The organism is Dysgonomonas sp. 520 (genome assembly GCF_010501095.1).
Taxonomy (GTDB): domain Bacteria; phylum Bacteroidota; class Bacteroidia; order Bacteroidales; family Dysgonomonadaceae; genus QVMP01.
This window is the reverse complement of sequence record NZ_QVMP01000022.1, coordinates 1-57671: the sequence shown is the minus strand read 5'-3', so window position 1 is coordinate 57671 and position 57671 is coordinate 1. Positions and strand designations below refer to the sequence as shown.

The following is a 57671-nucleotide window of genomic DNA, read 5'->3' as shown; positions in this document are numbered from 1 at the left end:
TGCTGGGTACGATAGAAATGCGAATAAAAACTATCCGGTACTTTATCTTTTGCATGGATATAGTGGTAATCATAGCAGTTGGGTAGAACTGAAAAAAGAATTGCCGGAAGAGGCTTCAAGACTAGGAATGATTATTGTTTGCCCCGACGGAAAAAATGCCTGGTATTGGGATAGTCCCATCAATCCGAAGATGCAGTATGAGACTTATGTGAGCAAAGAGCTTGTTGGCTATATAGATAAAAACTACAAAACCATCCAATCGCCTAATGGGCGTGCTATTGCCGGACTTAGTATGGGTGGTCATGGTGCGCTTTGGCTGGCGATCAATCATCCTGACGTTTTCGGTGCTTGCGGGTCGATGAGCGGGGGTGTGGATATTCGTCCGTTCCCCAACAATTGGGAAATGAAAAAATCTATCGGATCGTATAAAGACAACCCTAAAGTATGGGACGATCATACGGTGATGACTCAAATTTCTAAAATCGAGCCGAATACTCTTTCTATCATTATAGATTGCGGAACAGAAGACTTTTTCTTCGGTGTAAACGAGAAACTTCATCAAGAATTGCGTTATCGAAACATTAAGCACGATTATATCGTTCGCCCCGGTGCGCACAATGGCCCTTACTGGCAGAATGCAATAGATTATCAGTTGCTTTTCTTCTGGAAGTTCTTCAATCGGAAAGAAGAGAAGAAAAAGTAAGTTATTCCATACATCTTTCTTATTTTTGTTCTGTTTTATTTCAAACTTAATTTTTGAATAATGGATTTCAGGACGGAAATAGAATTGCAAAAGGTTCCTTTTGGCATCAACCATCAATCGAAGTTGTTGCTCACAGGCTCTTGCTTTGTAGAGAATATAGGGAGAAAACTATCCTCAGACAAGTTTGATGTGATGATAAATCCTTTTGGCATCCTCTACAATCCTTTGTCAATAGCTCAATCGCTGCATACTGCTTTGTCGGGTAAAATATTCGATGAAAGCGATATTTTTCAACACAATGGCTTATTCCATAGTTTTCAGCATCATGGCGATTTTTCGGATATTGATCCGCAAAAAAGCCTTGCGAAAATAAATAACAGTTTATTGCTTTTGAGAGACAATATATCGTCGGTTGATGTATGTTTCATTACTTTCGGAACGTCGTTCGTTTATTTTCATAATGCCACAAACGGAGTTGTTGCAAACTGCCATAAACTTCCGGCAAAGGAGTTTACCCGTAGAAGGGTCGACCTGAACGAAATAGTAACCGTTTGGAACGGATTGATCGAATCACTCAGAAAAGTGAATCCGAAAATTCGCCTTGTGTTCACGGTAAGTCCTATCCGTCATTGGAGTGACGGCGCTCATGACAACCAGTTGAGTAAGGCTATATTGCTGTTGGCTATTGACCAATTGATGAAAGAGAATGATGATGTTTATTATTTCCCCTCCTACGAATTAGTTCTTGACGATTTGCGTGACTATCGTTTCTATGCCGAAGATATGTTGCACCCGAACGATCTGGCAATAAGTTATATATGGGAGAAGTTCGGTGAAATGTTTTTCGAGAACGACACCAAACAAATTGTAAAAGAGTGGAATAAACTGAAAAAGGCTATCGAGCACAAACCACTAAACCCCGAATCTGATGAATACCAACAATTTTTAAAGCAAACTTTGTTAAAACTATCAGATTTTTGCAATAAATATCCTTACTTTTATTGTGAAAATGAAATAAAACAGCTTAATAATAAACTATCAGGGAAATGACGTACACTATTTTCGAAATTGCGAAAATCCTCAATATAAAAAAGGCAGGGCTTAATGCCGCCCATATAAACTACCTGCTCACAGATAGCCGTAACCTTTTGCATCCCGAAGAAACCTTATTTTTTGCGATCGCCACATCAAACAACGATGGTCACAAATATGTGCAGGAATTGTATGAATCAGGTGTGCGTAACTTTGTTGTTCAGGAGTTGCATGCAGACTGGGAAAGATTTGACGATGCCAATTTTTTGATAGTAAAAGATTCTTTGGCTGCCTTACAAAAAATTGCGGCCGTTCACCGTAAAAAATTTGATATCCCGATTATTGCCATTACAGGCAGTAACGGAAAAACGGTGGTCAAGGAGTGGATATATCAGCTGATTGGTTCCAATTTCAATGTCACACGGTCGCCTCGGAGCTACAATTCGCAGATAGGCGTTCCCCTGTCGGTGTGGCAACTGAATGAAAACACACAGGTAGGACTGTTTGAGGCTGGCATTTCACAACCCGGTGAAATGGAAAAACTGGAGACTATCATTACTCCCACCATAGGCGTTTTGACCAATGTTGGAGAGGCTCATCAAGAAAATTTTGAAACCTTGAAGCAAAAATGCCTCGAAAAACTGGAACTTTTCATCAATTGTGATGTCATTATATGTGAAGAAGACAACCATTTGATCGAGGAATGTATGGAAATAGCCTGCCTGACTCAAAAACGCCTCACGTGGTCGAAAAACATGTCGGGAACAAGTCCGCTTCAAATAAAGAAAATAACGAAGAAAGATTTTTCCACACAGCTCGATTTCATATTCCTGCAATATGGATTTTCAACCGAAATTCCTTTTACAGACGACGCTTCCATCGAGAATGCGATGTCGGCGATAGCTGTCGCTTTTTACTTGCATGTTCCCACAGCTACCATTCTGGAAAAATTGTCACAGTTGGAACCTGTCAGAATGCGATTGGATGTCAGGTCGGGAAAAAACAATACGATTATTATCAATGATACGTATAATTCCGATTACAACTCGTTGTCGATTGCCTTAGACTTTTTGCAGCAACGTTCTACATTGAATTCTCTGAAACGACTGTTGATTCTTTCCGATATACCACAATCGGGGACAACACTTTCGTCACTCTATCATCGTGTGGCTGATTTGTTGCAACAGAAAAAGATTGATAAACTGATCGGGATTGGTAAAGACATCTCGAAAAACAAAAATATATTCAAGTCGATAGATTCTTCTTTTTTCGAATCCACAGATGACTTTATTTCTTCGAGAGTCTGGGCAAATATTTCCGATGAAATGATACTTTTGAAAGGAGCCAGAAGTTTCGGTTTCGAAAAGATCAATGAACTGCTGGAAGTGAAATCGCACGAAACGGTTTTAGACGTAAATCTGGATGCGATTGTCCACAATTTCAATTTCTATCGGTCTCGCCTGGGTAAGGATACCAGACTCATTTGCATGGTGAAAGCCGATGCCTATGGTTCGGGAGATGTGGAGGTTGCGAAAACTTTACAGCATCACAAATGCGATTATCTGGCTGTGGCAGTAGCCGACGAGGGAGTCTTGCTTCGTCAGGGTGGCATAAAAGTCCCGATTATAGTACTGAATCCTGAGGTGCGTGGGTTCGACAATCTGTTTTCTTACAATCTGGAGCCAGAGGTGTATAATTTCAGAATTCTTGATGCTTTTATCAAAGAAGCGTCGAACAAAGGAGCGCGAGATTATCCCATACATATCAAAATAGACACGGGAATGCACCGCTTAGGCTTCACGAAGGAGGATATTCCCGCATTGGTGGAACGAATGAAAAACCAGAACTATTTGTCGATAAAATCGTGTTTTTCGCATCTTGCAGCAAGTGAAAGCTGGACTTTTGACGACTTCACCACCGAACAGATAAAGACATTTAAGGAAGTAGCCGGACAGCTCGAGCGGCAACTCGGATATCGTGTGATGAAACACATCCTGAATTCGGCCGGAATTGAACGATTCCCGGAAGAGCAAATGGATATGGTTCGCTTGGGTATCAGCCTTTATGGAGTCAGTGCCAGTGGACTGAGCGGACTGCGAAATGTATGTACTCTGAAAACTACAATTCTCCAAATAAAAGAAGTGCCCAAAGGTGAAACCGTGGGATATGGACGTAAGGGTGTTATGGAAAGGGATTCACGCATAGCAACCATCCGCATCGGTTATGCCGACGGGCTCGACCGCCACTTAGGGAATGGGGTAGGCAAGTTTCTGGTGAATGGACAACTAGCACCGTTGGTTGGCAACGTATGTATGGATTTGTGTATGCTCGACATTACGAATATTCCTGCAAATGAAGGTGATACGGTGATTGTCTTTGGCGAAGAGTTGAACTTGGTAGATATGGCTAAATCATTAGATACCATTCCTTACGAAATTCTGACTTCCGTTTCGTCGCGTGTTAAGAGGATATATTACAAGGAGTGAGAGTTGTTAATAAAAAAATAAATGGATTGGTAGCAAATTGATATTATGGATGAGTTGGATAATCAGTATAATTTTCTCTTTTATCAGGGAAAAGGAGGTAGCACTAAAATACAAATATTCTTAGATCAAAGATCCGAAACTATCTGGACAACTCAAAAAGGAATGAGTGAAATATTTGATGTAGATAGAAGTGTTATTACAAAGCATTTATCAAATATTTACCAACAGGGAGAGCTCGAGAAAGATCGAACTTGTGCAAAATTTGCACAAGTTCAAAAAGAAGGAAACAGAGAGGTTCGTAGAGAAATAGAATATTACAATCTTGATGCCATTATATCAGTTGGTTATAGAGTTAACTCCCAAAAAGCTACTGATTTCAGGATCTGGGCAACTGATGTATTAAAAGAATATCTAATAAAAGGTTTTGTATTAGATGACGAAAGATTAAAGCAAGGTAAGGACGCTTTTGGGAAAGACTATTTTGATGAATTACTGGAACGCATTAGGGAGATTCGTGCTTCCGAAAGAAGATTTTATCAAAAAATAACGGATATATATGCTCAATGCAGTATCGATTATGATCCATACTCCCCTATAACTCAACTGTTTTATGCAACAGTTCAAAATAAATTGCATTATGCTATACATAATTGCACTGCTGCCGAGTTGATAGAGAAAAGAGCAGATTCAACCAAGCCTAATATGGGTTTAACAACCTATAAGAATGCGGATAAAGGAGGGAAAATACTGAAGAGTGATGTGTCGAATGCTAAAAATTACCTCAAGGAAGAGGAACTCAATAATTTAAATAGAATAGTATCAATGTATCTTGATTTTGCTGAGAATCTGGCAAAAAGACAAAAAGTTATGAAAATGACAGATTGGGCAAATAGATTAGATGCATTTTTAGAATTCAATGAATATGATATTTTAAATGATGCAGGTAAAGTTTCGGCAAAAGTTGCCAAACAAATAGCCGAAAAAGAATATGAAAAATTTAGAATTATACAGGATCGGGAATATAAATCTGATTTTGACAAAATTGTCGATGAAATAAAGATTATAGGAAAATTGCCTCCTAAAAAAATATCTGATTTAGACATCAGTATTAGGACTATACAAGATAAGCAGACTCTGAATGATGATTCTATTAAGAAGAAAGGTAAAAAATCGAAAGATAAAAATGATGATTTAGAATCGGAAGCGATAAATTGAAAGCTAAAATTCATTTGCTTATGCACGATCAAATTCATCTGTAATCGGCAGTCATTGCCATATTTCATTTAATTTTGTAAGTTTGTCACTGTTTTTCTGAGCATGGCAATGGCAAATCTTTCTCAAACCGACATAAAATATCTGCCCGGAGTTGGTCCGAAAAAAGCCGAAATCCTGAATAAGGAACTTGGCATCTATTCGGTGGAAGACTTGTTGTATTATTTCCCCTACAAATACATCGACCGCAGCCGTATCTATTACATTCACGAGATTGACGGCAATATGCCATATATTCAGCTTAAAGGCAGGATAACAGCTTTTGAGTCGGCAGGAGAGGGGCGAAATAAGCGATTAATAGCCCATTTTACCGATGGAACCGGATTTATTGATCTGGTTTGGTTTCAGGGGGCACGGTTCATGCAAGATAAGTATAAGGTTAACAATCAATACCTTGTTTTCGGAAAACCGACACTGTTTGGCAAGAAATTCAATATTGCTCATCCCGATATTGATCCGTATATTGATGGGAGTCAGGACAATATGGGGTTGATGGGGTATTACAATACGAGTGAGAAAATGAAAAAACATTATCTCAACTCGAAAGCCTTGCAAAAGATCATCAGTTCGGCTTTTTCATCCGTTCATTCCCAGATTGCCGAGACTTTACCCGATTACGTTATCAGGGATGCTAATTTGATGGATTTGAAATCCGCTCTCAGGAATATCCATTCGCCCGAAAACCCTGCCTTGCTGAGGCAGGCTCAATATCGTCTCAAGTTTGAGGAATTGTTCTACATACAACTCAATATACTGAGATATACAAAAAACAGAAACAAGTCGATAAAAGGGCATATTTTTAGACAAGTTGGTGATATTTTCAATACATTTTACCACAAAAATCTCCCTTTTGAGCTCACAAATGCTCAAAAACGGATAATAAAGGAAGTTCGTCAGGATATGGCGACAGGCAAGCAAATGAACCGCCTGCTGCAAGGTGATGTAGGGAGCGGAAAAACTCTGGTTGCTCTGATGCTGATGCTCATTGCTCTGGATAATGGATTTCAGGCATCAATGATGGTTCCGACGGAAATTTTGGCAACACAACACTTTCAATCAATATCGGAACTCTTGTTTGGCATGGATGTCAGGGTCGAACTATTGACAGGCTCCACAAAGAAATCGGCAAGAACAAAGATACTCTCCGATCTGTTGACGGGAGAAGTGGATATTCTTATCGGTACACATGCTTTGATTGAAGATACTGTCGTGTTCGATAATCTGGGTCTTGTGGTGATAGATGAGCAACATCGTTTTGGGGTTGCCCAAAGAGCAAAATTGTGGCGAAAAAATTCGATTCCACCGCATATATTGGTCATGACGGCTACACCTATCCCCCGTACTCTGGCAATGACTGTTTATGGCGATCTGGATGTGTCCGTCATTGATGAGTTACCACCCGGCAGAAAACCCATCCAGACTATTCACCAATTTGATAAAAGGCGTGCGGCGTTGTACCAGTCTGTCAGAAAGCAGTTGCAAGAGGGCAGGCAAGTCTATTTCGTTTATCCGTTGATTGAGGAAAGTGAAACTCTCGATTTGCGAAATCTGGAAGAAGGTTTCGAGCATATCAAGGAAGTCTTTCCCGATTATAAGGTTTGCAAGGTGCATGGAAAAATGAAGCCGAAAGACAAAGACGCAGAAATGCAACTCTTTGTCAACAATGAAGCTCAGATCATGGTGGCTACAACTGTTATAGAAGTGGGCGTGAATGTGCCCAATGCTTCGGTTATGGTGATAGAAAGTGCCCAGCGATTCGGGCTATCGCAGTTGCATCAGCTTCGAGGACGTGTGGGGCGTGGCGCAGATCAGTCTTTTTGTATTCTGATAACTCCCTATGAACTTTCGGCGGAGACAAAGAAAAGAATTAGCATAATGGTGGAAAGCAATGACGGATTCGAAATTGCCGAAGCCGACCTGAAACTTCGTGGTCCCGGCGATTTGGAAGGAACACAACAGAGTGGGGTAGCCTTCAACCTGAAAATCGCAAATATTGTTCGTGATGGAGACATTCTGCAATATGCACGGGAAGTAGCTGCCAAAATCATCGAATCGGACGAAAATCTGGAATATCCCAACAATCAAATTCTCAAAATTCAATTAAAAAAATTATCCGCATCCAACGTAAATTGGGGATTAATAAGCTGATCGAAATTCTTTCTTTCAAAAGATTTTCGATGAATTCTTGAAAACATCAATAGTAGTTCTAGTAGTATATGTATCTGGTATTTGAAATATATTTTAACTTGAATGTTATACCATAAATGTATTATAATTATTTTATAAATATCAGTTTATAAAAATATACTATTCTATGTCGATATAAATATATCGTTTTTATTAACATTAAATTAGTCAAAACAAGGCTGTTAAAAACATCGCTTCCATCGAAAAAAAAATATTTTGAAAATCAGAGAAAAGAGGAGAGCTGTGAATCAGCAGTTGGGAAAGGTTCAATTACATTAGTCGTTTTGTGTGACTCGGCACAATCAAAACAAATTTTGCTTCTGCTCTCGCTACTTGAAATGTTCTTTTAATTTCGATGTTTTTCGGGTGGAGTAGAACCCCACCCCTACAATAATATCTCCCAGTAGGGGCGTAAAATCTTACGCCCGAATATTGACATACATCGGGTGAAAAATTTTTCACCCCTACAACTGTAATTTTATCGTCCCCGTTCTCCGGGGTTTGTAACCCCCGGAACTAAAATCCGAATAGTAGCCAAACATGGGATTGCAAATCCCATGCGACAACAAAAAATAAAGGGGATGTGTCAAAAGTTCCAAATTTCGGAAAATACCCCCCAGCCCCTAAAGGGGTGTATTGATTATCAATTGTTAAAAAAAGTCCCCTTTAGGGGATTATAGGGGTAGAAAAGACTTTTGGCACACGCTCAACAGGTCTTTGATGTTAACTCATTTGTTGTAAGATTTATACCCGTTTTGTCATCCTGAACAAAGTGAAGGATCTGTTTTTAGAAAGTACAGATTCTTCGTTGCACTCAGAAACAACGTTCGAGGAGCGAAGCCGACTCAATGACAATATAAATTATGTATTATATTTCAGTTAGTTATCTTTTGTTCTCTAAATGTACTACGGGTTTTTAGCTGATTATATAGTAAACAAGATACGAGATACAAGTTTTTTACTTGTCTACTTGTCAACCATCAGCCGTCAGTCGATTTATAAGAATTCCATTTCGAGATCACTTTGCCCACATAAGCGATTGTTTCCGTCCCCCTGAAATAACCATTCTTACACACCGGATCGTTGTAATATTCCGGAACGCTTTTCAATTGGATGTATTTTTCCACATTGCCATCCCAAACATTCGGATTTGCCCCATATTTCCGTGCTAAGGCACGAGCATCGCTGATATGCCCGTTACCTCCATTATAAGAAGCGAGGACAAATTTCATCCGTTCGTGCGGGTCTTCTATGCTCCTGAACATTTTATCGAGAGTAACTATCAGCTTGGTGCCTGCCTTGATGTTCATTTCGGGATTGGTACGTTCTCCCGGATCTATGCCCATCGCTTTGGCTGTACCGGGCATCAGCCCCATCAACCCGACGGCTCCGGCCCACGAAGACACATCGTTTCTGAACCGTGACTCGTGGAAAGCAATGGCAACAAGCAATTTCCAATCCAAATCCGCAGCTTGGGCGTATGCCTGAAAAAGTGAATCGTAAGGAGACAAATGCCCTTTGGGTATTTCAACACTTCCGAGGTAGTTATCTTCGTCGGGACCAACCTTGCTCAATTCAAAATATTTCTTTGTGATACTTTTGTAAACAGGCGTATTACCATTTTCTCTGAACCACCGATCCAATGCTTCTGCCAGTTTCGGAGTGTCTTTTCTTACCACCCACGACGAACGTTGATCGCCACTGATGGGCACCGAAATATCGATGTTTCGGTAGTAGGTCTTATTCAACATGGCAATATGCTCATCACTAACCGTATATCGAATCTCCTTTTTCGACACCATTTCTATCAGGTCTTCCGTTGTGATGGTATCTTTTTCCACATCTTTAATAATAATTCCTCCACCAAGTTCAGCATTCAGGTTTTCGAGACGTGTATTGTATTTAGTGTTGTGCATCACATACACTTCTTTTCCTATGAGGTCGGGAACATCCTTCACCAGAGTATCGCCCCTGTTGGCCGATTGCACAAGCACCTGATGAGACACTTGTTCCAGTCCGCAATAAATAACAGAATCTTTCATCTCATTCCGCACAGCCATGCCATACGCAACAAGGTCGCCTTCGCCGTTGGCAAGCATTTCGAGCAGCTTTGTCTGATTCTCGGCTACTTTCACATTCAGAGTCAACCCGTGCTCATCGCAAAAATCCTTACACAACTCGTAGTCATACCCCATAGGTTCGTCTTTGTATATGAAATATGAAGTTGAACTACTTAATGTAATGATGTTCAACTCACCCGATTCTTTTATCCGGTCGAAATCATCTACCTTAACAACATCTTTCGGCGGCGTTTTGCAAGAAAATGCAATGAAGCAAATTGTAAGGAAAATAGTTACATTTTTCATGTGACGATATCTTTTTATTAAGGTCGCAGACCTACTAATTTAGAAACAAGTAACAAATTGTATTGAACATATTTAAGAACAAAGAAAATAAAGTTATCAAACCTGAAAAATAAAAAAACATGTTTTACAATATGTTTTTTTTCTAGGCTGATAAAAATAAATCCCCTTATTTTGTACTTGATAACCTAAAACAATCTTTTTACCTTAAACACTGATACCTAAAAAACTCATACAGCGGGGATTTAATAAATTCCCGCTCTTTTTTTGTCTAAATTTTTCTTACTCCAATGCCGGGTAGATCTGACAAAATGATATTTCCTCCGAATTGAGACACCCCTTCAAAGCAGTCGTTCGTTATTAGCAGATTGCCATCCAAATCGGCAAATTCAACGGCAGGAGATAGCTGCGCTGCTGCTGAAATGGCACATGATGTTTCTGTCATGCAACCCAACATCACCCTAAGGTTCAACGATGGTGCAAGTTGTATCATTTTCCAAGCCTCATTCATGCCCGTACATTTCATCAGTTTGATATTTATACCCGAAAATACCCCTTTCAACCGGGACATATCAGCCAAACGCTGTACAGATTCATCGGCAAATGTAGGCAACGGGCTTCGCTCCGTGAGCCACGCATTTCCATCCAAGTCTGCTTTTGACATGGGTTGCTCAATCATCACAACGCCCTTTTCCTGCAACCAATAAATCATATCCAAAGCCGACTCCTTGTCCGCCCAACCCTGATTGGCATCAATAGCCAAAGGCAAATCGGTGACCGACCGAATAACTTCAATCATTTTTTTGTCGTTTTCACCGCCAAGTTTTACTTTCAGAATTTTAAATTTTTCATTGGCTTCCTTTGTCTTTTTTTTCACAATTTCGTCTGTATCCATTCCTATGGTGTAGGTTGTAGGAGGAGCCTTTTCCTTGTCCAAACCCAGGAGAGAATACCACGGCTTGCCTTTTATTTTTCCGGCTAAATCGTGTAAGGCAATATCAACGGAAGCCTTTGCTGCTGTGTTTCCGGTTGCTATGGAATCGACATAAGAAAGAATGTCCTCTATGCGATTTATATCGTTGAATTGGGACAGATTCACTTTTTGAAGAAATTCGCAAACAGACGTTTGCGTTTCTCCCAGATATTGGGGTAAAGACGCCTCTCCATAACCGACAATTCCCTCATATTCAATCTCTGTCAATACAACAGGCGTCATTGTTCGGGAATAATTGGCTATCGTAAAAGGATATTTCAACTGAAGATTATATGGTTTCCAAGTGAGTTTCATTTTCAACTGTATTTTGTTTCATGCCAAACACAAAGATGCAAAGTTTTTCTTTCATGTCGATAATAAACATTCGGATATTCTGAAACATATTGCAGGTTAAAACACCTTCCCTAGATCTGACGGAAAAGAAAACGAGGATACTCAAAAAAATGAATATCCTCGTTTTTATTTTCAGAGAACCGAATTGATTACATCATTCCGCCCATTCCGCCGCCCATAGGCATTGCAGGAGCAGGGTTGTCTTCTTTCTTATCGGCAATTATACATTCTGTTGTCAAGAACATACCAGCGATGGATGCGGCATTTTCGAGAGCAACACGAGTCACCTTAGCAGGGTCTAGTACACCGGCTGCATTCAGGTTTTCGTATTTGTCAAGACGTGCATTGTATCCGTAGTCGCCTTTTCCTTCACGCACTTTTTGCACCACAACCGCACCTTCTTTTCCGCAGTTGTTTACAATTTGGCGAAGCGGCTCTTCAATTGCACGTTTCACGATTTCTATACCTGTTGTTTCGTCGTCTGTTTCTCCTTTCAATCCTTCAAGAGCGTCAATTGCACGGATGTATGCGATACCACCACCCGGAACAGTTCCCTCTTCAATAGCAGCACGAGTTGCAGAAAGGGCATCATCAACACGGTCTTTCTTTTCTTTCATTTCCACTTCCGAAGGAGCACCAACGTAAAGAACAGCAACACCACCAGCCAATTTGGCAAGACGTTCCTGAAGTTTTTCACGATCGTAGTCGGAAGTAGTTTTTTCTATCTGAGTTTTGATCTGGCCAACACGTGCAGCAATAGCAGCTTTGTCGCCTGCACCGTTCACGATAGTTGTATTGTCTTTGTTGATAGTTACTTTATCGGCAGTACCCAACATATCGATAGTGGCAGCTTCAAGCGCAAGACCTTTTTCTTCCGAAATCACTGTTCCACCTGTAAGAACTGCGATGTCTTCCAACATTTCCTTGCGACGGTCGCCAAATCCGGGAGCTTTAACAGCAGCGATTTTAAGACCGGCACGAAGACGGTTCACAACCAATGTTGTAAGCGCTTCCGAGTCTATATCTTCTGCAATGATAAGCAAAGAACGTCCTGATTTAAGAGCAGCTTCAAGTATTGGAAGAATGTCTTTCAATACAGAAATTTTCTTGTCATGAATCAGGATATATGGATTTTCAAGGTCAGCTTCCATTTTTTCTGTGTCAGTCACAAAATAAGGAGATATATAGCCTCTGTCAAATTGCATACCTTCAACCACATCCACGTAAGTATCGGTACCTTTAGCTTCCTCAACTGTGATAACGCCTTCTGTTTTCACCTTGCCCATAGCTTCAGCAATCAGTTTTCCGATTGTTTCATCGCCGTTCGCAGAAATTTTGGCAACATGCTCAATTTTTTGAAGGTCATCACCCACAGCAGACGATTGAGTTTTGATATTTTCCACTACTTTAGCCACGGCTTTGTCAATACCACGTTTCAGATCCATTGGGTTAGCACCCGCTGTTACGTTTTTCAAACCTACGCTGATAATTGACTGTGCCAGCACGGTAGCAGTTGTTGTTCCGTCACCCGCATCGTCGTTTGTTTTAGAAGCAACTTCTTTCACAAGTTGAGCGCCCATGTTTTCGAACGCATTTTCCAACTCAACTTCTTTTGCTACTGTCACACCATCTTTAGTGATATGTGGCGCACCAAATTTCTTTTCGATGATAACATTACGGCCTTTTGGTCCGAGTGTCACTTTCACTGCGTTAGCCAACTCGTCAACACCTTTTTTCAGCTGATCGCGGGCATCAATATTAAATACAATTTCTTTTGCCATTTTATTTTTTTGAGTTACGAGTTACAAGTTACGGGTTACGAATTTTTTTTATTAAAACTGTAAATCGTTAACTGTAACTCTATCGTTTATTAAATCTTTATTTAATTATTTATTTTTTCTTCTTGTAACTGCCTGTAAGGCGCAGCAACCAGCAGCTTTTTTAAATAATAGCTAAAACATCAGATTGACGCATGATAAGATAAACTTCTCCATCAAGGTCAATTTCAGTACCGGCATATTTACCATAAAGAACTTTGTCTCCAACTTTCAGAACCATTTCTTCGTCTTTGGTTCCGTTTCCAACCGCAACAATCTCACCTTTCAATGGCTTTTCCTTTGCTGTGTCAGGAATGATAATTCCTCCAACTGTTTTTTCTTCAGCCGCAGCAGGCTTCACAAGCACTCTGTCTGCTAATGGTTTAATACTCATAGTCTTTTAATTTTTTTGTTATTAAATATTATTATGTTTGTTTTTGAGATTTTATCGGAACTCCAGCGAAATCTGTGCCAAACTAAAAAAAATGACATCTGCGGTTGTTTTGTCTGACAGAATGACATAGAAGCCACCTAGATCTAATGAAAATGCATAGCAGTTATCAGTTAACATCTTTGTCGTCGAACGTGTGCCAAAAGTCTTTTCTATCTCCTATAATCCCCTAAAGGGGACTTTTTAAACAATTGATAATCAATATACCCCTGTCGTCGCATGGGATTTGCAATCCCATGTTTGGCTACTATTCGGATTTTAGTTCCGGGGGTTACAAACCCCGGAGAACGGGGACGATAAAATTACAGTTGTAGGGGTGAAAAATTTTTCACCCGATGTATGTCAATATTCGGGCGTAAGATTTTACGCCCCTACTGGGAGATATTATTGTAGGGGTGGGGTTCTACTCCACCCGAAAAACATCGAAATTAAAAGAACATTTCAAGTAGCGAGAGCAGAAGCAAAATTTGTTTTGATTGTGCCGAGTCACACAAAACGACTAATGCAATTGAACCTTTCTCAACTGCTGATTCACTTTAAAAATATATTACAATAATATTATTCAAGAAAAACTTTAATGTACCTTTGCAATTGTGCAGCAGACCGGTTTGTCGCTGGTTGCCTCCTTGAGAGGCAAGTAAGAGGAAAGTCCGGGCAACACAGAGCACCGCACTTCTTAATGTGGAAGCTATCCGTGAGGGTAGAGCAAGGGTAACAGAGAACAACCGCCCCGGCTGGTTCGGGGTAAGGGTGAAAAGGTGAGGTAAGAGCTCACCGGTCTTGGCAGTGATGTTGAGAGCCGTACCTCTTGCGGGTTGTAAGACCATGTATACCGGCGTACGTAGGACTGCTCGTCCGATGTCGGGGGGTAGGTCGCTAGAGGCTGTCGGTGACGATAGTCGTAGATAAATGGCAAACACCCTGCTTGTCAGGGTACAGAACCCGGCTTATAGGTCGGCTGCACTTCTTTTTAAACAATTGATGAATGAACGGTTGTGTGCTTATTAGTTGGTCATACGTAGCTACAAAAAAGAAAAGGTTGTCATCCCGACAACCCAATTCCTTCATTATAACCTTAAATCTAATACTATGAAAAACACAGTACAAATTTATGTGTTGAAATGCTATTCTGCAAGAAAAGGGTGGTTTTAGGCCTTGTATTTAAGGTTATTTAAAATTACCCTATAAATTTTCAGACCCTTTTCGTTTCTCTTTCAGCTTTTTCTTAATATTCTCTAATAATGCGATGGATACAGGGATTTCGAACTTTCGGGCAAAGATTGCATCCGATTCGGATATTGCTTTTTCATCGCTCAAATCGAGGTTGGCAGGATAATTTCCGTTCCTTTTCTCCCAAACGATAAATCGCAAAGTGTCCTTTATCACTTTATCCCCGAAAGGAGAGTCCATGACTATTGTCTGGAAAAATATCTCTTCGGCACAGAATGTGTAATCGAACCTTTTCAGGAAGCGGGGATTCTGCGAAATGTAATTGATAACGTATCCGATACATTCGCGACTCAGCGACCAATAGGTAGACCCTCCGTACAGAGCGGGAAACCCGCTGTAATAACTTCTTTTCAGGTGAAGTTTCTTTTGCATCAGCAAGATACTTTTGATAGCGGCTCTTCCCCAAAAACTCCTGCGGTTGAACAAGTCGCAGAAACTATAATAATCTACCCGTTCGTATCCGCCTTGTTCCATTTCCCAACTGGAATATGGTAATTTATTGTATTCCATGTACTCTTTCCCGTGGTTCTGACTGAAAAACAGATCAATTTCATCAGGTGTTTTTATCGGGAAGTCTTGCCCTGTGATTGTGTGGAAATATTTATTCCTTTCATCTTTGAAGGCTTCATTTATCAGTAAGATGAAGGCTTTCAGGTGTGCAACACCTCCCCAATTGACCTTGTATTTTTGAGAAATGAAATCTACATTGGATTTTCCGGCAAGAGTCTCTATTTCCGATCGAGTAATCTTGCTTTTCTTGTCTATATGTATATAGCACCTGAATTTATCGCCAACTGTGTCTATCAAATCGGCAATTTGATCATAATTCTTGTATGCTGTTATAAGTAGTGCGTGTTGCATATTAATTTATTCGCCTATAATATTTATGATTAAAATCTTCCCCTTTCAGTTCGTAGTCATTTTTTATCATATCTTTCAAAACCGGATTAGAATCGACTCCCTTTGTTGAATGAGCTATATACGGATTCGGAATCACTATCCACCTCGGAGGTGTTTTCTTCAGATATTTGTTTGTTTCCCGATAGACGAGACTGTCTGTTCTCGCCCATATCTCCTGCGACGTATAAAACCTGAACGGAGGCAATATATCTGTTTCCAGATACCAGTTCGATGCCAAATTGTATCCGAATACACTGTCTCTTTCATCAAAGGGGATTATGTTGTCAACTAAAGTTTTGTCAAGATAATAGAAGTTAGCATCTTTCGATTGCGCATAAATGGCAGCAACACTTGTTGCTCTTTTCCCAAAATAGCCGAACAGCAGTATTAGATATACCGACAAACCAATCTTGAAAATAACCTTACATTGTTTGCATATCAACAGGTTGATAAATAACAGGCATCCGATAACGAAAGGCATAATATTCAGCATCATATAATGGTCGGTTCTCAAGCCTAGCAGTAGAGCCGAAGATGTGAACAAGCAAGAAAAGAATGTAATCAGAATCAGTTTGTTGTTCCTTCCCCAATATACGGAATACACAATCAACGCAGAGAGCGTAAATATGTTAGGTCCATATATCCGTGTCAGGTATAGGATGTCTTTGGGGTTTAAACCATACGATATGGAAAAAATACCTCCTGCATATTTAGAGTTGAATGTGAATGTGGCGTACACCATTTCGTTGAATGCGTTGTTTTCCAGAAAATAGATGCCGATAGGAAAGCATATACAAGCAACCCCGATGAGGAAGTAAATTATATTTTTGAATAGATTTTCCCACTCACGTTCATACACTAAAAGGATGGAAACAGCAGCGATTATTCCGCACAATCCGGCAGCGTTCGTAATCCTGATCAGAGCCAGCAACGAAAATGCAATTCCATAACAAAAGGCATACTTGGGAGGGTGACGCTCGTCATCGTCCAGCATATACCTGATGGCAAGATAAAGGCATCCCAAAAGTAAAGGTATACTATATTCTTCGGTCACATTGCCCCCTTCAAGGGTGTTCAACATCAAAATTGAAATGAGCAATATCGGGATGAACAGAAAACGGGGTGGGAGAGCAAACAGCCTGTATATCTTGTATATAATGTAGAAAATTAATGTAAGGTTGACAACCTCGAAACAAAAAACAGCATTCACGCCTCCTGCTTTCATCAAGAAGGCCTGGAGGAAAAACATCACCGGGCCTTTGTGATCGAAAATATCCACATACATCAATTTGCCGGCTGCAACAGCCTTTCCCACCAACATGAATATGGCGCTGTCGTAACCTTTATATTCGTACAGAGGACTGCAAAACGAGGCAAAAAGCAAGATGACGAGCGACAAGACAAAGAATACCGGTATCAGCCAAAGCTCTTTTGTCCAACGATATTCTTTATTGTTCGTATGATATTTCAATTCCATAATAATGGGACATATATTCTAATGCGTATTTTGCGTCAAACATTCCGTATTTGGTTTTCGGAGCTATTGGTTTCAGCGTCACTTTTGTCAGCCCCTTTGCCTTTGCGTCCTCAATAGCTGCCAATTGTTCAATTCTTGCGGTTTCTACCTGACTAACATCTTTGAATGCACTGTAATATTCAGACAAAAATAAGCATAAAAACACACATGTGATAGAATATTTAATCAAACTGATAAAAGTATATTTACGATTTAAACGATAAAAAACCACGCCAAAGGCAATAATCGCATAACAGATAACACCAAACCACGATCGAGCCGCAAACACCGAGGGCGAAAATATCATGCAATATATAGATGCAAGCATGGCTGCGAGGTAGATAAACACAAGCAAGCCGGTATTGTTTCTCTTGTCCGAATAAAATTTATAATACAATATATATAAGATGGCAACAATAAGCAGGAAAACGCCTAAATAATCGAAAAGGGTAAATGTTGAAGTTATAAAATTGTATACAATCTTAAAAGGATACAAAACAGCACCTTCCGACCGTGCACGGGCAAAATTTCCGGGAGCCGCGATTAGCATGACATAGCCTGCTATGCTCCCGATGAATCCGGCAATAGACCATGCCGGTTTTTTCCACCCCTTGTATTGATACGATAAAATGAACAGGAAAATGGCAACTATCATCCCCACGGAGGTGTTCTCGTTTGTCCATCCGGCGATGATACCGGAAAAGAAAAAACAAAGGCATAAAATGACTTTTGTGAATATGTTATTATTCTGTTTCCCCTCATATAGGCGGAAAGGCAATAAAAACAAGAGAGTGATTACACTTACCCACAAATAATTAACGCTCCCCGTTATCCACAATACGGTGTCGCCAAATACGGGTTGAAGCAACCATGTGAAAAAGTATATTAATATAAGGAGTGATATTGAGTGTTTTCCCCGTCCTTTTGCATGAAAATACATCAGCACGATGAGCGATAAAAAGGCAAAAGAGTTGACCAGATCGATAACAATCGGAGGAAACATCAATAATGCCTGTACGATGGAATGAACCACAATGCGTCCTCCCCACTCAAAATAGTGCGTTTTTTGAGATTCCAGTATATCCGAGAAACTTCCGATTCGATCGAAAGTGGTGAAAATGTAAGAATATATGTAGTCGTCGCCATGAATAAAAGTCTTATTATTTAATAAAAAAATAGAAAAATACATAAGTAAAATAGAAAAAATCAGTAAAAAACACCGAATTTTCCGTTTATTTTGCAAATAAAGTTCCGTTTTTTTGAAATATATTAAAACTTTGTTTATCTTCGCATTAGCATTTTTGTTTAGACTTTTGAAAAGTGAACTCATGTTTTGTGTATTTTCGATTTCAGAATTCATAATTTAGACAGCAAATATATATTAAAAATCATCTTCTTTTATGTATTTGAGTCAGTTTCGGTTGTTGAAAACACAAAAAAACATAGATTTGTTCTTTGCTAATTAAAAAATATACTAACTTTGCGCTTTTAAAAAACTATGCGTTAATATCATTTAACCTAATGATGATTGTTTTATGAATAAAAAATTTCTATTAATTACTCTCTTCACGTTGTTCTCTGCTTTAGCAATTCAAGCACAAACGTATAATCCGGATGCAGAATCTGATAAAGGTGAAAATACAAAGAAGACTTATAATGCCTACAAAACTACATGGCAAAAAAATAAATTTAAAGATAACTGGTTTATCTCGTTGGGTGCGGGTCTCCAAACAATAATGGCAGAAGATGATGACAAAGCATCTTTCGGTAGCCGTTTGACGTTGGCTCCGGCTCTCACTATCGGGAAATACTTTTCTCCTATCTGGGGGTTGAGACTTAATTTTACCGGTGGATCTTTGCACGGGTTCAATGACGGATGGGCTGGTACCTACCGTAAATGGAACTCGGGAAGTAAACACTACATGGGTAAGGGATATGCCGGTACTACGTATGGCGACGGATTTAAGTATCCGGCGGCAGAAGGTGGTGCTTTCCATTCTTGGGACCCTCAGTGGGAATATCTAGGTTTTGGATTGAGCGATGGCGGACGTCAGGTTGAATACGATAAGGAGATTGTAGGCATAGATCATGCCGGATCAATCGAAGAATATGTATGGAATCCTGGAAAAGACAAAGGAGCCCTTTATATGCAACATGTTCGTTATTTCGCTACTAACCTGAACTTTATGTTCGATTTCTTGACTCTGTGTGGAGACTATAATCCAAAAAGAGTTTTCGAAATGACTCCATTCTTAGGGGTTTCATATTTCCATACATTCGCTCACCTGGGACAAGATTCGCATGACGGATTTGGTGTTAACGGTGGTCTTCAAATGAAAGTAAGAGTTGCGAAAAAATTGAGCATCTTCTTCGAAGGAAACCTTACTGCATATCCTGAAGATTTTGACGGTCATATGGGAGACAATATGAGAGTAGACCTTGTTGGTCAAGGAGTAGCAGGTTTGACAGTAGACTTAGGTAAAAATACTTGGGAAGTTTGCGAACCAACCAACTACGGACTTATCAAAGATATGAATGCTCAGATCAACTATTGGAGAGATCAGTACGAAGAATTGAAAAATACTCCGGTAGAATGTCCTGAATGTCCGGTTGTAGAACCAGAACCTAAGAAAGAAGAAGAACTTTGTTTCTTGCCTGATCCGGTATTCTTCAGAATAGATAAATCTGTGATTGATGCAACAGAGTGGTCTAAGATAGAAAAAGCAGCAGTTTATTTGAAAAGCAACCCAACAACAAATGTAGTTGTTACAGGTTATGCCGACAAGAAAACAGCTTATCCTGCCTACAACTTGAAGTTGTCTGAAAGACGTTCTAAAACAGTAGCAAACGCTTTGGTTGAGAAATACGGAATCGACCGTAGAAGAGTGTCTATCAACTGGGAAGGAGACCAAATACAGCCATTTAGCATTAATGAATGGAACCGTGTGGTTATCTTTGTTCTGGAATAAGATATGATAAAAATAACTGAAAAGATCTTCCACGATTGTGGAAGATCTTTTTTTTCCCATTTAATCGTCACGGTGTTTTCGTAATGACTTTATTATTAGTCTTATACAAACTTTATTAACAAAATCAATCAGTTTTCAACATTGAAGCTATTTGAGGTGGTGATATAGTATCCGTTTTTTATATTTATTCGTTATTTTGTGATTAGATAATACTTAACATCTTAAGAAGAAAAAACAACTTATGGGTAAAATAATCGCTTTAGCCAACCAAAAAGGAGGGGTTGGGAAAACAACTACCGCAATCAATCTGGCTGCTTCTCTGGCAACTCTCGAAAAAAAAGTATTGGTTGTGGATGCCGATCCTCAGGCTAATGCCTCTTCGGGTTTGGGAATTGATGTAAAGCAAGTGAAGAAAACCATTTACGAGTGTTTGATTGGTGAGGTTAAACCGGAAGATGCTATTCTGCCAACCGAAATTGAGCGTTTAGATATCATCCCGTCGCATATAAATCTGGTTGGGGCAGAATTGGAAATGCTAAACATAGAAAGCAGGGAGAAAATACTTTCGAAAGTATTGAAGCCATTGAAAAGCAGTTACGACTACATCCTTATCGACTGCTCTCCGTCTCTGGGGTTGATAACGGTGAATGCGCTTACGGCCGCCGATTCGGTCATAATTCCGGTTCAATGCGAATATTTTGCGCTCGAAGGTATCAGTAAACTGTTGAACACAATCAGGATAATTAAGGCAAAACTCAATCCGTCGTTAGAGATAGAAGGCTTTCTGCTGACAATGTACGATGCACGCCTGCGGTTGGCAAATCAGATATACGAAGAAGTGAAAAAGCACTTTCAAGAACTTGTGTTCACCACCGTTATTCAGCGTAACGTGAAGTTGAGTGAATCGCAAAGTTTTGCGCAGCCGGTCATTTTATATGATGCAGCATCCAAAGGAAGTGTAAATCATATGCAATTGGCTAAGGAACTTATCGATAAAAATTCGTAACTTTGTACGTTTAGCATAATTTTATTATATGGCAAAAAAAACAGCTTTAGGTAGAGGATTGGATGCGCTCATCAATATGGATGAAGTGAAAACTCAAGGTTCTTCCTCAATAAACGAAATACCATTATCGAAAATACATCCCAATCCGGATCAGCCACGACGTTTGTTCGAAGAAGATGCGCTGGAAGAACTGTCGGCTTCCATCAAGCAGGTTGGGATAATTCAGCCTATCACACTTCGCAAAATAGACGACGACCACTATCAGATACTAGCCGGAGAACGTCGTTACAGGGCATCTTTATTGGCAGGACTCGAAGCTATACCTGCCTACATAAAAACCACTGACGATGAGAATGTTCTTGAAATAGCCCTTGTAGAAAACATTCAACGCGAAGACCTGAACTCGATAGAAATAGCCTTGGCATATCAAAACCTGTTGGAGTCTTACAATCTCACGCAAGAAGCATTGAGCGAAAGAATTGGAAAGAAAAGAACCACAGTTACCAACTATCTGCGACTGCTTAAACTTCCTGCCGAAATACAGATGGGCATCAGGGATAAGAAAATAGACATGGCGCATGCGCGCACACTTGTAACGATTGAAGACCCTACCACTCAACTGGAAATATACGAGTTGATTCTGGAAGAAGGACTTTCTGTCAGAAAAGTAGAAGAATATGTGCGTGCCGTGAGTAGTGGCGAAAACCTACGAGACATAATAAAGGAAAAAGAAGCCTTGAATACGGCCAAAAAAGGTGGCGTGAAAAATACAACTCCCGAAGAGTTTGAGTTGTTGAAAAAACATTTGTCTAAATTTTTCAAAACAAAAGTTCAGTTGACCTGTAACGATAGCGGAAAAGGAAAAATAAGCATTCCATTCAAATCAGACGAAGAGCTGGAGCACATTATTGCGGTTTTCGACCAGTTGAAGAAATAAGAAATGAGAATAGTCTCCATAGCATCTCTGATTATATTATCTATCTTGTGCATGAAGGCTCATGCGCAGGATGTGCTTTTGGATACCGGGCATAATGCCAACGATTCCCTCAATTTTATGATGGATCAGGAGTTTAGGCGTTTGAATGATTCTATCAATTTCAGTCACGATGCAACAGCCTTACCGGCTCAGGACAGTGTTGCAACAAAAATTAACGTAGAGCCTTTTAAACCAAATCCGAATAAAGCAATCTTATATTCTGCAATATTTCCGGGACTTGGTCAGATATATAACCGTAAGTATTGGAAATTGCCTATCATATATGGAGGTTTTCTCGGACTCACTTATGCCATATCGTGGAATGGGAGATACTATAACGACTATTCGGATGCGTATAAGGCTATAATGAGTGCCGATTATCTTACTCCCGGTAATATAAATAAATGGTTTCCATTTATTTATACAAACCTGAAACCGGAAGATTTGACCGAGGGACAATTGAATAATTTCAGGCAGGCATTTAAAAAGAAGAAGGACTATTACAGGAGATACAGAGATCTCAGCATAATAGGCACTGTTGCCGTATATGGTTTATGTATGTTGGATGCATACGTTGATGCACAATTGTATGATTTTGACATTTCGCCCGACCTGTCGTTTAAAGTGCAACCGGCACTTTTAGATAATGGAATGTCACGGTTTGGTGTCTTGGCTATTCAATGTAGTGTAACGTTCTGAACTGCGGTTTTCGGCACTTCTCTTTAATTTTTGATATAAGTCATACAACCAGGTGACTATAAAAACAATGATATGGTAAAAAAAATAATAATAACAAGTTTCGCATTATTCAACATTGCAGTAGTAGGAATAGTGGCTCAGAAACATGCACTTACACTGAAAGATACAATTACGGACAAGTCTATCGTTGTTCCGCCCGATATGGAACGCAACTACGATAAATTGCTTGTAGACTGGAACAAAAATATAAAGGTAAGCAAAGCCTGCAAAACAAAAAGCGATCAGAATGTTACTTATCCCGACTCGGTATATATAAACCGTTTGCACGCGTTTCCTTCCCGAATGGAACTGGTGTATAATCAGATTGTAAGGTCTTATATTGATATGTATTCGGGACGTCGCCGTGGACAAGTTGCCTATATGCTGGCAGAAGGAGGATATTATTTCCCGATATTCGAAAGTGCTTTGGATAAATATAATCTGCCTCTTGAATTGAAATATCTACCTGTCATTGAATCGGCACTAAAGCCAACAGCCGTATCTCCGGTAGGAGCAACGGGGCTCTGGCAATTTATGTTAGCCACAGGACGAATGTATGATCTGGAAGTTAACAGTTTGGTAGATCAACGCCGTAATCCGATTAAAGCAACTGATGCGGCAGCAAGATATTTGCGAGATTTGTATAATATCTATAACGATTGGAATCTGGTTATCGCCGCATACAATTGCGGTCCCGGTAATGTGAATAAGGCTATCCGCCGAAGTAACGGGCAAACAGACTATTGGGCTATTTATCCGTATCTGCCGCGTGAAACCAGAGGATATGTTCCGGCATTTATTGCGGCGACTTACATTATGAGTTATTACAAGGAACATAATATATGCCCTCTCGAATACAACTACCCGATAGCGACAGATACCCTTACGGTGAATAAGACAGTCCATTTTCAACAAATTTCGGATGTACTGAAAATACCCATTGAAGATATAAGGGCTCTGAATCCTCAATATAAACAAGACATAGTGCCGGGCAATTATAAGCCATACGTGCTCAGTTTGCCAACAGCCAAGGCAATGGATTTTATCACACACTATGATACGATTGTGGCTCACCGTGCATCGGAACTGCTGACTCACAGAAAAACGGTTGACATGGATTCGCACACTTCCGGAGGATCGGTTTCGACCCGAAAGATTATTCATAAGGTGAAAAAGGGCGAAACTCTGGCACGGATAGCCAGCCGGTATGGAGTGACAAGCGCCCAGATAAAGAAATGGAACAAGCTGAAATCGAACAGGCTGACCGCAGGAAGGCGTTTAACCATAAACAAGCCTGTGCCTAAAACTACAGCTACAACCAATACCAAAAAAGAAGAAACAACCGAACAAAAAGATACTTCGTCTAATTCGTCGCAGGCAACAAGTTCAACCTCAGAGGGTGGAGGCAGCCTGATGTCTAACTATTACAAGCAGCAGCACGAAAAAGCTGAAGCAACCGCTGATAGTGAAAAAGACGGTGATGATAGTGATACAACTTCGGTTGAGCAACCAATTCGCAAAAACTATCAGGAGGCAACCAAAACCATATATCACAAGGTGAGGATAGGCGAAACCATAACCCTTATTGCCAGCAAATATGACGTGACAAAGGAGGACATTATTAAATGGAACAAACTCTCGTCTAATGCAGTAAAAGTGGGGCAGAGACTGATAATTTATATTCCCGACAAACCGGAAAATAGCATACAGGCTGTTGATACAACAAAGACAGCCCAAACAAAAGCTACGGAAAAAAGCGAAGCTGCAAAAACTGCAACAACGCCAAAACCTGAAACCAAAAAGAAAACGGAGCCGGCAACTAAAAAGCCTGTAAAACCTAAGAATATAACCTATACTGTAAGAAAAGGCGATAACTTGTCTAAAATTGCACAAAAATATAGGGGTGTAACTTCGAGTGATATAAAGAAAGCCAACAAATTGGCTAACGATAACTTGAACGTAGGTCAGAAATTGGTGATTCCGCAGAAGTAGAGGCCGGCTACAATTGGCTTGTAACCGGTAGATAGTAGACAAGTTGACGAGTGAAAAAACTAGTACCTCGTATCTAGTATCTTGTTTACTAGATATAGATGCTTCGTTGCGCTCAGCCTGACAGGATGAAAAAATTTGCTGTTTGTCTAATTTGAAACAACAACTAACATAATCAGCTAAAAATAAATCATATATAATATTTTCAATATAAACTTTAATATAAATTTATTATTTTTGTCATAATTGTATTGGCATCATATGGGTATAGAAGACAAAAATATTGAAGATCAGAAACTTGTCCAGAAGGCTTTTGAAGCTCTTTTGGACAGCTATCTACAATCTAATCACAGGAAGAAGGTAGACATCATAACAAAAGCCTTCCACTTTGCAAACGACGCACATAAGGGAATTAAACGTAAATCGGGAGAGCCTTATATAATGCATCCTATTGCTGTGGCTCAGATCGTGTGTTCTGAAATAGGGCTGGGGTCTACTTCCATCAGTGCGGCTTTGTTGCACGATGTGGTAGAAGATACGGACTATACGGTTGAAGATATACGTGTGTTGTTCAACGACAAAATAGCTGCTATTGTGGACGGGTTGACCAAAATATCGGGAGAAAAACTATCGACGAGTATTTTCACGGATAATGTTTCTGCTCAGGCCGAGAATTTCAGGAAATTGTTGTTGACAATGTCGGAAGACATAAGGGTGATTTTGATAAAAATTGCCGACCGCCTGCACAATATGCGCACATTGGGGTCGATGGCTCCTGCAAAACAATATAAGATAGCAGGAGAAACCCTGTACATTTATGCTCCCCTTGCCCATAGACTTGGTCTGTTTGCCATCAAAACCGAACTTGAAGACCTTAGCTTCAAATACGAAAACCCGGAGGCCTACAACGGCATTAAACAAAAACTGAAAGAAACAGACTCGAAACGGAAAGACGTGTATTTCCATTTTGCCGAGCCGGTAATATTCAGGCTCAACCAATTGGGATATAAGTACGAAATCAAGGCCAGAGAAAAATCGGTCTATTCCATCTGGAACAAGATGCAGAAAAAGGCTGTTCCCTTCGAGCAAATATATGATATTTTTGCAGTCCGCATTATTTTTGAAAACGAGCCCGGCATAGATGAAAAAAAACGTTGCTGGGACATATATTCCGTCATTACAGACCTTTACAGGCTGAAACCTGATCGTATCAGGGACTGGGTGAGCCGCCCCAAGGCGAACGGATATCAGGCTTTGCACCTTACGGTGATGGGGCCTGATGGCGAATGGATAGAAATCCAGATCAGAAGCCGGCGAATGGACGATATTGCCGAGAAAGGTTTTGCCGCCCATTGGAAATATAAGGAGGGAAAAATAGAAGAGGACAACGAATTGGAAAAATGGCTGAAAACCATTAAGGAAATTCTCGAAAACCCTAATCCCAATGCGATTGATTTTCTCGATACCATAAAATTGAACCTGTATTCGCAAGAAATATTTGTGTTTACCCCAAAAGGTGAGATCAGGACTTTGCCGCAAGGCGCCACTGCTCTGGATTTTGCTTACGATCTGCACACTAATATCGGCGATCATTGCATCGGAGCAAAGGTAAACCACAATCTTGTCCCTTTCAGCAAGAAACTGAACAGCGGGGATCAGGTTGAAATCCTGACATCAAAAAAGCAGACTCCACAACCCGAATGGTTGAATATCGTAACCACCGCCAAGGCGAAGACCAAACTGGAATATGCTTTGCGTAAACAGCGTAAGGATACCAGCAAAACGGGTGAGGAAAAACTAAACGAAGTACTTAAAGACGCAAACATAGAATTGTCTGTTCCCGTGCTTGACAAGCTGCTCGACAGGTTTAAGATGACCAAAAAGGAAGACCTTTTCTATGCAATTGGCACGGGCGATATAATATTGCCTCCGAAAGTGGGCAAGCTGCTCTCAATCAAAAAGAACAATACCAATCTTTTTGTTCGGTATATGAAGCAGGCGTTCAATGTGGGCAAGAAAGCCGGAGACGTGGTTCCTATTCGCAAAGAAGGTATGCAGGTGGCACCTTCTCCCATCGACAAAAAAAAGACTTATGTGCTTGAGGGGGATGAGTTTGGACGGAACTATATAATATTGACGTGCTGTAATCCGATTCCGGGCGATAAGGTATTCGGCTTTCTCAACGATAAGAATGAGGTAGAAATACATGCAGTGAATTGTCCTGTGGGTATGAAACTTAAAGCAAACTACGGAGACAACATTGTCAATGTGGAGTGGAGCACACATACGCAGTTTTCGTTCCTGACAACGGTTATCATTAAAGGGCTCGACCGCATGGGGATGCTCAACGAAATAACAAAATCCATCACTTTGGATTCCGTCAATATCAAAAAACTGGAAGTAGACTCGAAAGACGGGGTCTTTGAAGGAAAAATAGAATTGTATGTGAATAATGTGTCGAGTGTGAAGAAACTGTGTTCGCAACTCATGAAAATTGATGGAGTTCAATCGGTTAACCGACTCACTTAATCACAATTTCACATTCACAAAATCAGATAGATGGCAATAATATGGCAAACACTACCTCCTAAAACAAACAGGTGGAAGACTGTGTGCATGTATTTTTTCTTTGTCCACGAATAAAACAAGGCTCCCACAATGTAAGAGACGCCTCCGGCCAACAGCCAATAGAGGGCATTCATCTGCCCCGATAAGGATAAGACATCGGACAACGGTTTGATAGCCACCAGAATGCTGCAACCCATTATCACAAAACAAACCGTTTCCAGATTGCTGTGTTTCTTCAACTTCCTGAAACTGACTATCAAGCCTATAATGGCTGCAAGCCAGGTGAAAGCAAAAAGCGACCACCCCCACATTCCCACTTCACGCAGAACGATGAGCGTGAAAGGCGCATAAGTGCCGGCAATATGAAAATAAATTGCACTATGGTCGAATTTGCGGAGAAGCTCTTTCCTTTTTTGGTGGGTACAACCATGATAGCATGTTGATGAAACATAGGATGCCAACATACCAAACAGATAGATGCCAACACTGACCACCGCCCATGTGTTTCCGCTTCCGATTGCAACATTCAGCAATATGCATCCTGCAGCAATACCCAGTACGATACCCACGGCATGCGAATATGTGTTTGCTATCTCTTCTTCTCTGGTGTAGAACTTATTTTCTTTCACAAGCCTTATTGTTTAAAGACCTCAAAGATAAGAAATAAAATGATGATTTTCAGAGCAAATCCTGATATTCGGGATGCCTGTCTATATAGACTTTTGTGTATGGGCAGAGAGGCTTCACTCTGTATCCCTGTCCCTTGATATAATTCAGCAAGGCTTTTGTTAGTTCGCCGGCAATGCCTTTGCCCTCGTGTTCGCTGTTTACCTCGGTGTGAGGAACAACAACGGTATTGTCTTCCCTCATGAAGAATGTGACAAAACCAACGACCTTATTATCCAATAATGCCTCGAAACGATTTTCGTTCGGGTTGTGTTTTATGATATATTCTGTTTCCATATTTTATAAACAAAGAAAGATATAATTAGTTGCAACTTACGAGTAGATAAATCACAAATTTATTGATAAATGTTGTTTGTAGAGAGGTGTGTCACCTAATCTTTACAAAATAACCCCCAGCCCCTAAAGGGGTGTATTGTTTATCAATTATTAAAAAAAACTTCAGGGACAGGAGGGGAGGGTGCATTTGTAGAGGTAGTGCAGAGCCCTGCCCCTACACCTCTATCGTTGCATGGGATTTGCAAACCCATGTTTGGCTACTGTCCGGATTTTAAATCCGGAAAATAATAACTCCGAGGTTACAAACCCCGGAGAACAGATATTGTTGATATGAGGGCGTAAGATTTTACGCCCCTACAGATATCTCTTTGTCATCCTGAACAGAGTGAAGGATCTGGAGAACACATAACAGTCAACAGTTATCAGTTAACAACCTCGCATTCTAAAAACAGATTTATAAATGCAAGTACGGATAATAGATTCGCTCTTAAAATATTTATTATATTAATCAGAAATTTATCTGAAATTTTTATCTTTGTGAAAATAGACATTTAAAAACATTAAACTTACAAAAAATGGCAATTAATTTAACTAAAGGACAACGTATTGAAGTTGGATTATCAAGAGTAGGAGTAGGATTGGGATGGGACCCAAACGAAGGATCGGGATTCGATTTCGATTTGGACGCATCTGCATTTATGCTGGGTGAAAATAAAAAATTACCTAAAGATGAATTTTTTATTTTCTACAACAACCCACTGTCTCCTGATAAGGCTGTTGAGTCGTCGGGCGATGATACAACAGGTGGCAGCAGCGACGGTGATGATGAGACTTTAACTGTTGAACTGGCTAAGGTTGATCCTCAAATACAAGAGATCATTTTTACGGTAACTATACACGATGCCGAAGCACGCAAGCAAAACTTCGGACAGGTGCGTAACTCTTTCATCCGCATATACGATGCAAACACAAATGAAGAGATTGCAAAATACGAGTTGGAAGAAGATTTCTCTGTGGAAACTGCTGTTGAATTCGGACGTTTATACAAACGTGGCGGAGAATGGAAATTTGAAGCTATGGGAATCGGCTATAAAGGCGGACTTCAATATTTCGTAGACAAATATTGCTAATTCGCCTCAATTATGGCAATAGACCTAAATAAAATCACCCTTGAAAAACAAGGCGATAGTCATAAAATTGATTTGACAAAAGGTGATAGCGACCTTTCGAAAGAAATAGTTATCAATCTGAACTGGACACAAGACACAAAAGAAAAAAAAGGGTTCTTTTCTAAATTGTTTAGTGGAAACTCGGAGGTAGACCTCGACTTGGGGTGTTTCTACGAACTTAATGACGGACAAAAGTCTGTTATTGACGGATTGCAGTTTGCCAGAGGTCAGGGTGGTCCTAAAAACAGGCTGACAAGGCAAGGATATTATACCGGTGCTCCCTGGATTTGGCATACAGGCGACGACAGGGCAGGAACAGGACAAGGAGAAAATATTCTGGTCAACCCTCAGGGAATGAAAGACCTGAAACGCATTGTTGTGTATTGTTTCATATATGAAGGTGTTGCCAAATGGGATCAGACCAATGCCGTTGCTACAATAAAAGTTTCGGGTAACCCCGATATTGTTATTGAGATGGGCAAACAGTATAGCAGTCAGAAATTTTGTGCATTGGCAGAAATCTTATTCGATCAGGGCAACTCTCTTACAGTTAGAAAACTAGTCTCATTTCATAACGGACACGGTGATTGCGACAAGGCTTATAGCTGGGGTATGAAATGGAGCGCAGGTAGCAAATAGTTTTTTAACTTTATAATCTTTTGATAGAATGGCAATTAATTTAGAAAAAGGACAACGGGTCAATGTCAATTTGCCCAAATTTGTAGTAGGGCTTGGTTGGGATGCTAACGCTTCCAGCACAGGAACAGATTTCGACCTGGATGCTTCTGTATTCATTTTGGGCGAAAACAAGAAGATACTATCCGATCAGCACTTTGTATTCTACAACAACCTGAAATCTCCTGACGGATCGGTGGAACACACCGGCGACAACCTGACCGGAGAGGGTGACGGAGACGACGAGCAAATAAAAGTAGACTTGTCTAAGATTGGCTCTGATGCAGCGGAAATCTGTATTGTTGTTACAATACATGATGCCGAGGCAAGAAGACAAAACTTTGGGCAAGTGCGCAATTCTTTCATCCGTATTTTCAATCCCGACACAAACGAAGAAATCTTGAAATACGAATTGGAGGAAGATTTCTCGATAGAAACAGCAGTTGAGTTTGGCCGTATATACAAACGCAACGGCGAATGGAAATTCGAAGCCGTAGGCGTAGGACAACGTGGTGGCTTGGAAGAATATTTGAGAAAGTATGCGTGATTCCAGTTACAAGTTACTAGTTACAAGTAAACGAGTGAAAAACTAGTATCCCGTATCTTGTGTCTTGTTTACTAATGAGACGAGGGTGACTCACCCGAAAAAATAAAACAACCGAAAAATAATTTTTTAAATAATTAATATCATGGCAATTAGACTAGAAAAGGGTCAAAGAATAAATCTTGAGAAAAAATCAGGAGGTAGTTTAACCAACTTTTGTGTAGGTGTAAACTGGGGTGCAATAGAAGTGGAAGTAAAGAAATCAGGATTCCTTGGTTTCGGTTCAAAAACAGTAACAGAAGTTCAGGACGTAGACCTCGACCTTAGCTGTGTGATGTTTGATGAGAACGGCAACATCTGCGATCATCTTTATTCTCCTCTTTACAAACCCGAACTGCTTGCAAAATTCGGTTTACCTCCCGGCAAACTTCTATCCAACACTCAGGCTATGCGCCATACTGGCGACGACCTTGAAGGAGATAAAGGCGGTGACGACGGTTTGGACAACGAAATCATCACGGTTGAATTGACAAAACTGTCTTCAAATGTGGCTCGTATCTTCTTTTTCCTAAACAATGTGGGTGAAGAAGACTTTTCGCAAATACCTTATGCAAAAATCAGAATGTATGAAGGTACTCCAACAAAGGTAGACAATGTTTATGCCGAATACAACGTTGTTTCGGAAGCTCAATATCGTGGCAAAAAAGCTTTGATTATGGGCGAATTGTATAAGAAAGGCGACGAGTGGAAATTCAATGCCATTGGCGATGCTACGGAAGATGTTTTCTTAGGACAAACTATTCAGCGTATCGCTCAATCATACGTGAAATAATATATTTTACATACAAAAACTTCCTTTTTGTCTCTTCCGGGGGATGAAAAGGAAGTTAGATTTTTATAACTTATAACTCGTAGTGCATTAAAAAATAAAAGGCAACAGATTGAAAGATAATACATAATCATCTTGTCATCCTGAGTAAAACGAAGGATCTAAGACTAAAAGCCCAGATTCTTCACTTCGTTCAGAATGACAGTTCAAATAAAAATTTCATTATGAATGCTTTAACATTAAAGCTATAAATGCACTACAAGTAACTTATACTAAATTAGTAGTCGGGTTTTTATATAAGAAAAAGTGTACCTTTAGTCACAAGTTATATCATCCGGAGTGTAACGAAGTATCTGCATTAAAATACAGATTCTTCACTTCGTTCAGAATGACAAAGGAATGGGTGACTTGAAATTGAATACTTCCGAACTACAGATTCACATAAACTAGATATTTTTTATATTTATATCAAACTTCGAAATCATTATGGATTTAAATTTGAACCCTAATCCTTCTTCCTCCAATAATGCAGTTCCTGCAACATACCAGAGAATGGACAAAGACGGCAATGTTGATCTGGTAAACCTCAATCAGCAAGAAATAGACAAGCTCACCCGATTGAACAGGACGCTTGTGGTTTCGGATGTCAATTCTGTGCTGAATTATGGTGCGGACTTGCAATCGACAATGGAAAAATACAGTAACGAATTTCTTCAAAATGTGCGTACTGTTGATGCAGGAGAGGTAGGAACACACATCAATGAGTTGCTGGTAGAATTGAACTACATAGATGTTGACGAACTGAATCCGACGGGTTTGAAAGGCTTTCTGATGAGAATCCCCGGTTTGAAGAAGTTGGTAGTTGATATAAAAAAAATATTTCAGAAATACGATAAAATTATCGTGAATGTAGACCGCATTTCGAATAAGATAAAAGCGGGGCGCATCAACTCGTTAAAAGACAATACGGCTCTGCAAACAATGTTTGATAACAATGTAGAATATATCAAGCAATTGGAAGAACTCATTGTTGCCGGGCAATACAAATTTGAAGAATTAAAGCAACAATTGGCCGAAATGGAAGCTAATCCTGCAAATCACAGGGATTACGAAATATCAGACATGCGTGAATACGTTCACCGTCTCGATAAACGTTTGGCCGATATGAAAGTTGTTCGATATATAATGATGCAATCGCTGGCGCAAATCCGTATTGTGCAAAACAATAACATGGCAATTGCAGATAAAGCACAGTCTATTGTATCAACTACAATTCCCGTGTGGAAAAATCAATTGACCATAGCGGTCGCACTTTATCGCCAGCAGTCTAATGTTGAGATGCAACGCAAAGTATCGGAAACAACAAACACTATTTTGGAAAAAAATGCCGAATTGTTGAGACAAAACAGTATAAATGTGGCAAATGAGAGCGAAAAAACGGTAGTTTCGATAGAAACTCTGAAGAAAACCACTCAATCGCTTATCTCCACACTCGACGAAGTGAAACGTATACATGACGAAGGTATGCGCAACAGGCAAGAGCTTGACAAAGAATTGCATACACTGGAAACCGAATTAAGAAAAACGGTAGGAGGCGCTAACTGATCCATCTATGGATAATTTGAGGCAAGAGATATTAGATAAATCGAACGAGGTGATCTGGAAACTTTCGGAGTTGGCTGCTTTTTTTGAAGAGCCAACCTTGATAAAAATATGCTTGCAAAGTAAGATTATCCATAAATTATTTGAAGACAATGCCGACATAGACATCAACAAACTGGAATTGTTTCACCTCCAGTTCTCAGACACACTGATTAATCTTCTCGAAAAAATAAAGGTGAAGAATGAACGTATCGTGGGTATGTATAAGCACGAAATGGAGCTTAACAACGAAATGATAGAGAAGATAAAACAACGGATAGTGCAGGATGGAGGATTTGATGCCGAAGCTCAAAAACAGACAGTCAGGATGTCGAAATCGTTGCGGGATTTGTATACGGCAATTTATTATAAATCTACTGATTACCCGTTCAAGGAAGACATCAACTCGTTCAGTATAAATTTTTATAAAGACCATTTTTTCGAATCGGAGCAGGAAATTGTAGACAAGCTGATTATGTACGATAAAAGCAAAGTTTACCGCAATCCTTATGCTGTTGTTGATAAGCAATTGCTGCTCGAATTGGGGCAGGCAAACTTCGATGTGAGATTTTTTGCCGGAGTGAAAGTATATCCCATTCTTCTGGAAATATATAAAATACAGGAAAAAGACATTTATTTTCTCTATTGGCCAGTAAAAAATTTATTTCTGAAGTGCGACATCGATTTGTTTCCTCACGAAAAATGGGTGGAAGAAATGTCGAAAAAAGCGCAAGCCATAAAAAGTTTGACGAAGAAGAATTCCAAATTGGAAACGAATATAAAGAACACACACAAGTACCTTTCGTACGAAATATCTGAATTGTTGGATGAAGATTATAAAGTGATAACAGGAATTGATTTTCTGGCGTCGCTCGAAGATATTGATACACAAGCTAATATTTTGAAAGCAATGCTTGAAACAAAAATGATTTGAGGAAAGGGAAGTTGTAAGGGGCAGGGCTCTGCTCTGCTCGTAAAGTAGGGGCGAATAAAATGAACCAAACATTACCTAATAGAAAAACTGTACGTTTGCAAGGATATGATTATTCTTGTGAGGGATTGTACTTTGTTACTATCTGTACGCAGGATATGAAATGTTTGTTTGGCAAGGTGGCGGATGTAGATGGGCAGGACGAAGTTAACGATGTAGGGGCGGGGTTCTACTCCGCCCGAAATGCCGCCCATCACCCTTTTATTATATTGTCGGAATTAGGAGAAGTTATTTATGATGAATGGTTAGCATTATCTGACCGTTTTATAGATATCAGGTTACATGAATTTGTAATAATGCCGAACCATTTTCACGGAATTGTCGAACTGCGGGCAGAGCAGAGCCCTGCCCCTACATTGGCAGATATTATTTGTGTATTTAAGTCTGTTACAACTAAAAAATGCAATAAAGTGAATAAAGCAATGGGGCATAAACTCTGGCAACGAAACTATTACGAACACATCATTCGCAATGATGTGTCTTGTGCAAAGATCATAAACTATATACAATCCAATCCTGAAAATTGGGTTACAGATAATTATTATGTAAATTATTAATAGAATACAAAATATGAGAAAACTACCGGTTTATTTACTGCTCGATACCTCCGGTTCGATGACGGGAGAACCTATCGAGGCTGTGAAGAATGGGATACAAGTGCTGGTATCCTCTTTGCGTCAAGATCCTTATGCTTTGGAGACGGCATACCTGAGCGTCATCACTTTTAATACTAACGCCCAACAGATTGTACCACTAACGGAATTGTCCGTATTTCAGATGCCCGACATTCAGGCAACGGGAACAACCTCTTTGGGTGATGCTTTGTCATTGTTGGCAAAGAGGGCTGATGCGGAAGTAACCAAAACCACACTGGAACAAAAAGGCGACTGGAAACCTCTTGTTTTCATCATGACAGACGGAGAGCCGACAGACGATTGGCGTAAAGGTTTAGCAGAGTTTAAAAAGCAAAAGTTTGGTATTGTGGTGGCTTGTGCAGCCGGTCAGCATGCCAATACTCAGGTGTTGGGCGACATTACCGATGTCGTTGTGCAGCTTGATACGGCCGACAGTGCTACTATCAGGGCATTCTTCAAGTGGGTGTCTGCTTCGGTGAGTTTAGGCAGTCAGAAAATTGAGTCTAGTGGTCAGGAGGTTACAGGCTTGAGCGAATTGCCGCCACCGCCACCGGAAGTGAATATTGTGGTGTAGATAGTAGAGAATTGGTTTTTGTCATCCTGAGTGCAACGAAGGATCTATGTATTAACAAAGATTCTTCACATTCGTTCAGAATGACAAACGATGTTAAATGACATGAAAAGTAAATAACAGTTTACCTAAAAAAATAATGATATTATCATATTAAAATATGAGACGATTACCAGTTTATTTATTACTAGATACCTCCGGTTCGATGCGGGGAGAACCTATCGAATCGGTTAAAGTGGGTTTGGAAGCCATGATTTCAAGCCTGCGTCAAGACCCTTTTGCACTCGAATCGGTGCATATGAGTATTATAACCTTCGACAGGGACGTGAAACAAATACTTCCTCTGACTGAATTGGAAGCATTGCAATTGCCCGAAATAACAACTCCGGAGTCGGGTCCTACTCATCTGGGCGAGGCTTTGGAATTGCTTTGCAAGAAAGTAGATTCGGAAGTATTGGTGAGTACCTCCGAACAAAAAGGTGACTGGATGCCCCTTTTGTTTATCATGACTGACGGCAAGCCTTCAGACCTTCAAAAATATAACCAGATGATACCCGAAGTAAAGAAACGGAATTTTGGCAGTATCATTGCCTGTGCAGCAGGAGCGAAAGCAGATGTGCGACCTTTGCAATTATTGACTGATCAGGTCTATTCGCTGGATACGACAGATAGTTCCACATTCCGTCAGTTTTTCAAATGGGTGTCGGCATCGGTGAGTGTGGGCAACAGGAGTGTTGGCGCAAGCGACGAAATGCAGCTTCCACCGCCACCGCCGGAAGTGCATACGATAATCTGAAAATACAACAAACTTTATAAGCAAAACTTTTACACAATTTTTATTATGTCACAAATTAAAGGAATTGAAAATATGTCGGTAAACGACATTAGAAGAGAATTAGATAATGGTGCTAAATTCGTGATCTTTACTTATGTAATTTCTTTGTTGGTTGTTAGTTATAAGAGATCGAGTAGTATACATTTCGTTAAACCGGGAGATGCGAAGATAGCCAAAGGTTGGCCCTATTTTTTAATAAGCCTTATCATGGGATGGTGGGGATTACCTTGGGGACCGATCTACACCTTTCAAGCATTTTACTATGCATTCGCAGGAAAAAATGTTACGGATGAAGTGATGGCATCTCTCAGCCTGACAGAAGGAGCTCAATATGACGAAAATGCAACCAACACGGGAGGATATAACCTTGATAATGGAAGAAATAACGGTTATGGTATGAATGACATGATTAATAGAAATAATCAGGAATAAAAAGAATTATGAGAAGACTTCCTATCTATTTTTTGATTGATGTATCTGAGTCTATGGTCGGAGACCCGATCGATCAGGTACAGGATGGTATAGCAACCATCATAAAGGAATTACGAACAGACCCGTATGCCCTTGAAACGGTTTATGTTTCGATCATCGTTTTTGCCGGAAGAGCGAAAAAACTGACACCGTTGGTCGAATTGTATAACTTCTATCCTCCAAAAATACCTATCGGTGGAGGTACATCACTGGGCACGGCAATGAACTTCCTGATGGATGATATAGATACTTCCATAAACAAAACCACTATGGAGGCTAAAGGCGACTGGAAACCGATCATATTTCTTTTCACCGATGGAAATCCTACTGATAAGTACGATAATGCTTTTGACAAGTGGAACAGCAAATACCGCCAGTCTGCCAATCTGATAGCCATATCCCTAGGTCAAAATATGGACACAAACATACTTGGCAAGATTACGGACAACGTTTTGCAACTTAAGAATACAGATGCAGAATCTTTCCGCTCGTTCTTCAAATGGATTACAGCATCTATCAAAACAAGCAGTGTGGGTGTGAATGAACTCAACTCGGACGAACTGAAGCTCGCGCCCATCACAGACGATTTTCTGAGCAAAATTGAAGAAGAGATGAATCAACTTACCATAGATGAAAATTTTGCCGTGATGTTGGGTAAATGCCAGAAAACGGCTCGCCCCTATTTGATGAAGTATCTGCGAAATGCAGGGTCGGGGCATTATTCCGAATATGGAATAAATCAAGGCTATCATTTGGTAGGTTCATATCCTATCGACAATTCATACTTCGATCTGGCAGACATTTACCAGACAGGAAAAACGGTTAATACATCCGAACTGACCGGATTCCCCACTTGCCCGTGCTGCGGCAACCAGTATGGATTTTCGGTTTGCCGTTGCGGAAATATCATGTGTGTGGGCGATGAAGAAATGAGTAAATGCCCTTGGTGTGGTTCGCAGGCTAAGTTTGGTTTTGCCGAAGGCAATTCCGATATAACAAGAACAAGAGGATAACCCTGTATGACAATAAAAGAATATCTGGAAAGCATCGGCGTATTGTTCGAAACGAACGAAGAGGCTTTGCGTTTCCTGAATCAGGCGGAGGTAATAGACTTTCTTTCGGCAAAGAAAGACAACCTGCCGAAAGAAGCTGATGAAACAAAATCCGATGAAACCCGGAATCCGATAGATGAAAATATTATCGAAGAAATATTTTATGTAGAAGAAGATATTCCTCTCAAATCGTCCGACTTGTTGGACGACCCGTTAGCTGAAGATACATCAAAAACAGATGATATGGCAAAATTTTCCGATTACAGTGTGCCAATGAACGAAGACGAAAAGCAACAAGCAAGGGATAATGCTTTTGCCGAAACTGTTCGCAGTAAGCATTTTACCCTGCAAAATGCGAAAGTGAATCAACCTTACAATTTTTCTGTCGATCCTGACTTCATTCAGGCGAATCATATCGGCGAATTTTGGTTCGACGGATTAGAGGCTTTAGGCTTGGAGTTCGATAAGGCAGATAATACGATAAAGGGCATACCTACCAAATCGGGCGACCATAAGATTACCTGGCATTACAGGCATATTGATTGGACAGAGGGCCGCCCAACCTTTCAACGAGATTTGACGTTGGTTGTGAATCCCGACCCCCGTTCGTTGTGGAATAATACGCCCACCTCCACCGATATTCCCTTCTATAAACCGGATTGCGACAAAGCCTTTCGGAAAGTAGGGGCAAAAAGCGGATTCCTCGGATTGAGGAAGGAAGAACGTAAAGACATGGTTGCTGCGAGCCAGAGGGGGCGTTCTCATGCTCATGGGGGAAGTCCACGGGATGATGATTTTGCATTCCATTTCGATGAAAAAAACGAATGGTATGTGCTGGTTGTTGCCGATGGTGCAGGTTCGGCTAAATATTCACGCAGAGGTTCCGAGATAGCTTGCCACACAACAATTGATGTCTGCCGGAAGGCTTTGGAAGTTTCTTCCGATAACTTGGAGCAATTGATTGCCGGGTTTAAGAAAGAAGATTCACAAGAAAACAGAAAGAAAGTAGGAGACTTGATTTATCAGGTTTTAGGTGCTGCTGTTTTTAAATCTTACAAGAACATAGAAGAAGAAGCGAAGAATTCGGACAGCGAATTACGGGATTTTTCAACTACTTTGTTGATGACAATATGCAAAAAATTCAAATTCGGGTGGTTTGTCGCCAGTTTTTGGGTTGGTGACGGAGGCATTGGCATTTACGATAAAAATACACAATTCCTGAAAGTGATGGGCGAACCGGATGGCGGAGAATTTGCCGGACAAACACGCTTCCTTACAATGCCCGAAATCATACAACCGGCTGAGATATATCGCCGTTTGCGTTTCGGATTAGTGGATGATTTCACAGCATTGGTGCTTATGACCGACGGGATAACCGATCCGAAGTTTGAAACAGACGCAAACCTGATGCGAATAGAAAAATGGAACAGCTTGTGGGAAGACTTGAGCAAGGAGGTTGATTTTGAAAACGATGTGGATTGTTCCAATCAATTGTTAGCGTGGCTCGATTTTTGGTCGCCGGGTAATCATGACGACCGCACGATTGCAATATTGTACTAAGCACACCCCTCCCTGCCTCCTCAAAAGGGAGGAGAATGGTAATAAAAACTTGTAACTTGTTTACTCGTAACTCGTAACTATAATGGCAAATACAATTAAAATAAAAGCAACTGACGGTTCCGATGTCGAATTTGTAGATAATATTATCGGTTCCGGAGGAATGAAAGATGTCTATTTCAGTCCCGACAAATCGTATGTGGTCGGTTTTTTCAGGGATAAGCAGGATTTCAATGCAAAAGACCGTCTGGAAAACATAACCGGCATATATCGTGAGCGGATTTTCAATCAGCAAGGGGGAGACTATTGGAAAGACCTGTTTTGTTGGCCAACAAAAATTGTCGAATACAAAGGAAAGCTGGGTATCGTTTGCCCTACCTATCAGAGCCGCTATTTCTTTAAGTATGGTTCTGTAAACGACGACTTTCTGGGCATCAAAGGGAGAGAGAAAGAAGGTAAGTGGTTTGCATCGGCTAAAAATCAAAACCGTTTCCTTGCTCCTCAGGAAAAAGGCGATTGGTTCAAATATTTTCAGATATGTATACGCATAAGCCGTGCAGTGAAACGCCTGCATGCTGCGGGATTGGCACATTCCGATTTATCGTATAAAAACGTGTTGATAGACCCGACTTCGGGAGCAGCGTCTATCATCGATATTGATGGATTGGTGGTTCCGGGCAAGTTTCCGCCCGATGTGCTTGGCACACCCGATTTCATTGCACCAGAAGTGATAGCCTCCAAGCATTTGGATATAAAAGACCCTGCCCGCAAATTGCCCAGCATTGCAACAGACAGGCACGCATTGGCAGTAATGATTTATATGTACCTTCTCTACAGGCATCCTTTGCGTGGTGGCAAGGTGAACGACCTCGATTCGACAAAAGACGAGGAACTGTCGATGGGTTCTAAGGCTTTGTTTATTGAGCATCCTACCGATGCTTCCAATAGAGTGAAGGCAAACCAGCTTCACCCTACGCAATTGCCACAGGGCGATCCTGCGAAGATTCCCTATACGGTTTGTGGCCCTTATCTTAAGGATTTGTTCAATAGGGCATTTATTGACGGATTGCATAATCCCACATTGCGCCCGACAGCAAATGAGTGGGAAGAAGGACTGTTGAAGACTGTTGACCTGATGCAGCCTTGCCAGAATCCGAAGTGTTGGCACAAATGGTTTGTATTTGATAACTCAACTAAACCCCGGTGCCCTTTCTGCGGAACTGACTATAAAGGTCAACTGCCGATTTTGAATCTTTATTCTTCCCGACGCGAGGGAACCTTTACGCCCGACAATTATCGTTTGATGGTGTATCATAATCAGTATCTTTATCCCTGGCATGTGAACAGGAACCTGTCGCCGAACGAGAAATTGACAGATGAACAGAAAAAGCCTGTGGGATATTTTGTTTTCCATCATGGAAAGTGGTTACTGATAAATCAACGCCTGACCGATTTGGAAGATAAGAGCGAAGGAAAGAAAATAGGAATAAATGAAGCCGTTGAATTGACCGATAACAAGCAGATATTGTTGTCGAAAGAAGATGGCGGACGGTTAATTGTGGTTCAATTGGTGGCTAACTGAACACCTCCCCCTAGCCCCCTCCGATAGAGGGGGAAATGAAGAATAAAAAAAACTTCGATTGGGATGGATGGATAATATATATTTCTAATGATAACAAACGTTTCATTTGATTTGTGGCTGACTCTTATCAAGTCTCACCCTGAATTTAAGCACAGGCGAGCCGAGATGATAGCCGATACATACAATAGCAAGGGTTTGAGTGTGCCTCACATCGAAGCCTTGGTCAGGAATATTGACAAGATATTTGATCGGTATAATGAGTATTATGGCGAAAAAATTCCGGCATCATCTATGTATCAGCGTGTTTTGAATGAAACGTGCAACGACCCAGAAGAGGTAAGTCTTGAAGAAGCTCAACATTTTGAACAACGGGCAAATGAGCTGTTCGTAGAATACAGTCCTCGGTTGCTGAATGATGATATTCCTTCTATTTTGGAAGGCTTGCAGGCAGAAGGCAAGGTGTTGAATCTGGCAAGTAATACCGGATTTATAGAAGGGAAAACGCTAAGAATTGTTTTGGAAAAACTGGGAATCCTGAAACATTTCCTGTTCAATATTTTCTCCGATGAAGTGAAGGCTTCCAAGCCTTCCGCAAGATTTTTCCAACGGGTATATGACGAGGTTAGCGTACCCAAAAAAAATATTCTCCATGTTGGAGACAATGAAAAAACAGATTATCAGGGTGCTTTGAACTTCGGGTTCTCGGCACTTTTAATTAAACCAGACTATACACTCAATGACATCAGAGCAGCATTATAAGGGAAAAATAACTCATTTTTCAGGTTTTCAGATCGGATCTGATACCGATTTCGATTTTTCGCCCGAAGAGTATTCCAAGTTTAAGCATGGAGCGGAAAATATCGCCCGTAAATTCGGATACGAATTGGCAGAACGGTTTATAAAAGGAGTATTCAGTGAAACATACAAGGGACAGCAGATAATTGTGTTGCCCAGTGCGTATTCACACATACCTACGGCTTCGTTCTACATGAAGAAATACTTTGTGGATAAGCTCAACTCCTATCTTTTCGATAATGGTTTTCCTGTGGTGCAGGAAACAAAAATTCACCGTACTGTTACTTATCGTGAAGATTACGGGGAAATGTCGGCAGAAAGTAGGTATAAACTGATCAGTGGCGATAAATTTTTTGTTGATAAAGACTTTATTGATGATAAGGTGATGCTTTTTCTCGATGATATCAAGATAACAGGCACTCACGAACGTATCATTACCAAGATGTTGGCCGATTATGGTATTGACAATGATAGTTATATGCTTTATTTTGCCGAACTTGTCAACCCGAATGTGAACCCGAAAATAGAGAATTACCTGAATAATTATTCTGTGAAAAGCATTGATGATATCGACAAGATAATCAAAGAAGAAGAATTTGTGTTCAACACACGGGTGGTTAAATATATATTGAACAGGGAAGCAGAGGAATTTGATGCATTTATAGACAAACAAACTGCCGAATTCAGGCAGGGCTTGTATTACAATGCGATAGGCAATGAATATTATAAATTTGAGACATACTTACGAAACTTAAATAAATTGAAACTAATTTTAAAATAACCGATGGAACAGAAAAAACATTTAGTCGGACTCACCGACCAACAGGTGCTCGAAAGCCGTGAAAAACATGGTGCAAATATTCTGACACCACCTAAAAGAGATCCTCTTTGGAAATTATTTCTCGAAAAATTTGAAGATCCTATTATCCGGATTCTTCTTATTGCAGCATTCTTATCGCTTGGTATTGCCATTTTCGAACATGTTTCGACAGGGCAAATGCACTATGCCGAAACAATAGGTATTTTCTGTGCCATCTTGTTGGCTACGGGTGTCGCTTTCTGGTTCGAAATGGATGCCAACAAAAAATTCGACGTCTTGAATCAGGTGAATGAAGACACCTTGGTGAAAGTGATCCGTAACGGAAATGTGATTGAAGTTCCTAAACAACAAATAGTAGTAGGCGATATTGTCCTCATCAATACGGGCGATGAGGTTCCTGCCGATGGCGAACTGATAGAAGCCATATCGTTGCAGATAGACGAATCTTCTCTTACGGGAGAGCCTATTATTGATAAGACCACAAACCACGAAGATTTTGACGAAGAAGCCACTTATCCGTCCAATTGGGCGATGCGTGGAACCAAGGTGATGGATGGTCATGGTATCTTCGAGGTGAAAACCGTGGGTGATGCCACCGAATATGGTAAAGTTGCCGAAAAATCGACCGAAATGACAGGCGAAGAAACTCCGCTGAATAAGCAATTGGACGGATTAGCTAAGTTCATTGGTGTTGTGGGTCTTGTTTTGGCTGCGCTTACTTTCATCGTGTTGTTCCTGAAAGATATTTTCGGTGGAAGCGTTTCTTATTCGTGGGGACAACTTGGACTGCTTGGTGCCGTAATCATCGGTGCTATGGTGGCTTTGGTGAAAATATGGTTGCCTATTGTTTACGATGGTTTTGAACTTGCAGGAAAAGAAAAGGAATTGCCCAAAAGCGTGGACGAAGGTGGCTGGTTGAGGTGGATAGCACTCGGTGTCATCACAACTGCTGTTATTGCCGGAATAGGTTGGTTGTTTGGAGTGAATCCGATCAATCCTGATTCGTGGGTGGATATGGAAACAGCACGCCACGTCCTTCAATATTTCATGGTTGCCGTTACTTTGATTGTGGTTGCCGTTCCCGAAGGTTTGCCTATGAGTGTGACTTTAAGTTTGGCACTGAGTATGCGCCGTATGTTGAAAACGAACAACCTTGTGCGCAAAATGCACGCTTGCGAAACAATGGGTGCAACTACCGTTATTTGTACCGATAAAACGGGAACATTGACACAAAATCAGATGAAGGTTGCCGATACCAAATTCTATGCGCTGAAAGATCAAGCACTGTCTGACGACAGAAACAGCATCTTGGTGAAGGAAAGTATCTCGGTGAACTCTACCGCTTATCTTGATTTTACCGATCCATCGAAAATAAAAACTCTTGGAAACCCCACCGAGGCCGCACTTCTATTGTGGTTGAACGATAAAGGAATCAATTACCTGGATATACGGGAAAAAGCAAATGTAGTGGATCAGCTTACTTTCTCTACCGAGCGCAAGTATATGGCTACTCTTGTAGAAAGCCCATATGATGGAAAATATGTTCTTTACGTAAAAGGTGCTCCGGAGATTGTTATGGGTAAATGCAGTACAATACTCATGGCGGATGGCGAAAGTTCTTTAAACGAAGAAAAAACAGCCATAGAAGACTTGTTGTTGAAGTATCAGAATCAGGCGATGCGTACACTTGGTTTTGCTTATAAAATTGTTGATGCCGCATCCAAAGATGTTGCTATTAAAGATTTGGCAGAAAACAACCTGACTTTCATCGGCATAACGGCTATTTCCGACCCTGTGCGTGAAGATGTTCCTGCGGCTGTGGCAGAATGTCTTGAGGCGGGTATTGATGTGAAGATAGTAACAGGCGATACTCCCGGAACTGCCCGTGAAATCGGTCGCCAGATTGGAATTTGGACGGATGCCGATACGGACGAAAATATCATTACAGGACCTAATTTTGAGGCTTTGTCGGACGAGGAGGCTGAAAAACGTGTGATGAAGCTGAAAATAATGTGCCGTGCACGTCCTACCGATAAGCAACGCTTGGTGCAGTTGCTTCAAAAGAATGAAGCCATTGTGGCTGTGACAGGCGACGGAACAAATGACGCTCCTGCGCTCAACCATGCCAATGTGGGGCTTTCTATGGGTTCGGGTACTTCCGTAGCTAAGGAAGCCAGTGACATTACATTGCTCGACGACTCATTCAACAGTATTGCTACTGCCGTAATGTGGGGACGCTCGCTTTATAAGAATATACAGCGTTTCATCTTGTTTCAGTTGACAATCAACGTTGCTGCGCTTATTCTTGTGTTCTTAGGTTCAATCTTCGGAACAGATCTTCCGTTGACGGTAACTCAGATGCTTTGGATCAACCTGATCATGGATACATTTGCCGCCGGTGCTTTGGCTTCGCTACCTCCCGATCTTAAGGTGATGAAAGAAAAACCAAGAAAAAACAAAGCGTTTATAATCAATCCTGCTATGCGTAGCAATATCCTGTTTGTAGGTCTTACTTTCGTAGTTCTCTTGCTGGCAATGATGTTCTCATTCTCACGACCTGATATATTAGATTCATTCTTTAGCCATGTAACAGGAGACAAGGTGGCTTATTCACTGTCTTATTTCTTCACGTTCTTTGTGATGTTACAATTTTGGAATATGTTTAATGCTAAAGCCTTTCAGACAGGAAAATCGGCATTTGCTAACATGGGACAAAGTAAAGGTTTCATTGCGGTTGCTTTCGTGATTCTTGTCGGTCAGATTCTGATTGTGGAATTTGGAGGTGAAGTATTCCGTACCGTTCCTTTGCAGTTGCGTGATTGGCTGATCATTATCGGGTCTACCTCGTTTGTCCTTTGGATTGGCGAAATAGTGAGACTGGTAAGCAATAAGAAGTAAATTTATATAGACTTATCATGCTGAGTGCAACGAAGAATCTGTAAATACATTAGATCCTTCACTTTGTTCAGGATGACAGAAAGATATCTGTAGGGGCGTAAAATCTTACGCCCTCATATCAACAATATCTGTTCTCCGGGGTTTGTAACCCCGGAGTTATTATTTTTCGGATTTTAAATCCGGACAGTAGCCAAGCATGGGGATTTGCAATCCCATACGACGATAGAGGTGTAGGGGTGGGGCTCTGCTCTACCCGAATTGCAGGACATCATTCTTTCGTTAACTTTCGGGCAGATCAGAGTCCTGCCCCTAGAAAAAGTCTTCAAACTCGAAAGGACGAAAATCTGAATTTTGCCAAGTGAGTGGTCTTACTTTTATTTGGTTCGCTTATAAATCATTCTTTTTATGTAAGTTTGTAAATTAAGCAAGAAACGACAGATGATAAAAATAATACGCATTTTAAATAATTAATTGAACCAATGCTAGAGTTTGTGGCAAGCTCGCAGACTGCAAAATTAGACAAAATAAAAAATATGTGGACTCCTATTTCTTTAAATGACTTGTATGACAGAATTCTTGAAGCAGAGAAAGAATTCAGTGGAGAATTGTCGAATTTCTGGGAATTGATAAAAATTTTCCCAGAAAAATGGAAAGAAGAAAAATACGCAAAAGAGGGAGATGGTTTTTGGGTCGTAGCCATATGTGGACGAAAAATTGTTTGGTATAATGATATTGAAGAAGGTTTTAATATCTCAGATTACAAAATTTATGGACAATTTGAAGATTATTATTGCAATCAGGATGATTTAAATTGGTGCATAATAAGTCTTTTTGACTTGATAAAATTTGGTGGAGGTATTATTGGACAGGCAGGACCTCCGTTGCCGTTGTAAATCCAAACCACAGGACGTTATGGAAATTTGTCCGTTTATTTCACCATGTTCCCGCAAATTTCGTCCTATGGAGTTTCAAACCCCGTAGTTGTTATTTTTCGGATTATTATAATCCAAATTATTGAGAAGACCACAAAACTCCAGCAAGAGTAATTGCCTATTTTTTTCTTTTAGTATTTTCAACTTTTCCGCTTCCGTAATCTGAAGATATAGAATAAATGTTGTTAACCCTACAATGATAAGGATCAGGTTACTAATGAAGATGATCCAATCTGTGGATTGATTAGTTGATATAAACAAACGGCAAAAATTGATACAGAAAAACAGAATAAAAGAAGTTACTGCCACCACAAAACTAACTTTTGATTTCCGAAATATATTTTTCATAATGATTTGACAATTAATATTAGATTAATAAACAAATGAAAATATTTTTTCTTGATCACATATTTTTTACTGGATGGTAAAAACTAAACAACATTAGTTATTTACCAATGGGAAATGCTAATTTTTTGTACATTTGCCATAACCATGTGTTTCATCTATTTGTTAGATAGGTATTAAGTAGTTGCAAAGTATTTCGGGCGAACCAGAGGTTCGCCCCTACAATGAAAAATGCCAATGTAGGGGTGGGGTTTTACTCCACCCGAAGAATTTCAAAAATCAGATTTCGGATTTAAAAAAAACAATATAAAATATGGAAGCAGAAAATAAAGAAAGACGGGTACACCACGGACATAATGTGAGACGAGTGCGTGAAACACTTGGTATAAAGCAGGAAGCATTGGCGGCGGATATTGGCATGAGTCAACAATCAATATCTGTTTACGAGCAGAAGAAAGTGATAGAAGATGAAACACTGGAAAAGATAGCCAAAGCATTAGGTGTGGCTCCTGATCTTATTAAGAATATGGAAGATGATCCATTGACAATAATTATAGAAAATAATACTTTTGGGGATCAAGACAGGATTAATATACAAAATGAGAATTTTGATAACGTCTATAATCCCATAGAAAAGATCATAGAATTAACTAATGAAAAGGTGGCTCTTTATGAGCGCATGCTGGCATTAGAACAGGAAAAAGTAGCTATGCTTGAAAGGTTACTGAATGAGAAGAAATAGGTTGTGATGTAAAAAGTGGAAAGCTTTTGTCATGCTGAGTGAAACGAAGCATCTGTAAATACATTAGATCCTTCACTCTGTTCAGGATGACAAAAAGATATCTGTAGGGGCGTAAAATCTTACGCCCTCATATCAACAATACCTGTTTTCCGGGGTTTATAACCCCGGAGTTATTATTTCCCGGATTTAAAATCCGGACAGTAGCCAAGCATGGGGATTTGCAATCCCATACGACGATAGATGTGTAGGGGTGGGGCTCTGCTCCACCCGAATTGCAAAACATCATTCTTTCGTTAACTTTCGGGCAGACCAGAGGCCTACCCTTACAAACCACCCGAAAAATGTAAAGCTAAATATACAGTTATGAAAAAAATATTATTCGCCCATAATTTTAAGAGAGAAGGTTTTTCAGTGTTGGAAGGTAAGTTCGAGATGATTTACCCGGAAAAATCTATCTTCAAGAAAGATGAAATATTGGATCGGATAGGCGATGTTGAGGTTTTCGTCCCGAACTTCACATTTATGACTGACAAAGAAATTATAGACAAGGCTCCGAAACTGGAATTGATTGCCAATTTCGGAGTGGGGTATAACAATATTGACGTGGCATACGCCGCCTCAAGAAATGTTGTAGTCACCAATACGCCCAATTCGGTTTTGGAACCAACTGCCGAACTCTGCTTCGGATTGATTGTAGCAACAGCTCGCAAAATCGGCTTTTATAACTATCAGGTGCGCCAACCGGAAGGTATAAACTGGGGACTTTATGATAACATGGGCATGTCTGTTTTCGGCAAAACACTGGGCATCGTCGGCATGGGTAGAATAGGTCAAGCTGTGGCCAGACGTGCCGTGGCTTCCGGTATGAAGATCATATACCATAACAGGACACGCCTTTCGCCCGAAATAGAATCCCGATATGACGCCCGATATGTTAGTTTCGACCAACTTCTGTCGGAAGCCGACATTGTTTCGATAAATGCGCCATCTACCAGCGAAACATATCATCTGATATCGGAAGCCGAACTGAAAAAGATGAAAAATACAGCCATCCTTATCAATACTGCCAGAGGTTCTTTAGTCGATGAAATCGCTTTAGCCAAGGCCTTGGCATCGGGCGAGATACTTGCTGCCGGACTGGATGTTTATGAGCATGAACCAAATATACCTGAAAGCCTGTTGAAACAGACTCATAATACAGTATTGTGCCCTCATGTAGGCACTCTGACCAGCGAAAGCAGACTGGCAATGCAGCAAGAGGTGGCCAACAACATCCTGAATTATTACGAAGGAGAGCCCATCAGCCGGGTGAACTAGTTCTACCTTGAGAATAGATAATAATGCTGATTGACGTTATTCAAGAGTATTGGTCAATTTTCGTTGCTCGTTAAAGAATTTTATTCGTTGCATTTCTCCGGCTTCGGAGATAAGAGTCGAACACTTTTTCAAAGACTGAATCCAGAAGTGTATCTTTTCGTAGGTTTTGTCATCTAACGATGCCACCGAATTTAATATGAATGTTTTTATCAGGCTTATATTAAGATTTTGCGAATGGATATAACTATACGTGTTCTCAAAATTTATATTGGATATGTATAATTGAACTTTGCATCCATCGTCAAACTGCCCTTTTATAGCAAGTGCTTCCAGTTCGTTTATCAGTTGGTGAATTTCTCCTTTCAGTTCTGTTACTTCTTCTCTATCAATTAAGTTTATACCCGAAAAGTATTTGATATCATTAATCAGGTATGTAAACATCATATTATCGAATATGTAGAATGTATTTTTTATTTTGGCTTGTTCGGTATAAGTGTCTTGTTCCAACTTCAGCATCCTGTCGGTATAGTTGATTTCCTTGAGCGACTTCGAAGAATATTTTTCGTCATATTGATATGCCCATTTGAAAAGGAATAATTTGTTCAGATAGGGATAGTTGTAGTAGAAAAACTGTGGAACTGAGTTTGTTGCACACCCCAATTCCGATCTGGAGTCTTCGTTTATAGATTGAAGGACATATACGAAATGATCCATCATAGCTAAATCTATATCAAGAGGATCGACATGTTCCGGTATTTTCAACTGAAATGGCCTGCTCTTGTTTGGTGCTGTTCCCAGTATGTTGTCCATAGACAAGTCGAGCTCCTTCGATATGATAGCCACTTCCGTGAGGGTGAAGGGCACTTCGCCCCTCAACCGCCTGTATATTGCTTCTTTACCTATAAACAGGATATCCATGAGGGTATTAGCCAGATTTTTGTCCTGAGGGAGCTTCTCTCTGATGGAATTGAGAAGGCTTTTGTGTATAAAATCATCTTTCATTGGGAGTATTATTGATTAATAAATAGAGTCACGAAAAAATATTGATTCAAAAATAAACCAGTTCGTTATGAAATTTTTGATATAAATATGCCATACTGACAAAAAGAAATATTCGTTTCCAACAATCTTTTTTCAACAAAAATGGTAAGTGTCTGATGAGATTTTCCTTATAAGAAATCAATTAATAGTTTCAATTGAATACTCACAACTTCTCCCTGATATGAGAGTGCCTAACAGTAGTGGTTCAAAACCTATGGCAAAAGACAGATATAATTTAGTATATCGTCAATAACAATGAAGTCATCTAGACTTTTTAAATTATACTTAATTTTTGAGTTTTTGTCATGTTGAACGTAGTGAAACATCTAAAAAANAAAAAACAGATCCTTCGATACTCTCAGGATGACAAAATTGAATAAAACGAAAAAGTCTAGACGGTTTCAATGTTAAAAATAGTGCTTTATTCAGAATCTGCCGATTATTTTTGAATTTATTTCTTTTTTGTTTTACTTCTTTTAACATTTTGTCAAAATAGAAAAACCATATATGCCTGAAAATGAACAATTATTTTAACAGACACGATGCGACTGTTTCAGAAATAATTATCGAAAAAAGGATATTATCTTACAACTAATATCTTGGTGACAACACCCGAACTTCCGTCGGATGAAGATCCGAGTACCAGATATGTACCCGTGTCCACATTTGCTCCCTTTCCGTTGCGGCCATTCCAGATGTATTGGCCTCCGAGTGATTTTCCTTGATTGATGATATTCCCTTTGACATCGGTTATTTTGACATTCGAATCGGCTTGAAGTCCATAAACAGTAATTGGCCCGTCATATTCGGGTCTTACCGGATTGGGGTATACATATACGTTCGAAAAATCGGATCTACCTTCCGTAGCATCACTTTTAAAAGATACTAGGCCGTTGCTTGTTCCCACATATACCTCACCACTTACGGGGTCGATGGCCAAAGATTCTATTCTATTGGATGGCAACGCACTGTTTTTGGTGGTGAAGGTGTGGATAGTTTCTTTCCCGTCTTCACTTACAAGAAATAAACCGGCATCTTCCGTACCAATCCATTTGCGGTTGGCTCCGTCAACAGCTAATGTACGTACTCGTGAGTTTTCGAGAAGAATGTCGGCAAAGTTGGTCCCATCATTTCTCGGAATCTTTATTTTGTTGAGGGTTAGCTCTTTTTTTGTGAAAATATTACTGGAGTTGTAAATTACAAACGGACCCAGATCTGTCGCTACCCAAATGTTTCCGGATTTATCTTCCTTTATGTCATATATGAGATCTACTTTCAATGCATTATAGTCCTGATCGTAAAACGATGTCTGGTATATTACTTTGTCGTCCAATACATTGTTGATGGTGTTGTTGTCGTCAATCACCATGATGAACGGAGTTTTTCGAAATGTAGCTATCCATTTGCGATTATACCTGTCAACAATCAGGCTCTTGGCACCTGTATAGTCTACCATTCCTCCGGAAATAATATTTGTATTGTTATAGTTTGGTTTTAGCCATTGTCCGTCTTTGGTTCTGATTGTAATGAAATCGCTTGTTTTAGAGTTGGATATCCAGAGATTGCCATTTCTGTCGTATGACATGCCATTCACCCTGCGATAGTTTGGCGAACCATTCGAGTCCAGAGTCTCAAAATCGCTATGTAGCTCTACAAATTTCTTATCCCTGAATTCGTATACCCCTTCTCCCCAACTGGCAACAAAAAGATGGCTTCTGTCGTAAGGATCGGATACAACGGAAACAAAATCGGAGGGTTCGTTAATTGCTGTCCAGTCTGATTTATCTATACCATTATCAATCTCCGTTTTGTCGTAATTGAACCATATATTGTCCTTATACTGACTCAGTTGTGCCGGGTATCTATGTCTGTCAAGATAATAACCGCCTCCCGTAGACATAAGTTTTTCTCCATCATGAGCAAGGAAAAAGGACAGATTGGAAAGTGGCCCGTTGGGTTTTATTTCCGACTCGACAAATTCTAACGAATTTGAATTATTGTCGGCTACATTTACCAGGCATAGGTTTTTGTTGCTAATTCCTAACCAATACTGATTGTCTTTATTTTTCTTTGGGCATAGACTATAAATTGTATCGCTATTTTCTGAGTTGAGGTTTATTTGTTGATATTGCTCTAAACCCGAAAAATTGTAAAACGAGGAAGAAGCATGAGCTATAAATCTGTCATTTCCGGTGGAGCTGATTTGTGTAATCCCTTTGCCTTCCAATACTCTTTCTACATACTCATCATAAAGAATATAAACTGCCCTTCCGGGAACCAACATGTGAATTTTATCTTTATAAATAGCCATGTTCATTATCTCGTTATCATAAAAAGTATAATCGGAGTATGCGTATTTTCCTGCCACAACAATTTGTGTCCAATTATTTTGATCCAGTATGTTTTTGTTCTGATCGACAATACGTACTCCTCGTTCGGATGATATGTAGATGTAGTCGCCCAAAACACATGCCGAGTATACTTTAAACGGGAAAGGACAAGTCTCTTTGACCTCGGCTTTGGCCATGTCAATTATAACTAATCCGAAGTTTGAACTCAGATATGCCATATCTTCGTATACCGATATGTTGTTTACCGTTTTATCTATATTCTGAGTCGTATTTTTCAATGATGGAATATTGGTGTAATTGTTATTTTTATCCAATATATCAATGTCATAATCATCTCTCAGAATGAGCAGTGTGCCACTTTTGTCGCTGTAAGCTATTTTTAGGATATTGTTGTTTCCTCCCTCAAGTTTTACATGCGTTTCCATGTTTTTGTCTTGGGGGTTATACGAGAACAACTTACCATCGGTGAGAACATAAATAACGTCTCCTGCATCACATATTGCCTCAGGACCTGCTTCGTATGAAAAATAGGTGCTCCAGTCGCCTATTTTCTGGCTGAACAATGTGTTGGTTGCAAAAAATAGCAATATGATGAAAAAAGCGGATTTCTTTCCCATTTTTTAGATATTAAAGTTTATATAGATAATATTATATATGGTTCACTTTAGTTGATTATATAGTAAACAAGATACTAGTTCTTTTTACTTGTCTACTCGTCAACTTGTTTACTTGTCAACTATTTATCTACCAGTTACAAGCCAATTGTAGCCGACCGCTACTTCTGCGGAATCACCAATTTCTGACCTACGTTTTAGTTATCGTAAATCAAATACTGATTGGCATTAATAATAAACGTAGAATTACCTTATAATATTGTGAGAGACTAGCTTCAATCTCTGAATCTTTTTGTCAACTCGCCGAAATAATCAATTCTCCTGTCCCTGAAAAATGGCCAGATGCGGCGTACGTTTTCGGTTCGCTTCATGTCTATATCTATTATTTCAACAGCTTCGTCACTGTTTGGTGCCTGCCACAATATTTCGCCTTGCGGACCTGCTACAAAGCTGTTTCCCCAAAACTGAATCCCGTTTGTTTGACCTGATGGGTCAGGCTCGTAGCCTGTCCGGTTTACGGAGATAACAGGTAGTCCGTTGGCAACGGCATGTCCTCGCTGAGAAATAATCCATGCGTTCAATTGCCTGTCTTTCTCGTCTTCCGTATCTGTCGATTCCCATCCTATCGCAGTGGGGTATATAAGAAGCTCTGCCCCTGCCAGCGCCATCAGGCGGGCAGCCTCGGGATACCATTGATCCCAGCACACCAATACGCCTAATTTGCCTAGTGACGTTTGTATGGGTTCGAAACCCAAGTCTCCCGGAGTGAAGTAGAATTTTTCGTAGTAGGCCGGATCGTCAGGAATGTGCATTTTGCGGTATTTTCCTGCGATGCTGCCATCTTTTTCCATCACCACGGCTGTGTTGTGATATAGTCCGGGTGCACGGAACTCGAACAATGACAAGACAATGACAATGCCTAGTTCCTTGGCTAAAGAGCCGAAAAGATCGGTTGATTTTCCCGGAATAGTTTCGGCAAGATCGAAAACGTCAGTGTCTTCCGTCTGGCAGAAATAAAGTGAGTTGTGCAACTCTTGCAAAACAACCAATTCTGCCCCCTGTTTTGCCGCTTGCCTGATTTTTGCTGACAGGTTTTCTATATTTTTTTCAATATCAGCTATGTTGGCTTGTTGAACGATTCCTATTTTCATGATTTCAAAACTTATTTTTAATAAATCCTTTCGGGAATTGCATCGTCACGCAATGCAAAGACCCATGTTGTTTTATGATAGGCAAGCAATCTACTCCTACAATCTTTCTTGAGGGGAAAGCCTTTTCCAATTGTTTTTTCGCAATATCGTCTTTCGGAGAATTGTAAGTCGGCATCAAAACAACCTTATTCATGATCAGAAAATTGGCATAAGTTGCGGGTAGCCTTTCACCGTCTTCCATCACTGTGTCTGCCATAGGGATAGGAATCAGGTTGTATGCTTGCCCTTGGTAGTCTGTAAATTCTTTCAGTTGCTCTTCCATTTTTTGCAACGAGCCGAAATGTTCGTCTGCCTCATCTTCACATTTCACATAGGCAATTGTGTGTTCGTCACAAAAACGAGCCAACGTGTCTATGTGGCTGTCGGTATCGTCTCCCGCCAGATATCCGTGATCTAGCCAGAGAACCCGCTTAAGTCCAAAAACAGAGATCAGATAATCTTCTATTTCCTGCTTGGTTAGGTATGGATTCCTGTTTGGCGACAACAGACATTCGGACGTGGTGAGCAGGGTTCCTTTTCCGTCCGACTCTATCCCTCCGCCCTCAAGTACAAAGTTTTTCTTATTTTCGTATCTGACATCTGTCTCGAAAATATTTTTTGCAAAAAGGCCTCTGTTGATCTGATTGTCGTAATTGGCAGCAAATTTTAATCCCCATCCGTTGAATGTGAAGTCGTAAAGAACAGGCTTGTTGTTTATGAATACCGAAACAGGAGCATGATCTCTTGCCCATGTGTCGTTGGAGGGCAGTACCACTATTTGCAGATTGCCCGAAAGCGCAATATCTTTCAGTGCATCTGTCACTATTTTTTCGTCAGGTGCAACAACAATCAGTCGCTGCTCCTTTAATATTTCGCCAGCCAGTTTACGAAAACATTCGGTTATCTCGTCAAGCATATAATGCCAGTCGCTTTCTTTGTGAGGCCACGTAAGCATCACAGCATCTTGAGGATACCATTCGGGCGGAAAAAATATATTGTTCATCTTGATAGGGTTATATTAGATGTTTACAGGAAGATTAATCCTCTTCTTCATCTTTGAACCATCCTGAATACATCAGATAGTTTTTAGCAATCTTCTGATTCATTTCTTTCGATTGTTCGGGGTCTACGTTTTTGACGAATTTTGCAGGAGTTCCGGCATAAATACTACCCGGTTCCACCTGTGTACCGCTCAACACAACCGAGCCGGCAGCAATAATTGCACCTTCGCCAATCACCGCATGGTCAAGAACAATTGCCCCCATCCCAATCAGTGCTCCGTTCTCAACCTTAGCGCCGTGGATAACTACGTTGTGCCCTACGGAAACATCGTCTCCGATTTCTATGGTCGATTTCTGGTACAGGGTATGCAACACGCTTCCGTCTTGAATGTTAACCCTGTTGCCGATTTTTATTGAATTGACATCGCCCCGCAATATGGTATTGAACCAAATGCTGCAGTCCCTACCAATCACCACATCCCCGATGATGGTTGCGTTTTCTGCCAGATAGGTGTTTTCACCAATTTGGGGAGTAAATCCCCTTACTTCTTTTATCAGCGCCATATTTTAAGTATATTGATAGAATTTTAATGATACATTCAAATTATAGAAATCATCTTGACTTTTAGTTTTGTTCATTTTTGTCATCCTGAGAGTATCGAAGGATCTGTATTTTTCAGATGTCTCACTTACGTTCAACATGACAAAGTAATAAAATTTATATGGTTTTTGTTTTTTCTTTTAACCATTCTTTTTCTTCTTCATTCAGAGATGGACTTAGGCGTTCATATACGTACACATGATAAGCATTGAGCCATTCTATTTCTTTGTCAGTCAGCATGTCTTTTACAACCGGAGTGGTATCCAGAGGGCAAACAGTTAAAGTTTCGAACGAATAGAAACTACCAAATTCGGTGATTTCATCCTCTCTGGTTAGAACAAGGTTTTCTATCCGTATGCCATATTTCCCCGATCTGTACAAGCCGGGTTCGTTAGAGGTCACCATTCCCGGTTGCAACTGAGTAGGATTTTCATCCATGCGTATGCTTTGAGGCCCTTCGTGAACGTTGAGAAAAGACCCGATGCCATGACCCGTACCGTGAAGATAGTTGAGTCCTTTGTCCCACAATGCTTTCCGTGCCAGAATATCCAATTGGCTGCCTCGTGTGCCTTGCGGAAATTTTGCTGTTGCCAACGAGATATGACCTTTCAATACCATCGTATAGTCTTCTTTCATCTGATCGGTCAATTTTCCTACGGCAATGGTACGTGTAATGTCTGTTGTCCCGTCAAAATACTGACCTCCCGAATCCAACAACAGAAAACCCTCCGGTTTCACATCGGCCGAACTTTCAGCAGTGGCGGTATAATGAACAATTGCTCCGTTTGCCCCGTAACCGGCTATTGTGGCAAAACTGTCTCCTACGTAAAGAGGTTGCTCGTTTCTGAATCCTGCTAATTTTTCTATTACAGACAATTCTGTCACTCCACCTTGGGGAATAGCCTTTTCAAGCCACATCAAGAATCTGACCAAGGCTACGCCATCCCTTTGCATAGCATCGTGGAACCCCTGTATTTCGGCGTCATTCTTTATGCTCTTCATCAAATCGGCAGGAGATGGTATGTCAACAACCCTGCATCCTTGCGGAATTTGATTGTATAACGAGAATGATATTTTAGCACTGTTCAAACAAACAACAGTTTCTTTCTGCAATTTAGCAACATAGTCATTCACTTTGGCATAATCCGCCAGAATGACCCCTTCACTTTTCAGGTAATCTGAAATCTCTGCTGTCAGTTTTGCAGGATCAATAAACAGAACTGTTTCTTTTTCTGAAATATAAGCATAAGCCACAGCTACCGGATTGCAAGACACATCATTGCCTCTGATATTGAATATCCATGCAATGGTATCTAGCGATGATACCAACAGCGCGTTGGCATTATTATCGTCTAATGCCTCAACTAATCTCTTTATTTTTGAAGAACATGATTCTCCTGCAAACTTGAGCGGATGAATGAATATCGGGTTCTTCGGTATTTCGGGGCGATCGTGCCAGATTGCGGCAAACGGGTCGTAATCGCTGATAAGGTGCAAGCCTTTGGCATTTAGTTTGTGTGTAAGAGCAAAGGCATCTTTCGCAGCATAAACATTTCCATCAATGCCTACATAGTCGCCTTTTCCGAGTTCGGATATCAACCACTGATCTATGCTTGGTGTGACAGGTAATCCGTCTTTAAACAAATCGATGCTTGTTCCTTGTAGTTGCTCGGCTGCTTGCAGAAAATAGCGCGAGTCTGTCCACAGTCCGGCTTTTTCCCGGGTTACGACAACCGTTCCGGCCGATCCGGTAAACCCGCTTATCCATTTGCGAGCCGACCAATGTGTAGCCGGATATTCACTTACGTGAGGGTCGGTGCTTGGGATGATAAAGGCATGGAGTCCTTTTTCTTCCATAAATTTTCTTAAGCCAGCCAGCCTGTCTTTTATTTTGTTATGCATAATGAAGTTTATTTTTATATATTAGAGTTTATATTTAATAGTTTATTAAAGCGTTCTTTTACATAACTTTGTGATTT

The 57671-nt window shown here is 40.3% G+C and carries 45 protein-coding genes, 1 other RNA gene and 1 pseudogene (1 of these 47 running past the window's edge); 31 read left to right on the top strand and 16 right to left on the bottom strand.

Annotated features, from left to right (window positions below; translation table 11 throughout):
• From D0T56_RS12815 to recG, 5 genes are all read left to right on the top strand, one after another.
• Nucleotides 1-703 carry the 3' portion of an alpha/beta hydrolase family protein gene (locus tag D0T56_RS12815; protein WP_163320558.1) on the top strand. Its footprint begins 131 nt before the window's first position, so only the last 703 of its 834 coding nucleotides appear in the window; its start codon lies beyond the left edge, outside the window; the stop codon is at nucleotides 701-703.
• 60 nt (nucleotides 704-763) lie between these two features.
• Complete coding sequence (locus D0T56_RS12810; protein WP_163320557.1) at nucleotides 764-1753, top strand: GSCFA domain-containing protein; 990 nt, start codon at nucleotides 764-766, stop codon at nucleotides 1751-1753.
• Nucleotides 1750-4221 carry a bifunctional UDP-N-acetylmuramoyl-tripeptide:D-alanyl-D-alanine ligase/alanine racemase gene (locus D0T56_RS12805; protein ID WP_163320556.1) on the top strand — a complete coding sequence of 824 codons (2472 nt, stop codon included), beginning with the start codon at nucleotides 1750-1752 and terminating at the stop codon, nucleotides 4219-4221. Before D0T56_RS12810 ends, D0T56_RS12805 begins: the two co-directional genes overlap by 4 nt.
• A 45-nt stretch (nucleotides 4222-4266) precedes the next feature.
• On the top strand, nucleotides 4267-5436 hold the full coding sequence (locus D0T56_RS12800) for a virulence RhuM family protein (protein WP_163320555.1): 1170 nt from the start codon (nucleotides 4267-4269) through the stop codon (nucleotides 5434-5436).
• A gap of 108 nt (nucleotides 5437-5544) precedes the next feature.
• A complete protein-coding gene (gene recG, locus D0T56_RS12795; protein WP_163320554.1) occupies nucleotides 5545-7641 on the top strand; it encodes an ATP-dependent DNA helicase RecG in 2097 nt (698 codons plus the stop codon).
• A gap of 1019 nt (nucleotides 7642-8660) precedes the next feature.
• Here the strand turns inward: recG and D0T56_RS12790 are convergent.
• The 4 genes and pseudogenes from D0T56_RS12790 to D0T56_RS12775 all read right to left on the bottom strand — a co-directional run bounded on the left by D0T56_RS12790 (nucleotide 8661) and on the right by D0T56_RS12775 (nucleotide 13581).
• Nucleotides 8661-10046, bottom strand: coding sequence for a transglycosylase SLT domain-containing protein (locus D0T56_RS12790; RefSeq protein ID WP_163320553.1), 1386 nt, complete (start codon nucleotides 10044-10046; stop codon nucleotides 8661-8663).
• Between the two features lie 268 nt (nucleotides 10047-10314).
• A pseudogene (locus tag D0T56_RS12785) lies at nucleotides 10315-11343 on the bottom strand (dipeptide epimerase); the annotation flags it as partial.
• Nucleotides 11344-11519: 176 nt separating this feature from the next.
• Nucleotides 11520-13151, bottom strand: a complete 1632-nt coding sequence (groL, locus tag D0T56_RS12780) for a chaperonin GroEL (RefSeq protein ID WP_163320551.1) — start codon at nucleotides 13149-13151, stop codon at nucleotides 11520-11522.
• 160 nt (nucleotides 13152-13311) lie between these two features.
• Nucleotides 13312-13581 (bottom strand): co-chaperone GroES, encoded by a 270-nt coding sequence (locus tag D0T56_RS12775; protein ID WP_163320550.1) that lies wholly within the window; start codon nucleotides 13579-13581, stop codon nucleotides 13312-13314.
• Between the two features lie 652 nt (nucleotides 13582-14233).
• On the opposite strand from D0T56_RS12775, the gene rnpB reads away from it, so the two are divergent.
• Nucleotides 14234-14604: RNase P RNA component class A (rnpB, locus tag D0T56_RS12770), an RNA gene on the top strand.
• 216 nt (nucleotides 14605-14820) lie between these two features.
• Here rnpB and D0T56_RS12765 read toward each other — a convergent pair.
• The 3 genes from D0T56_RS12765 to D0T56_RS12755 are packed head-to-tail and all read right to left on the bottom strand — an operon-like array spanning nucleotide 14821 to nucleotide 18614.
• Nucleotides 14821-15729: a beta-1,6-N-acetylglucosaminyltransferase gene (locus D0T56_RS12765; protein ID WP_163320549.1), complete on the bottom strand. Its 909-nt coding sequence runs from the start codon at nucleotides 15727-15729 to the stop codon at nucleotides 14821-14823.
• 1 nt (nucleotide 15730) lies between these two features.
• Nucleotides 15731-17245, bottom strand: coding sequence for a hypothetical protein (locus D0T56_RS12760; RefSeq protein ID WP_163320548.1), 1515 nt, complete (start codon nucleotides 17243-17245; stop codon nucleotides 15731-15733).
• Entirely contained in the window at nucleotides 17217-18614 is a 1398-nt protein-coding gene (locus tag D0T56_RS12755; protein ID WP_370458806.1) for a DUF6056 family protein, read from the bottom strand. Before D0T56_RS12755 ends, D0T56_RS12760 begins: the two co-directional genes overlap by 29 nt.
• Before the next feature lie 205 nt (nucleotides 18615-18819).
• On the opposite strand from D0T56_RS12755, the gene D0T56_RS12750 reads away from it, so the two are divergent.
• The 6 genes from D0T56_RS12750 (at nucleotide 18820) to D0T56_RS12725 (ending at nucleotide 27491) form a co-directional block, all read left to right on the top strand.
• A complete protein-coding gene (locus D0T56_RS12750; RefSeq protein WP_163320546.1) occupies nucleotides 18820-20253 on the top strand; it encodes an OmpA family protein in 1434 nt (477 codons plus the stop codon).
• A gap of 241 nt (nucleotides 20254-20494) precedes the next feature.
• Nucleotides 20495-21259: a ParA family protein gene (locus D0T56_RS12745; RefSeq protein ID WP_163320545.1), complete on the top strand. Its 765-nt coding sequence runs from the start codon at nucleotides 20495-20497 to the stop codon at nucleotides 21257-21259.
• Between the two features lie 28 nt (nucleotides 21260-21287).
• The gene (locus tag D0T56_RS12740) at nucleotides 21288-22196 is read left to right on the top strand and encodes a ParB/RepB/Spo0J family partition protein (protein WP_163320544.1); all 909 of its coding nucleotides are present in this window, start codon (nucleotides 21288-21290) and stop codon (nucleotides 22194-22196) included.
• Nucleotides 22197-22199: 3 nt separating this feature from the next.
• Nucleotides 22200-22934, top strand: a complete 735-nt coding sequence (locus D0T56_RS12735; RefSeq protein WP_163320543.1) for a DUF5683 domain-containing protein — start codon at nucleotides 22200-22202, stop codon at nucleotides 22932-22934.
• 72 nt (nucleotides 22935-23006) lie between these two features.
• The gene (locus tag D0T56_RS12730; RefSeq protein WP_163320542.1) at nucleotides 23007-24965 is read left to right on the top strand and encodes a LysM peptidoglycan-binding domain-containing protein; all 1959 of its coding nucleotides are present in this window, start codon (nucleotides 23007-23009) and stop codon (nucleotides 24963-24965) included.
• A 258-nt stretch (nucleotides 24966-25223) separates the two neighbouring features.
• Nucleotides 25224-27491 (top strand): bifunctional (p)ppGpp synthetase/guanosine-3',5'-bis(diphosphate) 3'-pyrophosphohydrolase, encoded by a 2268-nt coding sequence (locus D0T56_RS12725; protein WP_163320541.1) that lies wholly within the window; start codon nucleotides 25224-25226, stop codon nucleotides 27489-27491.
• Between the two features lie 14 nt (nucleotides 27492-27505).
• On the opposite strand, the gene D0T56_RS12720 is transcribed toward D0T56_RS12725, so the two are convergent.
• A complete protein-coding gene (locus D0T56_RS12720) occupies nucleotides 27506-28159 on the bottom strand; it encodes a hemolysin III family protein (protein WP_163320540.1) in 654 nt (217 codons plus the stop codon).
• Between the two features lie 49 nt (nucleotides 28160-28208).
• Nucleotides 28209-28493, bottom strand: coding sequence for a GNAT family N-acetyltransferase (locus D0T56_RS12715; RefSeq protein ID WP_163320539.1), 285 nt, complete (start codon nucleotides 28491-28493; stop codon nucleotides 28209-28211).
• Nucleotides 28494-29068: 575 nt separating this feature from the next.
• Here D0T56_RS12715 and D0T56_RS12710 point away from each other — a divergent pair.
• The 17 genes from D0T56_RS12710 to D0T56_RS12630 all read left to right on the top strand — a co-directional run bounded on the left by D0T56_RS12710 (nucleotide 29069) and on the right by D0T56_RS12630 (nucleotide 46451).
• The gene (locus tag D0T56_RS12710; protein WP_163320538.1) at nucleotides 29069-29623 is read left to right on the top strand and encodes a TerD family protein; all 555 of its coding nucleotides are present in this window, start codon (nucleotides 29069-29071) and stop codon (nucleotides 29621-29623) included.
• 12 nt (nucleotides 29624-29635) lie between these two features.
• Complete coding sequence (locus D0T56_RS12705) at nucleotides 29636-30301, top strand: stress protein (protein WP_163320537.1); 666 nt, start codon at nucleotides 29636-29638, stop codon at nucleotides 30299-30301.
• A 28-nt stretch (nucleotides 30302-30329) separates the two neighbouring features.
• Nucleotides 30330-30884: a TerD family protein gene (locus tag D0T56_RS12700; RefSeq protein WP_163320536.1), complete on the top strand. Its 555-nt coding sequence runs from the start codon at nucleotides 30330-30332 to the stop codon at nucleotides 30882-30884.
• A 142-nt stretch (nucleotides 30885-31026) separates the two neighbouring features.
• Nucleotides 31027-31713, top strand: coding sequence for a TerD family protein (locus tag D0T56_RS12695; RefSeq protein ID WP_163320535.1), 687 nt, complete (start codon nucleotides 31027-31029; stop codon nucleotides 31711-31713).
• Between the two features lie 483 nt (nucleotides 31714-32196).
• On the top strand, nucleotides 32197-33315 hold the full coding sequence (locus D0T56_RS12690) for a toxic anion resistance protein (protein ID WP_163320534.1): 1119 nt from the start codon (nucleotides 32197-32199) through the stop codon (nucleotides 33313-33315).
• A 7-nt stretch (nucleotides 33316-33322) separates the two neighbouring features.
• Nucleotides 33323-34285, top strand: coding sequence for a hypothetical protein (locus tag D0T56_RS12685; RefSeq protein ID WP_163320533.1), 963 nt, complete (start codon nucleotides 33323-33325; stop codon nucleotides 34283-34285).
• Nucleotides 34286-34344: 59 nt separating this feature from the next.
• Nucleotides 34345-34899, top strand: a complete 555-nt coding sequence (locus tag D0T56_RS12680) for a transposase (protein WP_163320532.1) — start codon at nucleotides 34345-34347, stop codon at nucleotides 34897-34899.
• A 13-nt stretch (nucleotides 34900-34912) separates the two neighbouring features.
• The gene (locus D0T56_RS12675; protein ID WP_163320531.1) at nucleotides 34913-35551 is read left to right on the top strand and encodes a VWA domain-containing protein; all 639 of its coding nucleotides are present in this window, start codon (nucleotides 34913-34915) and stop codon (nucleotides 35549-35551) included.
• 157 nt (nucleotides 35552-35708) lie between these two features.
• Nucleotides 35709-36344 (top strand): VWA domain-containing protein, encoded by a 636-nt coding sequence (locus D0T56_RS12670; protein WP_163320530.1) that lies wholly within the window; start codon nucleotides 35709-35711, stop codon nucleotides 36342-36344.
• Between the two features lie 45 nt (nucleotides 36345-36389).
• On the top strand, nucleotides 36390-36815 hold the full coding sequence (locus tag D0T56_RS12665) for a hypothetical protein (protein WP_185153882.1): 426 nt from the start codon (nucleotides 36390-36392) through the stop codon (nucleotides 36813-36815).
• Between the two features lie 8 nt (nucleotides 36816-36823).
• Complete coding sequence (locus D0T56_RS12660) at nucleotides 36824-37867, top strand: TerY-C metal binding domain-containing protein (RefSeq protein WP_163320529.1); 1044 nt, start codon at nucleotides 36824-36826, stop codon at nucleotides 37865-37867.
• A gap of 6 nt (nucleotides 37868-37873) precedes the next feature.
• Complete coding sequence (locus D0T56_RS12655; RefSeq protein WP_163320528.1) at nucleotides 37874-39466, top strand: PP2C family serine/threonine-protein phosphatase; 1593 nt, start codon at nucleotides 37874-37876, stop codon at nucleotides 39464-39466.
• 82 nt (nucleotides 39467-39548) lie between these two features.
• Nucleotides 39549-41045: a helix-hairpin-helix domain-containing protein gene (locus D0T56_RS12650; protein ID WP_163320527.1), complete on the top strand. Its 1497-nt coding sequence runs from the start codon at nucleotides 39549-39551 to the stop codon at nucleotides 41043-41045.
• Nucleotides 41046-41132: 87 nt separating this feature from the next.
• A complete protein-coding gene (locus tag D0T56_RS12645) occupies nucleotides 41133-41804 on the top strand; it encodes an HAD family hydrolase (protein WP_163320526.1) in 672 nt (223 codons plus the stop codon).
• Nucleotides 41782-42621 carry a phosphoribosyltransferase family protein gene (locus D0T56_RS12640; RefSeq protein ID WP_163320525.1) on the top strand — a complete coding sequence of 280 codons (840 nt, stop codon included), beginning with the start codon at nucleotides 41782-41784 and terminating at the stop codon, nucleotides 42619-42621. The genes D0T56_RS12645 and D0T56_RS12640 overlap by 23 nt, the downstream gene beginning before the upstream one ends.
• A gap of 3 nt (nucleotides 42622-42624) precedes the next feature.
• Nucleotides 42625-45558 (top strand): calcium-translocating P-type ATPase, PMCA-type, encoded by a 2934-nt coding sequence (locus tag D0T56_RS12635; protein WP_163320524.1) that lies wholly within the window; start codon nucleotides 42625-42627, stop codon nucleotides 45556-45558.
• A 533-nt stretch (nucleotides 45559-46091) separates the two neighbouring features.
• Nucleotides 46092-46451 carry a hypothetical protein gene (locus tag D0T56_RS12630; protein ID WP_163320523.1) on the top strand — a complete coding sequence of 120 codons (360 nt, stop codon included), beginning with the start codon at nucleotides 46092-46094 and terminating at the stop codon, nucleotides 46449-46451.
• Nucleotides 46452-46526: 75 nt separating this feature from the next.
• Here the strand turns inward: D0T56_RS12630 and D0T56_RS12625 are convergent, their stop codons facing one another.
• Nucleotides 46527-46838: a hypothetical protein gene (locus tag D0T56_RS12625; protein WP_163320522.1), complete on the bottom strand. Its 312-nt coding sequence runs from the start codon at nucleotides 46836-46838 to the stop codon at nucleotides 46527-46529.
• Nucleotides 46839-47148: 310 nt separating this feature from the next.
• Here D0T56_RS12625 and D0T56_RS12620 point away from each other — a divergent pair, with 310 nt between their 5' ends.
• Nucleotides 47149-47577, top strand: coding sequence for a helix-turn-helix domain-containing protein (locus D0T56_RS12620; protein ID WP_163320521.1), 429 nt, complete (start codon nucleotides 47149-47151; stop codon nucleotides 47575-47577).
• A 363-nt stretch (nucleotides 47578-47940) separates the two neighbouring features.
• Nucleotides 47941-48894, top strand: a complete 954-nt coding sequence (locus tag D0T56_RS12615; protein WP_163320520.1) for an NAD(P)-dependent oxidoreductase — start codon at nucleotides 47941-47943, stop codon at nucleotides 48892-48894.
• A 36-nt stretch (nucleotides 48895-48930) separates the two neighbouring features.
• Here the strand turns inward: D0T56_RS12615 and D0T56_RS12610 are convergent, their stop codons facing one another.
• From D0T56_RS12610 to D0T56_RS12585, 6 genes are all read right to left on the bottom strand, one after another.
• Entirely contained in the window at nucleotides 48931-49896 is a 966-nt protein-coding gene (locus D0T56_RS12610; RefSeq protein ID WP_163320519.1) for a helix-turn-helix domain-containing protein, read from the bottom strand.
• A gap of 619 nt (nucleotides 49897-50515) precedes the next feature.
• Nucleotides 50516-52903 carry a two-component regulator propeller domain-containing protein gene (locus tag D0T56_RS12605; protein ID WP_163320518.1) on the bottom strand — a complete coding sequence of 796 codons (2388 nt, stop codon included), beginning with the start codon at nucleotides 52901-52903 and terminating at the stop codon, nucleotides 50516-50518.
• Between the two features lie 272 nt (nucleotides 52904-53175).
• Complete coding sequence (locus D0T56_RS12600) at nucleotides 53176-54051, bottom strand: carbon-nitrogen hydrolase (RefSeq protein ID WP_163320517.1); 876 nt, start codon at nucleotides 54049-54051, stop codon at nucleotides 53176-53178.
• Nucleotides 54052-54055: 4 nt separating this feature from the next.
• Nucleotides 54056-55093 (bottom strand): agmatine deiminase family protein, encoded by a 1038-nt coding sequence (locus D0T56_RS12595; protein WP_163320516.1) that lies wholly within the window; start codon nucleotides 55091-55093, stop codon nucleotides 54056-54058.
• A 34-nt stretch (nucleotides 55094-55127) separates the two neighbouring features.
• Nucleotides 55128-55655 carry a gamma carbonic anhydrase family protein gene (locus D0T56_RS12590; RefSeq protein ID WP_163320515.1) on the bottom strand — a complete coding sequence of 176 codons (528 nt, stop codon included), beginning with the start codon at nucleotides 55653-55655 and terminating at the stop codon, nucleotides 55128-55130.
• 154 nt (nucleotides 55656-55809) lie between these two features.
• Nucleotides 55810-57594, bottom strand: coding sequence for an aminopeptidase P family protein (locus D0T56_RS12585; protein WP_163320514.1), 1785 nt, complete (start codon nucleotides 57592-57594; stop codon nucleotides 55810-55812).
• Nucleotides 57595-57671 lie beyond the last annotated feature (77 nt).

Excerpts from the sequence above, each read along its gene's own strand:
- D0T56_RS12810 (WP_163320557.1), top strand. The coding sequence starts at position 764 with ATGGATTTCAGGACGGAAATAGAATTGCAAAAGGTTCCTTTTGGCATC.
- D0T56_RS12605 (WP_163320518.1), bottom strand. The coding sequence starts at position 52,903 with ATGGGAAAGAAATCCGCTTTTTTCATCATATTGCTATTTTTTGCAACC.
- D0T56_RS12675 (WP_163320531.1), top strand. The coding sequence starts at position 34,913 with ATGAGAAAACTACCGGTTTATTTACTGCTCGATACCTCCGGTTCGATG.
- D0T56_RS12745 (WP_163320545.1), top strand. The coding sequence starts at position 20,495 with ATGGGTAAAATAATCGCTTTAGCCAACCAAAAAGGAGGGGTTGGGAAA.
- D0T56_RS12630 (WP_163320523.1), top strand. The coding sequence starts at position 46,092 with ATGTGGACTCCTATTTCTTTAAATGACTTGTATGACAGAATTCTTGAA.
- D0T56_RS12680 (WP_163320532.1), top strand. The coding sequence starts at position 34,345 with ATGAACCAAACATTACCTAATAGAAAAACTGTACGTTTGCAAGGATAT.
- D0T56_RS12765 (WP_163320549.1), bottom strand. The coding sequence starts at position 15,729 with ATGCAACACGCACTACTTATAACAGCATACAAGAATTATGATCAAATT.
- D0T56_RS12760 (WP_163320548.1), bottom strand. The coding sequence starts at position 17,245 with ATGGAATTGAAATATCATACGAACAATAAAGAATATCGTTGGACAAAA.
- D0T56_RS12805 (WP_163320556.1), top strand. The coding sequence starts at position 1,750 with ATGACGTACACTATTTTCGAAATTGCGAAAATCCTCAATATAAAAAAG.
- D0T56_RS12640 (WP_163320525.1), top strand. The coding sequence starts at position 41,782 with ATGACATCAGAGCAGCATTATAAGGGAAAAATAACTCATTTTTCAGGT.
- D0T56_RS12690 (WP_163320534.1), top strand. The coding sequence starts at position 32,197 with ATGGATTTAAATTTGAACCCTAATCCTTCTTCCTCCAATAATGCAGTT.
- D0T56_RS12645 (WP_163320526.1), top strand. The coding sequence starts at position 41,133 with ATGATAACAAACGTTTCATTTGATTTGTGGCTGACTCTTATCAAGTCT.
- D0T56_RS12735 (WP_163320543.1), top strand. The coding sequence starts at position 22,200 with ATGAGAATAGTCTCCATAGCATCTCTGATTATATTATCTATCTTGTGC.
- D0T56_RS12625 (WP_163320522.1), bottom strand. The coding sequence starts at position 46,838 with ATGAAAAATATATTTCGGAAATCAAAAGTTAGTTTTGTGGTGGCAGTA.
- D0T56_RS12620 (WP_163320521.1), top strand. The coding sequence starts at position 47,149 with ATGGAAGCAGAAAATAAAGAAAGACGGGTACACCACGGACATAATGTG.
- D0T56_RS12705 (WP_163320537.1), top strand. The coding sequence starts at position 29,636 with ATGGCAATAGACCTAAATAAAATCACCCTTGAAAAACAAGGCGATAGT.
- D0T56_RS12775 (WP_163320550.1), bottom strand. The coding sequence starts at position 13,581 with ATGAGTATTAAACCATTAGCAGACAGAGTGCTTGTGAAGCCTGCTGCG.
- D0T56_RS12650 (WP_163320527.1), top strand. The coding sequence starts at position 39,549 with ATGGCAAATACAATTAAAATAAAAGCAACTGACGGTTCCGATGTCGAA.
- D0T56_RS12670 (WP_163320530.1), top strand. The coding sequence starts at position 35,709 with ATGAGACGATTACCAGTTTATTTATTACTAGATACCTCCGGTTCGATG.
- D0T56_RS12665 (WP_185153882.1), top strand. The coding sequence starts at position 36,390 with ATGTCACAAATTAAAGGAATTGAAAATATGTCGGTAAACGACATTAGA.
- D0T56_RS12595 (WP_163320516.1), bottom strand. The coding sequence starts at position 55,093 with ATGAACAATATATTTTTTCCGCCCGAATGGTATCCTCAAGATGCTGTG.
- D0T56_RS12590 (WP_163320515.1), bottom strand. The coding sequence starts at position 55,655 with ATGGCGCTGATAAAAGAAGTAAGGGGATTTACTCCCCAAATTGGTGAA.
- D0T56_RS12615 (WP_163320520.1), top strand. The coding sequence starts at position 47,941 with ATGAAAAAAATATTATTCGCCCATAATTTTAAGAGAGAAGGTTTTTCA.
- D0T56_RS12750 (WP_163320546.1), top strand. The coding sequence starts at position 18,820 with ATGAATAAAAAATTTCTATTAATTACTCTCTTCACGTTGTTCTCTGCT.
- D0T56_RS12695 (WP_163320535.1), top strand. The coding sequence starts at position 31,027 with ATGGCAATTAGACTAGAAAAGGGTCAAAGAATAAATCTTGAGAAAAAA.
- D0T56_RS12740 (WP_163320544.1), top strand. The coding sequence starts at position 21,288 with ATGGCAAAAAAAACAGCTTTAGGTAGAGGATTGGATGCGCTCATCAAT.
- recG (WP_163320554.1), top strand. The coding sequence starts at position 5,545 with ATGGCAAATCTTTCTCAAACCGACATAAAATATCTGCCCGGAGTTGGT.
- D0T56_RS12660 (WP_163320529.1), top strand. The coding sequence starts at position 36,824 with ATGAGAAGACTTCCTATCTATTTTTTGATTGATGTATCTGAGTCTATG.
- D0T56_RS12655 (WP_163320528.1), top strand. The coding sequence starts at position 37,874 with ATGACAATAAAAGAATATCTGGAAAGCATCGGCGTATTGTTCGAAACG.
- D0T56_RS12730 (WP_163320542.1), top strand. The coding sequence starts at position 23,007 with ATGGTAAAAAAAATAATAATAACAAGTTTCGCATTATTCAACATTGCA.
- groL (WP_163320551.1), bottom strand. The coding sequence starts at position 13,151 with ATGGCAAAAGAAATTGTATTTAATATTGATGCCCGCGATCAGCTGAAA.
- D0T56_RS12725 (WP_163320541.1), top strand. The coding sequence starts at position 25,224 with ATGGGTATAGAAGACAAAAATATTGAAGATCAGAAACTTGTCCAGAAG.
- D0T56_RS12700 (WP_163320536.1), top strand. The coding sequence starts at position 30,330 with ATGGCAATTAATTTAGAAAAAGGACAACGGGTCAATGTCAATTTGCCC.
- D0T56_RS12715 (WP_163320539.1), bottom strand. The coding sequence starts at position 28,493 with ATGGAAACAGAATATATCATAAAACACAACCCGAACGAAAATCGTTTC.
- D0T56_RS12710 (WP_163320538.1), top strand. The coding sequence starts at position 29,069 with ATGGCAATTAATTTAACTAAAGGACAACGTATTGAAGTTGGATTATCA.
- D0T56_RS12635 (WP_163320524.1), top strand. The coding sequence starts at position 42,625 with ATGGAACAGAAAAAACATTTAGTCGGACTCACCGACCAACAGGTGCTC.
- D0T56_RS12600 (WP_163320517.1), bottom strand. The coding sequence starts at position 54,051 with ATGAAAATAGGAATCGTTCAACAAGCCAACATAGCTGATATTGAAAAA.
- D0T56_RS12755 (WP_370458806.1), bottom strand. The coding sequence starts at position 18,614 with ATGAGTTCACTTTTCAAAAGTCTAAACAAAAATGCTAATGCGAAGATA.
- D0T56_RS12585 (WP_163320514.1), bottom strand. The coding sequence starts at position 57,594 with ATGCATAACAAAATAAAAGACAGGCTGGCTGGCTTAAGAAAATTTATG.
- D0T56_RS12610 (WP_163320519.1), bottom strand. The coding sequence starts at position 49,896 with ATGAAAGATGATTTTATACACAAAAGCCTTCTCAATTCCATCAGAGAG.
- D0T56_RS12800 (WP_163320555.1), top strand. The coding sequence starts at position 4,267 with ATGGATGAGTTGGATAATCAGTATAATTTTCTCTTTTATCAGGGAAAA.
- D0T56_RS12790 (WP_163320553.1), bottom strand. The coding sequence starts at position 10,046 with ATGAAAAATGTAACTATTTTCCTTACAATTTGCTTCATTGCATTTTCT.
- D0T56_RS12685 (WP_163320533.1), top strand. The coding sequence starts at position 33,323 with ATGGATAATTTGAGGCAAGAGATATTAGATAAATCGAACGAGGTGATC.